Here is a 50,592-nt window from a genome sequence, read left to right as displayed (position 1 = left end):
GGCGGAATACTGTTCTCGAGCGGCATTATTCGTCCCAATCATCAGCACAGCTAGTTTGGGCTGAATGCCGTCGATTTCCCCATTCTGCAGCCGCCACAGCACATGCTCCGTACGGTCGCCGCTGTAGCCCAGATTGAGGGCATCATAGGAACTGTAATAGGCATCCCAGACGGCCTTGCCCTTGTTTTCCCAGCCGTGCGTGATGGAATCGCCGATGAAAACGACCTGCGGATTCTTTCGGGGGAGCTGTTCCAAAATCGCCTGATGCCGCCGGGTCCACCACTCATCTCCCCGCGGCACCGGGGTCACCGCCGTATGCGCCCCGAGCGCTGTCTGCGAACAATTCAGCGATTGGGAACGACTGCATCCAAAAAAAACGCTGACCGCTGCCGTCCAAAGAATCCACCAACATTGTCTCATAAGCATTTCCTCCAAAGAATTGCTGAAATAAATCGGTTGTGCCTTTTAGTCTAACAAGCTGAGAATCCTTTACAAAAAATTCTTCAAAAAATTTTTTCGGAAAAACCGCCGTAAGTCCGATAAAAAAGAGTTTTGAGCCGGCCTGTTCCCATTCCGCTTTTTGAGTTGGGAAAAAATGCACAACAGGCCGAGTTGACTGTGCTATAATTTCCCCAGATTGTTCAACGTTTACAAATTGGGGAAACGCTTTGGGGAGGGACTGATGCAGTACAAGTATCACACAAAGACCGGCAGTCTTTACATCCGGACGGTTGACACCTACGGCGACACGTGGGACAAAATCGACAAGGACGGCAATCTGACTCCTTTGGCTGGAGCAATGCATATTACGCGCCGGCGGCTTCAGGAAATCATTACGGATTATCCTCTTATCATCCTCAACCGCACGGCCCTGCTCGGCAAAAGCATTGCCAAAGATTTTTTTGAAGATGTCAGGCGCGAGGGAATTGTTCACATTCCCCAAAATGAGGAATCCTTAATCTTCTTCCTTATTGAACGGGAGGACAGCAAATACAGCGTCGGCTACAGCAGCCGTGTGGAACGGGTGGAAATCCTCGAACAGCAGGAAAAGACCGAAGGCACCAAAATCCGCTTCTAACCTCCCTTGGCCCCGGTGTGGATAGGCAAATCCTGCCCATAGCAGACACAGTATATCCTGTAATCCCAGAAAAATCCTCGAGAAATCTAAAGTCTGCAAGAAAATAAGCCCATATATTAAAAGAAGTTATAAAAATTCTTGCAGATTAGGAATTGTTTCCTAAAATACAAAGAATGATAAACAGATATATAAAACATCTTATTCTGAGTCGATTGGATTCTTATCCAGCCGTTGCCTTACTTGGACCTCGCCAATCCGGAAAGACCACTCTGGCCAAAACCCTGGGGCCTCATTATTTTGACCTCGAACTGCCGGAGGGTCGGACTCGGCTGGATGTCCAATGGCCGGCTTTGATCCGGAAGGATGAGCTGATTGTCCTGGATGAAGCACAATCCTGGCCGGAGATTTTTCCGCGAATCCGTTCCGCCATCGACGAAGAACGGCAAAAGAACGGGCGATTTCTCCTGCTCGGCTCCATCTCACCGGCTCTGATGAAACAGGTTTCGGAATCGCTGGCCGGACGGCTGAGTTTGGTGGAATTGAGTCCTCTGCTTCTAATAGAGCTGACGGACAATCAACTGGATGATTTGTGGCTGTTCGGCGGCTATCCGGAAGGAGGTATCCGAAATCCGGCCCAATTTCCGCAATGGCAGAAAGATTATCTGGCCCTCCTAACCGAACGAGACCTGCCGAACTGGGGTCTGCCGGCAAAACCGTTTGTCACGCAGCGTCTCCTCCAAATGCTCGCTGCTGTCCACGGTCAATTATGGAATGCACATAAACTGAGTGAAAGTCTGGGAATTGACAGCAAAACACTCAATACTTATATGGGCTACCTGACCGGCTGCTTCCTGATTCGACGCCTGGAACCCTATTACGCCAACCTGAAAAAACGATTGATTAAATCTCCCAAAATCTACTGGCGCGACACCGGGCTTCTTCATTCGCTTCTGAATCTGGCATCCTTTGACCAGCTGCTCGGTCATCCGGCTGCAGGGGCCAGCTGGGAGGGGTTTGTGATTGAGCAGATTCTCTGTACCTTGTCAGCCAAAGGCAAATCCGCTCAGGCTTTTTTCCTGCGAACGTCGGACCAGAAGGAATTGGACCTGATTTTGGACTTCGGGCAGACACAATGGGCGTTCGAAATCAAATTGACCTCTTGCCCTTCGCCGGCGGATGTTCATCAATTTAACAAAACCGCCGACCTGCTCGGAGCGGAGAAACGCTTTCTGGTTTGCCGCATCCGTGAACCGATTGAATCGGAACAAATCCTGGTTACAAATCTCCCGTCGGTCTTGTCTCTCTTATGAGAATCTGAGCCAAGACTATCCAGGGCCTACAGACACAGGTGAAGGATTTCGCCGACCTGCTGGGCGCGGATGTTCTGGTGTTCGCCCATTACCGTGCCGCGCTGCTGAAACCGTTCCACGACCTTTTGAATGCCCGCCTCCGTGATGCCGTAATCGCTTAACCGGGTCGGCATTTCAATCGAATGGAAGAACTGCACGGTCTTTTCGATGGCGGCTTTGGCCTGCGAGGTCTCATCTCCGCCGAGGATATGCCAGACCCGGCGGGCCATCTGGGCGAGTTTGCCCTTTTTGTTCTCGAACTGATGCTTCCAGACACCCGGCAGCACAATCGCCAGGGACTCGGCATGGTCCACGCCGAAGAAGGCCGTCAGCTCATGTCCGATTTCGTGGGTGCTCCAGTCCTCGATCACGCCGCGGCTGAGCGTGCTGTTGAGGGCACATGTGGCCGCCCACATAAACGTCGCTCGGCTGTCATAATCCTGCTTGCTGAGCACATCCTCCGCCACATCCAAAAGCGTACGGACAACAGCCTCGGCCTGCCGGTCCTGCAAAGGCGTATTCACATTATAGGTGGCATACTGTTCCATTACGTGCACAAAGGCATCGACCAGCCCGTTGCGGAGCTGCTTTTTCGGCAGAGAATAGGTCGTTTCCGGGTCCAGAATTGAAAACTGCGGAAAGACATGCGGGCTTCCGAAGGCCAGTTTTTCCTGTGTGCTTTTTCGCGAAATCACGGAAAAGCAGTTCATCTCGGAGCCGGTTGCGGGCAGCGTGAGCACATCCGCCAAAGGCAGAGCGGCTTTGACGACGGAACCGCCGCTGGTGAGGATGTCCCACGGGTCTTTTCCCGGATAGCAGGCCGCGGCAGCGATGAATTTGACGGCATCCAAAACCGAGCCGCCGCCGACCGCCAGCAGAAACTCGACTTTTTCGGCCTTGATTTTGTCCACGGCCTTCATACAGGTCTCATAAAGCGGATTCGGCTCAATCCCGCCAAACTCTGTCCACTGTATCCCCTTTAGGCCCTGAACGACCTGCTCATAAACCCCATTCCTCTTAATTGAACCGCCCCCATACAGCATCATCACCTTTTTGTCTTTGGGGAGGTACTTTTGAACCTGAGGAATTGTCCCTTTTCCGAAAACGATACGAACCGGATTGTAAAACTCGAAATTATTCATAGGCCTGTCCTTTCCTAACGGTTTCCTTATTATCCAGACCCCAAACAAAATGGCAAGAGAAAGAATCTGGCTGAAAGATTTGAAAAAAATGGACAGGGTAAGGCCACAAATGGCCGATTTTTGCTCGGGAACGGCTTTTCCGCTTGCAAAAAGCCCCTCTTTTCCTTACAATCCTTCGTTTTCGCGGGAAGTCCCTGCGCAGAGTAAGACCGTAAAAGCGGAGTCGGAAGAGTTGTTTGACGCGTTAACCAGCAAATTTAATTCGATTTTTCATTCGCTCACCGGGCGAGGGCGCATCACGGAGGCCAACGTCTCTGATGCGATGCGGGAAGTGCGCAAAGCCCTGCTGGAGGCGGATGTCAACTATCACGTCGTCAAGCAGTTCTGCAAAGACGTCCAGCAGGCCGCTATCGGCGCGGAGGTGATTAAGAGTCTTCGGCCCGGCCAGGTGATGATTAAAATCGTCCATGATGAACTGGTCAAACTGATGGGGCCGGTGGACACCCGCATCTATTTTGTCTCGCCCGGACCGACGATTATCCTGCTGGCGGGTCTTCAGGGTTCCGGCAAAACCACCACGGCCGCCAAACTGGCCCAGTACCTCATCTCCAAAGGCAAGAAACCCTGCCTGGTGGCCGACGACCTTCAGCGGCCCGCCGCCATTGACCAGCTGGAAACGCTGGCGCAGCAGGTCGGCGTGCCCATTTACACCGAACGCAACACCCAGGACGCCGTCAAGGTGGCCCGCCAAGGCATTGAGTTTGCCCGCCAGAACGGCTGCGATGTTGTTATCCTCGATACGGCCGGACGGCTGCATATCGATGAAGAGATGATGGCCCAAATCGAGCAGGTCGCCAAGGCCGTCAATCCGCACCAGATTTATCTGGTGTGCGATGCAATGACCGGTCAGGACGCGGTCAATTCCGCCAAGGCCTTCAATGAACGGCTGGAGCTGGACGGTGTGATTCTGACCAAACTGGACGGCGACGCCCGCGGCGGGGCCGCTCTGAGCGTCAAGGCCGTCACCGGCAAGCCCATCAAGTTCATCGGCGTCGGGGAAAAACTCGACAAACTCGAGGAGTTCCACCCGGACCGAATGGCCGGGCGCATTCTGGGCATGGGCGATATTGTGACTCTCGTCGAAAAGGCGCAGGAGCAGTTTGACGCCGAAGAAGCCCAGAAAATGCAGGCCAAGATGGCCAAAGGAACGTTCGGGTTTGATGATTTTCTCAAGCAGATGCAGGCCCTCAAAAAAATGGGCGGCATCGCTTCGATGCTCAAGCTGATTCCGGGGATGTCGCAGCTGGGCGAGCTGGACCTGGACGAGCGGGAAATCAACCGGATGGAAGGGATTGTCCATTCGATGACCCCCGAAGAGCGGCGCGACCCGGATATTATCGACGCCTCCCGCCGGCGGCGGATTGCCCGCGGCTGCGGACGCGACGTGCAGGAAGTGGCCTCGCTGATTAAGACGTTCAAGCGCAGTCGGGACCTGATGAAATCGCTGTCCGGCGGCGCGATGGGCGGGTTTAAGAGTCTGCTGACCGGAAAACTGGACGTGTTCAGCGCGCTGAACAGCGGGCGGAAAATCAAACAGCGTTCGGCCAGGAAGCGTCCGGAGCGTCGGAAGAAACATCGGCGCTGATATGACCATCGAGGAGTATCTGAAGAAGCTGGAGCGATTTGTGGACGACCCGTACGCCCGGCAGGTGCGAACGTGCTTTGCGGGGCTGGACGGGCGGAGCGAACTGGCGGTCCTGCAGGCGCCCAGCCGGACGGAATACGAACAGCTGGCCCGGGCGGTGGCCCGGATGACGCCGCAGGAAAGAGAAAACGCCGAGCGGCTCAGTCAGGCCCGAACGGAACAGCTGGCCCAGGAGGCCGGCGCGGACCCGGCCCTGCTGGCGATTTTCCTGAACGGCTACGCCCTCGAGAAAAGGAAAGCGGCGGGCCGCGGAGAAGTGCGACCGGATTGAACCGGAAACCTGTTTTGCCTTCGGCATCGGGCCGACGGCGAAAATTGATTATACAAGGAAAGAAAGGAACGACGTATGGCAGTCAAAATCAGAATGACCCGAATGGGTCGCCGGCACCGGCCCTTCTACCGGATTAATGCCGTGGAAGTCCGCACGCCGCGCGACGGCCGAATCCTCGAAAAACTCGGCCACTATGACCCGATTGAGAAAGACCCCGCCAAGCAGGTGGTGCTCAATCTCGAACGGGTGAAGTTCTGGATTGGACAGGGAGCCGGCACATCGGACACGGTCGCCGAGATTCTCAAGAAACAGGGCATCACCTGTCCGCAGTATGAAGAAAAACTGAAACGGCGCCAGCGGGCCCTGGAAATCGCCCGCAAAAAAGGCCTGCCGTTTACGAAGGCCGAAAAAATCGCCGCCGGTCTGCTGTCTGAAAAGAAAGAAGGCGGCGAATAGTCCTGATTCCGTATGCGAATCGATGTCCTGACTCTGTTTCCGGAGATGTTTGACTCACCGCTGAGTCATTCGATTCTCAAGCGGGCGCAGCAGCAGGGCATTGCAGACATTGCTCTTTGGAATATTCGAGATTTCACCACGGACAAATACCGAAAGGTGGACGACAAGCCCTACGGCGGCGGTCCCGGAATGGTGATGATGTGCCAGCCGGTGTTTGACGCCTTCCGGCACGTCCGGCAGCAGCATCCGCAGCCCGGACGAGTCATCCTGCTGACGCCGCAGGGAACCCTGTTCACGCAGGACAAGGCCGTCGAGCTGGCCCGTGAGAACCGGCTCATTCTGATTGCCGGACGCTACGAGGGCTTCGATGAGCGGATTCGCATCGGGCTGGGGGCGGAACAGCTGTCCATCGGCGATTACGTCCTGACGGGCGGGGAGCTGCCGGCGATGGTCATTATCGACGCCGTCGTTCGCCTGCTGGAGGGAGCGCTGGGCGATGAAGGGTCCGCCGAGGATGAATCGTTCCGCGACGGACTGCTGGAGTATCCCCAGTACACCCGGCCGGAGGAGTTTGAAGGGATGAAAGTGCCCGAGATTCTCCTCAGCGGCGACCACGGACGGATTGCCCAGTGGCGAAATCAGCAGCGCCTTGAACGAACCAGACAGTTTCGGCCGGACCTCTGGCAGAAGTACGAGGCCCGAATGAACAACAGTCAACATTCTGGATAAAAAAACAGGAGATAGTTCCGTGAAGAAAGATTTGATAGAAATTGCAGAAAGCAAAAGCCGAAAGAAAGAGATTCCGTATTTTGAAATCGGCGATACGGTGGATGTGCACTGCCGCATTGAAGAAGGCGGCAAATCCCGCATCCAGGTGTTTACCGGCGTCGTCATTTCCCGCAAGGGCCGCGGCATGAACGAGATGTTCACGGTCCGGCGGATTGTCAATGATGAGGGCGTGGAACGGACCTTCCCGCTGCACTCTCCGAACGTGGTGGACATCAAACCGGTGCGCAGCGGCAAGGTGCGCCGGGCCAAGCTGTACTACCTGCGGCAGCGCAGCGGCAAGGGTGTTCGGCTGTCTCAGAGAGCCAGCAAGCACACCACACCCGTCTAACCGGACGGAACGAACCCGATGGACCTGTTCGGCGGACGAAAGCGTCTCCTGGCGGACCCGCACAAGCTGGGCCGATGGGGACAGCGTCAGGCCGAACGGTTCCTGCGGAAAAACGGCTGGCGGACGGTGGCGCGGAACTTTGCTTTCGGCGGCGGCGAAATCGACCTGATTGCCGCCGACCGAAACGGCATGGTGGCCTTTGTGGAGGTCAAAACCCGACGCAGCGAGGATTATGCCCCGGCCGTTTCCGCCGTGACCTTCGCCAAACAGCAGAAACTGATTCGGACCGCAAAGTGCTTCCTGAGACAATACGACCTCTCGGAGAGCCCTTTGCGGTTCGATGTTATTACGGTGATTCTTCCCCCTTGCGGCCCGGTGGAGATTCGACATTATCCGGGCGCCTTCCGGCCCTGCTCTCGTTAACTTTATTCCAGATGAACGACGCCCTGTTTGCGGTCGGCGGCCAGAGAAGCAGCTTTGATATAATCATAAACCCGCCAGGGTCGGCGGATTTTTTCAAATTTGAATGTCGGGTCGGTTTTGTCGTTCGTAATGAGGGTGATTCGACCGATTCCGAACAGCCGATCTGACAAGGAACGGTGCATTTTGATATCCACAACCCGAAACATGTCGAGATTGTCCACTTTGCGGCTCAAGAGGCCGCGTCTCCACTCGATGCGGTCAGGGCTGATTTGATAGGAAATGCTTTTAAGACAAAGAATCCGAACGGCCGTCTTCAGAACAGCCGCCGCGGCCAGCAGCCCCCCCAGCAGGCGAATCGCCAGGAGAATCTGCGGCGGATACGGCCGGGAATCGAACAGTTCGGCAATCAGACTGGAAAACGGATACACCATTAAAAACAACCCAAAAAGTACGGCCAGGCCTGCCCCAAACAGGGTTGAGGCGGCCCCCCACACGGAAGGATAGAGGCAAAAGGTTTCCGTGGGTCTTTGGGGCTTTTGGGACGGCTGGGGCGCACCCTGCGAATCGTTTTTGCCGGCCCGATGAAACCCGCCTGCATGATGGGAAACCGGAAGGGAATCATCCTCCTCGGTCAAAAACTCGCGGCACCAGCGGCACTTGACGGCGTCCGCCAGAATCTGCTCTCCGCAAAAAGGGCAGGGCTTTCTTTTCCGTTCACGCTCCATAGATTTTCCTGCAGCGATTTTCTTCTGTCCCATCGGCAGAATCGATGCGTTATCTTGAAAACGGGACGGAAACAAGTATAATCCGGAATCGACGAATCCAAAATCTTTTTTCGCGGAGATTTACAACCCATGGCTCTACCGGTCGCAGCCATCATCGGACGTCCCAACGTCGGCAAAAGCAGTCTGCTCAATTCGCTGGCAGGCCGCCGCATCAGTATTGTGGACCCGACGGCGGGGGTCACGCGCGACCGCATCAGCACCATCCTGTGCCACAAAGACCGCTATTTCGAACTGGTGGATACCGGCGGATACGGCATTGTGGACTCGGATGCTCTGGAAGAGCACATCGAAAACCAGATTTTTCAGGCCATCAGCAGTGCCAATCTGGTGATTTTTCTGGTGGATATTCGTCAGGGGCTGACACCGCTGGATGAGGAAATCGCCGTGCTGCTGCGCAAGCACAATCTGCCGGTTATTCTGGCAGCGAACAAAGCGGATACGCCGTCTCTTTTTTCCGCTGCCGCCGACTTTGCCCCGCTCGGGTTCGGCCTGCCGATTTGCGTATCCGCCGAGCAGAAAATCAACCGAACGGAGCTGCTGGACCGCATTGTGGAGGCCCTTGCCCATCTGCCCGCGGAAACTCCGAAAGAGGCCGTGATGAAACTGGCCATCGTCGGACGACGCAATGTCGGCAAAAGCACCTTTCTGAACGCCGTCGTCGGACAGCCGCGGGTGATTACCAGCGAAATCCCGGGGACAACCCGCGATGCCGTGGATGTCCGCTTCGAAAAGGACGGCAAGTGCTTCATCATCATCGATACGGCCGGCGTCCGCAAGAAGAGCCGGATGCAGAACGACATTGAGTTTTACGGCTACACACGCGTCATCAAGAGCATTCGGCGGGCGGATGTGGTTCTGCTGGTGATGGATGCCACAGAGCCGGTCTCGGAAGTGGATAAAAAACTGGCCCACCTGATTCAGGAGGAATACAAGCCCTGCATTCTGGTTATCAACAAATGGGATTTGGCCAAAGACCGGGCCGGTTCGCAGGATTATGCCGACTATCTGGAAAAAGCGATGACCGGTCTTCGGAGGGCCCCGATTGCCTTTACCACAGCCCTGGAAGGCAAAAACGTGCAGAGCGTGCTGGATTTGGCGATGGAGCTGTTCAAGCAGGCCTCGCTGGAGGTGCCGACGGCCAAGCTGAACAAGGCCGTGCGGCTGATTGAAGAGGAAAAGGCGGGCGGACACAGCCGCGGGATTGTCCCGAAGATTTATTATGCGACGCAGGTGGCGACCCGGCCGGTTACGCTGCTGCTGTTTGTCAACCGCATCAACCTGTTTGACCCGGCCTACCAGCGCTATCTGGTCCACCGCTTCGGCGAACTGCTCGGCATCGAGGAGGTGCCCATCCGGCTCCTCCTGCGCCCGAAAGAGAGCCGGAAAAAAGAAGATGAATAAACTTTTTCATTTATCCTGCAGAAGGGTTGAGCGCCTCTTCTGAAAAATCCGACAAAGATGACGTCTGCGCAGGAACAAAATGCTCTGTTTTCTCTCAGAAAGACCTCTCTTGTGCATCCAGACAGAATAATACGCGTGCTGGCGGCGGCTGTTTTGGCCTTGCTCAGCTTCCAGGCCTTCAGCGAAGCGCTGTCCTCCGATTTTATCTGCATCGATGACCCGTTTTACGTTTTTGCTAATGAACATGTCACCGGCGGCCTTTCCCTTCGGGGCATCCTTTGGGCCTTTACAACCGTCGAAATGGCCAACTGGCACCCTCTGACCTGGGTGAGCTATATGGCCGACACCAGCCTGTTCGGAACCGGCCCCCGCGGATACCATCTGACCAATCTGCTGCTCCACACGGCCAATGCGCTTCTTTGCCTGTGGCTCTTTTCCCTGTGGACCCGTCGATTCTGGGCCGCTTTTCTGATTGCCCTTCTGTGGGGGATTCATCCGCTGCGGGCGGAATCCGTCATCTGGATATCCGAGCGCAAAGATGTCTTAAGCGGTTTCTTCGGCCTGCTGTCGCTGATTGCCTACACCTACTACGCCCGTTCGGAAAAGAAAAAACTCCTGTGGGCGGCCTGGTTTCTGCTCCTGCTGGGTCTTCTGTCCAAATCGATGCTCGTGACCTGGCCCTTCGTTTTCCTGCTGGCCGATTACTGGCCGCTGAAACGGCTGACGGATTCGAGGGGACTGCGCCGTTGCGTCATCTGGGAAAAAATTCCCTTTTTCTTTCTGACGATTGTGTTCTCCGGAATGGCCTTTTATGCCCAGCAAGCCGGCGGCGCCGTCATTTCCGCCGAAACGTTTCCGCTGTCATTCCGCGTTCTGAATGCCGCTGTGTCTTATGTGCAGTATCTGAAGCATCTTTTTTGGCCGACGAAGCTGTCTTTCTTTTATCCGATTTATCACCCGCAAGACATTCCGTGGACCGTGCTGAGCGCCTTTGTTTTTTTATCCGTCTGTACGGCGTGTTTCTTACGTTTTCAAAAAACCCGCCCTTCCGTCTGGATGGGTTGGCTTTGGTACATTGGAACCCTGGTACCGGTCATCGGACTTGTCCAGATCGGGCTTCAGTCGATGGCAGACCGTTATACCTATCTGCCGAGTCTGGGGATTGGGCTGATGGTGGTTCACGGATTCGGGGTTCCCTTGTGGTCCGCCAAGCGTCTTCGTTTTGCCCTGGCTGGACTGTCGGCGGCCGCCTGCGTGTTTCTGCTTGTCTGCAGCTGGACTGTTTCTCTGTCCTGGAAAGACAGTCTTTCTCTGTTCGCCCGCGCAGCAAAGGTGACGGAGAACAACCCGATTGTGTGGATTTACTATGGAAAAGAGCTGGAAGACGCCGGTCTTTATCAGGAAGCCGCCGAGCAGTATGAAAGACTGCTCCGGCTGTATCCGGAATCAGCCGACGCTTACCACGGTTTGGGCAGGATAGCGCTGCAACTGCAAAATTACGAAAAGTCGGAACAGCTCCTTTTGAAGGCCGAACAACTGTCCATTACGGAAAACCCGTTTCTGCTGGAGTCCCTGGCCCGGCTTTATCTGGCTGTCGGGAATTTTCCGAAAGCTGAATCGCTGCTGAACAAGGCCCAGTGTCTTTGCGAGCCCAAGAAATTCCCGACTCTGTTTATCCGACTGAATCTTCTGGAAAAGCAGCTCCAGGAACGAAAACAGGAATTGTACCGGCAAAACCAATGAGAGAACATACACCCGAGTCCAACCTGTCCATTCCGCGGAGGCGGCTTCTTTCTCTTTGTAAATTCCGCGTTCCGCTGGCTGACTTTCGAATCGATTCGCTGGGCCTTCACAACAGTTTTTCTGGGCAACTGGCACCCTCTGACCCTTTTGAGCCATATGGCGGATGTGGAATTGTTCGGTCTGCATCCGGCCGGCCATCATCTGGCCAGTCTTCTGCTGCATCTGCTGACAGCCGCCGCCTATGCCGCCGTCGGGGATTTTTCGCAGGCGGCTGCCGCCGCCCGGCAAGCACGGCATCTGGCTCAACAGGAAAAAAATACAACACTGCTGTCCCAAATCGATGCTCGCCTTCAGCTGTACCAGCAGGGCAAATCCTTTCTTGAAAAAGTCTGCGGACAAGAAGTAGAATAACATTTAAAAACAAGGGAAACAAACCCTTTCAGGAGTGAAAGTCATGGATGCGCTGCTGCTCATGCTCATTTGCGGGGTCGGATATGTAATTGCCTATCATACCTACGGGCGGTTTCTGGCTCGAAAAATCTTTCGGCTCAATCCGGATGCTCCTGTCCCCAGTCGGGAGTTTCAGGATGGAGTGGACTATGTGCCCTCCCGCAAAGAAGTCATTTTCGGCCATCACTTTACCTCCATCGCCGGCACCGGACCGATTGTCGGACCGGCCATCGGCATCATCTGGGGGTGGCTGCCGGCCATCCTTTGGGTAACCATCGGCTGCATTTTCATGGGCGCCGTCCACGATTTCGGCACACTCGTCATTTCCCTCCGCAATGAAGGCAAAAGCATCTCGGAAATCGCTGCCCGCTATATCAATCCCCGTGTACGCCTGATCTTCTTTCTGATTGTCTTCCTGGCCTTGCTGATTATCATCGCCATTTTCGGGGTGGTGATTGCTACGGTGTTTAAATTATACCCGGAATGCATTCTGGCCATCTGGCTGCAGATTCCGATTGCCGTCCTTCTCGGCTGGGCTATTTATAAAAAGAATGCTCCCCTGACATTTTCAACCTTTCTGGCCGTGACGGCAATGTACGCTTCGGTTGCTCTTGGAGCTTGGTTGGAGGGTTTCTGGAAAAGCCGATACGGCCATGGAGTTTTTGCTTTTCTGGATTCCTGGCCGATCCCCTCTACCGGAACCTGGACCATCATTCTTCTGGTTTACTGCTGGTTTGCGTCCACGCTGCCGGTGACGACCCTGCTTCAGCCGCGCGATTACATCAATGCCTGGCAGCTGTTTCTGATTATGATGCTGCTCGGCCTGTCGGTTCCGGCGGCGGCGTTTCGTTTCGAAAACTTTCACCTCTCGGCACCGGCCTATCATCCGAGATTTGCAGATGTCCCGCCGCTGCTGCCGATGATGTTTGTGACGATTGCCTGCGGCGCTATCAGCGGCTTTCACTCGCTGGTTGCCAGCGGAACAAGCCCCAAACAGATTGCCCGGGAGACGGACGCCCGTTTCATCGGATACGGGTCCATGCTGGTAGAGGGAATGCTGGCCGTCCTGGTCATTATCTGCATTGCCGCCGGTCTTGGAATCGGCAGCGGCGGGCTGACCGGACGGGCTGCGTGGGAGCAGTTCTACACCGGCTGGATGGAGGGCCGCGGATTGGGAAACAACCTTCAGCCCGTGGTTGTCGGGGCCTCGAATATGCTGGCAGCCCTGGGAATTCCTGCCGTGCTCGGAGCGGCCATCGTGGGTGTCTTTGTGTCCTCGTTCGCCGGCACAACGATGGATACCGCCGTGCGCATCCAACGGTACGTCATCGGCGAATTGGCGGCGGATTTTAAGCTTCCACGACTGGCCGACCGCTGGACCGCCACGACGCTGGCGGTTTTGACGGCGGCCGCCGTGGCGTTTATCAACACCTCCGGCGGAACCATCTCCTTCGGCGCCGATGCCAAGGGGGCCCTGCGGCTGTGGCCGCTGTTCGGAACCGTCAACCAGCTGATGGCTGCCCTGGCTTTGCTTGTCGTCACCATGTATCTCAAACAAAAAGGCGGATGGAAATTCATTGTTGCCGCTCTGCCCTGTCTGATTATGCTGGTCCTGACCGGCTGGGCGATGGTGCTCAATGAACTCAGCTACATTCGGCAGAAAAACTGGCTGCTGTGCGGATTGGGCGGAGCGGTCTTTCTGCTGGCCTGCTGGATGACGCTCGAAACGGTTGTTCTGTTCTGGAAAAAGCCCGCTACGGCTGGACCGAAGGAGCCGGCGCCGAACTGATTGGAACCAGACGAATCCGGACCATCGCCGGCGGCTCCGGGGCCTGAATCATTCCTCTGCGAACCAGCTCCTGCGGGAAATTGTAAATCACCGGCCGCGGCGGCGTCTGTTCGAGGAGCTGATCGCCGCTGAGAACCAGAACCAGCACATGATAGGGCTGCTGCTGATACTGGGTTTTTGCTTCCGGTGTTGAGCGGAAATGAATGGTTTTTATGTCATCCAGAATCTCGACCTTGTACGCCCCGAGCAGCTCGGCCGGCATCACAAAGCCGATGCGGCCCGGGTTGGTCTGGAAGACCTGGGCCTCCAGCGGCAACGTGGAGGGCATGCGAATCAGAACTGTCTGAGAAGCATACTGTTTCTTGTCGTTCGGGCCTAATGTGATGAACGGCCGTTCCCGAACGGGACGAAGGCGGGCATTCTCGATTTGGTTGGCGGATAAGACCACGCGGGCAGCGGTGTCCGTTCCCTCCCGGATGTACATCGATACGCGTGAGGGCTCCACGCTTTCCGGGGTCAGCAGCTGCCCGGCCTCATCGCGGACCTCGACCGGAACCTCCCGCAGCACCAGCCGCTGGACCTGCACCTCGACAGTGGACGGCTCACAGGCGGTTACCGCCAGCGCCAGGGCCCGCACTCGAACGCCTCGGCGAATCATCTCATCCAGCGGAATCTGGTAGGTTCCGGCCTTGTCGTGTCCGAATTCCTGCGGGTCATAGTAAAAATCCAGCCGCTCCCGATAGGGGTCGGCATCCGGAGCCCGATGCCGCCGTTCCAGTTCCGCAATTTTTGCCGGAGAGCCGCGAAAGGTAATCTTCACCGGCACGCGGCTCTGTCCGCCGGCGAACGTCACGTAATAGTCCGGGTCCGCCGTAGGGGACAATTCAAGCGTGCCGAACAGAGTTGTTTCCTTTTCCAGCGACAAAAAGGCCCATACCCAAATCGTCGCCGACAGAAAAGCAACTACAAGAAGTTTTCTGATTTTTGCCGCCACGCCGTCTTCCTTTTCCGCCGTCTACTGCTCCTGCGGTTGTCCCGCTTCCTCCAGGGCATCCTTGAGATACTGCCGGAGTTCCGATTTGCTGACATTTCGTTTCAGTTGTCCGTCTGAAGCGATTGAGATAATCCCGGTCTCTTCACTGACGACAATCACCAGTGCATCGGACGTGCTGGACAGTCCGATGGCCGCCCGATGACGGGAGCCCAGCGAGCCGGCTGCTCCGTCTCCTTCCGACAAAGGCAGCTGGACCCGCGCGGCCAGCAGACGGTCCCCGCGAATAATCAGGGCCATATCGTGGAGAGGGGTCCCGGGATAGAAAATGGTCTTAATCAGCTCGGAGGTAATCCGCGCATCGAGCCGAACGCCCGTTTCAATGAATTCGCCCAGTCCGACATGCCGCTCAATCACCAAAATGGCTCCCGTTCGGGTGGCGGCCATCTGGGAGACGGCCTCGACAATCTCTTCGACGCCTCGGCTGATTTGATAGCGCGAACCGGCTGTGAAAAGAGACGTCTGGCCGATGCGAATCAGGGCGCGGCGGATTTCCGGCTGAAAGGCAATCACCGCGACAATCAAGACCGCCAGCAGAAAGCCGTTGTACAAATACGCAATCCGGTCCATTCCGAAGGTCTTGACCCCCAGATTCAGCACCAGCGAACCGGTGAACAGAACCAGGACCATGCCCCGAAAAAGACGCTCTCCTCTGGTTCCCTCCAGAAAATTGAGCACGGCATAGACCACCAGCCCAATGATAATCAGCTCGGCCAGAATAATCAGTCGCTCGTAGGGGGAAATCCTTAAGATGTGCTCAACAATCACCTGCAAGGGTTGTGGTTCCCGACAAAGGGGCTGTCTTTCTGATTTTCGGCACGTCCTTCCGGTCCTTTCGGGCCGACCCGCCGGTTTCTATAAGGCCGCAGCGCCCCTGCTTTCCGGCACCGGATGCCTTATCGAGTATAAAGCGGGGTCAAACGAGTGGGTCTGTCCAGAAGGAGGAAAGAATCGATATCATCCTGAAACATCAGCCAGTTCGAATGGACCGTTCGGTAATGCCGCTGATGCACCTCTTTGGCTGTAATCCCGGGGCCCCCGGAACAGCCCGCCAGGAGTCCAACACACAACATAACCCATCCGAAAACCGCCGACTTATATTGCAGTTTGATTCGCTTCATCTGTGGCCCCAGTGCAGCTAAAACCTCATCTTATGTCTTTTTCTTTCCCCAAAATACTAATTGCGTCCGCCCCCCCTGTCAACGGAAAAACCCGCTCTCTTCCTATTTCGCTGATTTTTTATTATAGTAGGGGCTCTGACTGAAACTTTAAGGCCTTATATGTCTATTATATCGCTTTCTGATATCGAAAAATCGTACGGAACTCTGAATCTTTTCCGGGGATTGACTGTCTCCTTTCATGGGGGTCAGCGAGTCGGGTTGACCGGGCCCAACGGTTGCGGAAAGACAACCCTATTTCGGTTGATTATAGGTCAAGAATATCCCGATAAAGGCACTGTGTCTGTTCAAAAAGGCCTTCGGCTGGCCTATCTTCCTCAAGAAAACCGATTCGAAGGGGATGACCGAAAAACCGTTTTTGAAACGGCCTGCGAGGGGGTGGGAGAAACCCGTTTTCTCCAGAACCGACTGGAGGAAGTTTTGTGTGAATTAGATACACAAAATCGACATCTACTCAAACAAAAACTTACTGAGTATGAGTCCATTCGACATCAGCTGGAACATCAGGGCGGGTGGAATGCGGAAATCTTCGTGAAAAGTATTTTGAGCGGTCTTGGACTGAATGAGGAAACATATTCTCGTCCTGTTTCTGCTTTGAGCGGCGGGCAGCTTTCGCGTCTGATGCTGGCCCGCACCCTCGTGAGCCCTTCGGATGTCCTTCTTCTGGATGAGCCGACCAACCATCTGGACCTGCAGGGGATTGAATGGCTGGAGATGTTTCTCAAGAGCTACAAGGGGACTGTGCTGCTCATCAGCCATGACCGGTACTTCCTTGATCAGCTGGCGGACAGCATTGTTGAAATCGAGGCCGGACAGGCGTTCAGCTACAGAGGAAACTATACCTCTTTTCTTGAGCAGAAAAAAGTAAGGCGGCTCTCCGAAGAGCGCATCCTTCGCCGCCGAAAGGAGTTTATCGCCAAGACCCTCGATTTCATTGCCCGCAACAAAGACCAGGAGGGGATGCGCAAGACGGCTCGCGGCCGAAAAACCCGTCTGCGGCGTCTGCTTCACAACAATCCGGATTTTCTGAAAGAGCTGCCGGAGGCCCAGCGAATCTCCTTTTTCTTTGAATCACCATCGGACCGCCGCGAAAAGCTCATCCGGGCCGAGTCTCTGTCCAAGCGTTTCGGCGAAACCGTCCTGTTCCGCAGCCTGAATATTGAAATAACCCCTGGCTGCCGAACGGTCATCATCGGGCCGAACGGGTCCGGCAAGACGACGCTTCTGAAGATTCTTCTGGGGCAGCTGGAGCCGGATGAGGGGTATGTTCAAAGGGGAGAAAATATTCGAATCGGCTACTTAGACCAGCATGCCCAGACACTCTGCGAAGAGAAAACAGTTCTGGAAGAGGCAGCCGCCGTCCGCCCCGACCTGACCCCTGAACAGCTCCGCGGAAAGCTGGGCGCCTTTCTCTTTCGAGGGGAGCAGGTATTCCAGCCGATAGCCACCCTCAGCGGCGGCCAGAAAAACCGTCTGATGCTGGCCAAGCTTGTCCTGTCGGAGCCGGAGCTGCTGATCCTCGATGAGCCGACCAACCATCTCGATATGGAAAGCCGGCAGGTGCTCGAGGAAGCCCTTACGGTCTATGAAGGGGCTGTTCTGGCCGTCAGCCATGACCGATACTTCATCAACCGACTGTTCGACAGCATGCTGATTTTGGGCCGCAGCAGGGAAGGACGGATTTCGCCGGCTGAGCACACATGGTACTACAAACTCGCCGGAGAAGAGGGTATTTTTACACAATGGAGTCAACGGGTCCAGACTCTTCAGCAGGAAACAGCTTCACCTCCGAAAAACTCTCTGTCTGAAACCGCCAAAAAGACGCCTTCTGTATCCACCCCACCGGAGATTCGCCGGTTCAACGCATGGAAACTGGAGGAGATTGAGGAAAAAATCCTGTCCCTCGAGGAGGAAATTGAATCCCTTTCACTGGAGTACGGCAAAGAGGAGACATACCGAAACAAAGAGGCCGTGCAGTCGCTTCAGGAAAATATAGATAGGAAAAAATCAGAACTTGCCCTTCTCTATCGGGCGTACGAATGGCGTATCGCGAAAAAGAAAGCCAAATAATTTTTCCGTGGAAAACCTGTGAAAATGACTGTGAGAACTGTAAAACGCATAAAAGAAACAAATACCCTATCTTGCCATTCAGTACGGCGCCACAAAACTGCACACAGCTTAAACACAGCCACTCACAGGTTATCCACAGCGGCTTTAACAGATAAATTTTCCCTAAAATATTTTGAAATAATATGTTAGAACATAATAGAGCGGAAAATGATAAAGTTTTAACAAGTGATATGACAAAAGAATGATAAGAAGATTCTCTCATAGAAAGACACGGGAAAAGCCTTCATTGTTCTGCTTACCAAACCGGCAACTTCCTTCTAAAATCCAGTTGCAAAACCCTTCCTTTGCGGTACATTATCCGGAATAGGCAAACGGATAAACGAAGGGTTTTTTCAGGGGAAATCGATGAAACTGAATCTGAATCGTCTGGCTTTTCAGGAAGCACTGACCCTGGCGGGCACAGTCATTCCGCGCAGTACTCCCAAGCCGATTCTGCAATGTGTCCGGCTTCGTACCGAGAAAAACAACGTGATACTTTCCGCCACGGATTTGGAGGTAGGGATTCTCTGCCAGGTAGCCCAGGCGGAAATTCAGGAAGAAGGCGATGCGGTCGTTCCGCTGGAAAAACTCAGCGGCATCGTGCGGGAAACAGCGGATGAAACTCTTGTTTTGGATGAGTCTGAATCGACCGTTCATATTACGACGGCGGACAGCAAATACACGATTTACGGACACGACAGCCGGCAGTATCCTTCGGTGCCGGAGTTTTCCGGCAAAGGCGAATTGGAAGTGCCGCTGGAGCCCCTGAAAGAGGCCATTCAGCAGACCCTTTTTGCCGCTGCCAAAGAGAGCACCAGGTATGCCCTGAACGGGGTCTTGTGGGAAATCAACGGGAAAAAACTGAATCTGGTCGCTACAGACGGACGGCGTCTGGCCCGCTGCACTTTGACGCTTCCGAAGGCGGCAAAGTCTCCGGAGGGCAAGGTGATTGTTCCGTCCAAGACGATGGGGCTTCTGGAACGTCTTCCTGGGGATGCTCAGGCGGTTGTGTCGATTACGTTTACCGAGAACCGCATCGCCGCCGCCTGCGGAAACGTTACGCTCAGTTCAACCCTGGTGGAAGGCAATTTCCCCAAGTACGAGGACATTATCCCGAAAGATTACGAAAAGAAAGTCGTTTTGAATACCTTTTCGGCCCTGAGTGCCGTCAAACGAGCCGCCCTTCTGTCCAGCGAGGACAGCAAGGGAATCAAGCTGTCGCTTCAGAAAGGACGGATGCTCTTTTCCAGCCGGGCCCCGGAGACGGGCGATGCTCAGATTGAAATGCCGGTGGAGTACGACGGGCCGTCCATTGACATCGGATTCAACCCGCAGTTTCTGATTGATGCTATACGGGTTCTGAAAGCGGATACCTTTGAGATGCATCTGGGAGAACCGGACAGGCCGGGTCTGCTTAAATGCGGCCCCGGCTTCCTGTATATTGTAATGCCGGTGAATCTATGAGCCATTCTTCTGCGTCTTTTTATCGCATTCAGAGACTCTCGGAGCGTCCGGAGAATCTCCGGGAGAAGGGACCGGAGCCGCTGGCCAATCTGGTCGGCCGTTTTCTGCAGGAGCGGAGCAGCGAGCTGCAGAGGGCCGGACGGGTGGTGGATGCCTGGACGGCGGCTGTCCCGGAGGACCTGAAGCCCTACTGCCGTCTTGCCGGCGTGAAAGACGGCGTTCTTTCCGTTGAGGTGCCGCCCGGGCCTTATCTGTATCGTTTCAAAACACTCTCGAAGGACCTGCTCGGCCGTCTGCAGCAGGCCTGTCCGTCCGTTCGAATCCGTTCGATTCGTCTGATTCCGGCTGCAATGCCGGCCGAAGAGACCGCAACACTATGACTACTCAAACATACGATGCCAGCAGTATTAAGATATTGGAGGGCCTTGCCGCCGTTCGCAAGCGTCCGGATATGTACATCGGCAACCGCCAGGAAAGCGGTCTGCATCATCTTGTCTATGAAGTGCTCGACAACGCCATAGATGAGGCGCTGGCCGGACGCTGCGATCAGATCCTCGTGCATATTCACATGGATGGAAGCTGTTCCATCGAGGACAACGGCGGCGGCATTCCGACGGAGATTCATCCGGAGGCCGGCGTCAGCGCCCTGCAGGTTGTTCTGACGACCCTGCATGCGGGCGGAAAATTCGACAACAAGGCCTACCGCGTCTCCGGCGGTCTGCATGGGGTCGGCGTCAGCGTGGTCAATGCGCTCAGCGAATGGCTTCAGGCCGATGTGTGGCGCAACGGAAAACACTACCAGTTTGAATGTGTGCGCGGCGTGCCCAAGGGGCCCGTCCGCGAAGTGGGACCGGCGAACAAGCGCGGCACCCGAATCACCTTTATGCCGGATGCTGAAATTTTTCCGGATACGGAATTTAAGCATGATACTCTTCTGAAGCGCGTCCGGGAGCTGGCGTATCTGAATGCTGGCGTTCATATCACATTCCAGGACGACCGCGTAAACAAAAAAGAGGTGTTTCACTATACGGAGGGCATCCGGGCCTTTGTGAAGTACCTTGACGAAGGCAAAACGCCCATCTGCGATACCATCTATTTTTCCAAGGCGGACCCGGAAAGCGGGATGGAGTGCGAGATTGCCTTCCAGTACAACGACAGCTATGTGGAAAATGTATTGGCGTTTGCCAACAACATTCGAAACATAGACGGCGGGACTCATCTGTCCGGTTTTCGCACAGCGCTGACGCGGACGATGAATGCCTACGCCCGCAGCGCAAACATGATTAAGAATATTACGCCGACGGGCGAGGACCTCCGCGAGGGGCTGACGGCCGTCATCAGCGTCAAACTCCGCGACCCGCATTTTGAAGCCCAGACAAAGGTCCGTTTGTCCAATCCGGAAGTGGAAGGATTTGTCCAGAGTGTAGTCAACGAGAAGCTGTCCATCTATCTGGAGGAAAATCCGTCGGCGGCCCGGGCGATTCTTTCCAAGGCCATTCAGGCAGCGGCGGCCCGCGAAGCCGCCCGAAAGGCCCGCGAGCTGACTCGCCGGAAAGGAGCCCTTACGGGCGCGGACCTGCCCGGCAAGCTGTGGGACTGCTCCAGCCGGCAGACGGACAATACGGAGATTTTTATCGTAGAGGGCGACTCGGCGGGCGGTTCGGCCAAGTCGGGACGCGACCGCGAGCACCAGGCCATCCTGCCGCTGAAGGGAAAGATTATCAATGTGGAAAAGGCCCGTCTGGAAAAGATGCTCGGGCATGAGGAAATCCGAACCATTATCAGTGCGCTGGGCACCGGCATCGGGGCGGATGAGTTCGATATTACCAAATGCCGGTACGGCAAGATTATCCTGATGACCGATGCCGACGTGGACGGGGCCCATATCCGTACGCTTCTGCTGACCTTTTTCTTCCGGCAGATGCCGCAGCTGATTGAGGCCGGCAAGATTTATATTGCCCAGCCGCCGCTGTACGAAATCCAGGAAAAAGGGAAAAAAGAGAGCCAGTACCTTCTCAGTGAAGCCCAGATGAGAAAATTTGTGGAGAACCGCGGCCTGGAGGGGGCCAGTCTGGTTGTCCGCCAGCCGGGTCAGCCGCCGCAGATTATCGAAAAAGCCCGTCTGGCCCTGCTGGTGAAGATTCTCAATGATGCAGAACGGAGCATCTCGGTTCTGGAGCGGCGCGGGATTGTATTCCGCGAGTTTGTGGAAAATTATTTCGACGGGACCCGTCTTCCGGTCTATCATATCCGTTCGCAGGGACAGAGTGAATTTTTCTACACCAAAGAGGAATACGAAAAACGTCAGGAGGAATTGTCCGCCGCCTCGTCGGAAAAACAGGACAATGAAGCAGCCGGAGGGTTTTTGGCGGAGGAGCTCCACGAGGTTGTGCGGCTCAATGAGATTCACGAACGGCTGAAGGAAGGGTTCCAGATGGATATGACCGATTTTCTCCAGCGGCCGTCTCGTTCAGAGGATTTGGAGGAGTCAGGGGAGAAATTTGAGGTCAAATCAGGCGAGAAATCCTATCCGGTACCTTCGCTTGACCAGATTCCGGCGGTCATTCGGAAAATCGGTTCGGAGGATATTGAAATCAAGCGGTTCAAAGGGTTGGGCGAAATGAACTCCGAACAGCTGTGGGAAACGACGATGGACCCCAAGCGCCGCACCCTTCTGAAAGTGGATATGGATGATGCCGGCGAGGCCGACCGGCTCTTCAGTATTCTGATGGGGGATGATGTCGAAAAGCGGAGAAAATTTATTCAGGAACACGCACTCGAGGTGCAGAATCTGGATATTTAGGGCACTGAGGAAGCAGAATTTTTTCTTGCAAAACCAGTTCGGCTGGTCCAGAATAATCGGTCGAGCCGATAGATAAAGAAAAAGGATTGCCGAAACTGGTGCAAGGGAGGCAGCAATATGAATAAAACGATTGCGGGATTGTTCCTGATAAGCGTGGGGATGTTCTGCGGCTGTCAAAACGCAAGTCCTCGAACGGACCGCATAAATCCGGATGTAATTGAATCGGATAAAGCTCAGCTTCTTCGCCGTTTGGACCGAAAATTTGACGATCCGCAGGCCCACTATCAGCTCGGCAAAATCTATCAGCGGGAAGGACAGCTGGACCGGGCTGCCTGGGAGTTTACACTTGCCCTTCAGTTTGACCCGGTCCATTTTCCTGCACAGGCCGCGAAAGTACGTGTTTACAGGGATTTGCGGCAGTTTGATCGGATGAAGGTTGCGGCGGAGCTGTTTATTGAGCAGGCCGGCGGCTCCGCGGAATCGCTGACATTGCTGGGGCGCTCTTTCCAGGCCGAAGGGCTGGATGATTACGCCCTGACCTGCTACCAGAAAGGCCTGGCCCGTTCTCCCAATTCGGCTCTGCTTCATAAACTAATCGGAATCTATTATTTGAATCGAAAGGATTACGTTCAGGCCGAGCAGTATCTCCGAAGAAGCATCCAGATTGACCCGTATCAGCCGGATGTAGCCGCACATCTCGGCAAGATGGGTGTAGTCATACAGGTTCCTCAGCCTTCTCAACAGCAAAGCCCGTCTGCCCCTGCGTCCTCAAGAACTCCGGCGGCTCCTTAGTTTGGTACGGCCTGCCGTGCGGACGGCGGGGTGAGCTTGTGGGGGAGGGATGTTCGGCGGGAACGTTGGATAAGGCGATGTTTTTCTGGGCTGCCACAGGGGTCTTTGGGTTTTTGCTGCCGTTCGGCTTGCCGTGGAGTTCCACAGTTTTTTGGCTGAACCGGGTTGGAGAGAACAAACCAATGAGCCAAGTTGACCCTGCCCCAAATGAAGCCTCTGAAAATTCGTCCGAGAAAGTCATCAAATCGGATGCCGAATGGAGGCGGATTTTAACCCCGGAACAATACTATATTTTGAGAAAAAAAGGGACGGAACAGCCCTATACGGGGGTTTACAACGACCACTTTGAAAAAGGGCTTTACAAATGCGCCGGCTGCGGGCAGGTTTTGTTTTCTTCTGAAACGAAATACCCGTCTCACTGCGGCTGGCCGGCGTTTTCTGATGTTGAGAAGGCCGGACGCGTCATCCGCCGCATCGACCGCAGTTATGGAATGGTTCGAACTGAGGTTCTCTGCAGCCGCTGCGGGGGGCATCTGGGGCATGTCTTCGAGGATGGTCCCCCGCCGACCGGCCTTCGTTACTGCATCAACTCCGCCGCCCTCCTTTTTGAGCCGAGTCCTCCGCAAAACCCGCAAAATCGATAAGGTTTGTGAATTTTGAACAAAAAACTTGTTTTTTTGTGCTTTGTTGCATAAAATAAGGATTTCTGATACTAAATTGCAGGAGATTTTCGGGGCGTGGCGCAGTTTGGCTAGCGCGCTTGACTGGGGGTCAAGAGGTCGCAGGTTCAAGTCCTGTCGCCCCGATTGACAGCAGATGCGGTGTTACCATTGAACAGGGCTGCGGAAGAGCAAATCTCTTCTGCAAACAAATATATAAATCGTTTTTCAGGGTCAGAAAGAGGACAATTCTTTCAAAGAGCCGTTTTCGAATCGGTGAAAGACAGGAGTGGCGAAGGGCTCTTTGGGCAGGGAGAAACAAATGCGAATCGTGTTGGTGGATGATCATCAGATTGTCAGGGAGGGAATGTGTGTTCTTCTGCAGCGGCGTTCGGATATTGAGGTGGTTGGGCAGGCGGGAGATGGAAGGACGGCCGTGGAACTGGTCAGGAATCTGCAGCCCGATGTGGTGATTATGGATATCGGGATGCCGAATCTCAACGGGATTGACGCCGCCCAGCAGATGCTGGCCGACAACCCCAACCTAAAAATATTGGCCCTGTCTACCCATTCGGACGCATCGATGGTTGCCAAAATGATTAAGGCCGGGGCCAGCGGGTATATGCTCAAAGAGTCCGCTTTTTCCGAGCTGCTGACCGGTCTGGATACCATTATGCAGGGCAAAACCTATCTGTGTGCCAAGATTGCCTCCGTGGTTTTCACGGACTATGTGAATATGCTTACCAATCCCAACTGGCAGACGCGGGACGTTCTCACCTCCCGCGAACGGGAAATCCTCCAGCTGGTTGCTGAAGGGCATACGACCAAACAGATTGCTCAGATTCTCAATCTCAGCCCCAAAACGGTGGATTCTCACCGCGAGCATATCATGCAGAAACTGAATATCCGCACGATTGCCGGTCTGACGAAATATGCCGTTCAGGAGGGGCTGACCTCACACAGCCCGTAGGCGACGGTCCATATTGTCAGCGGTCTTTTTATCGGACGGGAGGGGAGAGTTTTTTTCTCTTCGGTTTGTTAAGTCTATTCCGTTTTTGGACGATGTCTTCTTTCGGCAAGGCTGTCGGCGGATTCAGTCTTTTCGGATTTTGACGGGCAAGGTGTCTGATTTGGAATGTTCGGACAGCCGGCAAATCCGCCGTGAGAAAAAGGCCTGCGGAAAGGGACCGTCTGAAATGTTTCGTACAGACCGAACCGAACAAAAGCGTTCTTCTCAGTCCGCGTCGTCGCCCTCGAATGGGGCGATGCCGCCGGAAACACTTTTGCGGGAGACTCACCAAAAGTGGGTGCAGGCGCTTGAAGAGCAAAAACGGCTTCAGGCAAAACTGGAGCATCTGGAGCGGGATTTCCATACTATTTTTGATTCTGTGCCGGCGATGATTTGGTACCGCGACCGTCAGGGGACGATTCTGCGGGCCAACCGCTGTGCCGCCGAATCCGTCGGTTTGTCCGTCGAGGAGCTGATTGGAAAAAACTATTATGAGCTGTTCCCGGACGGTGCTCAGAAGGCCCTCGAAAAGGATATGCAGGTGATTCTGAGCGGTCAGCCCCTCTATAAGCAGCTGCGCAAATATGTCACGGCCGACAACCGTGTCCGCTGGGTTTTGGCGGACCGGATCCCCTATTGGGATGAAAACGGGCAGGTGGCTGGCGTCATTGTCTTTGCTCAGGATATTACGGAACAGAAAACCGCAGAAGATGAGCTGCATCAGGCCAACCGCCGAATTGAACAGGCCAATCGGCAGCTTCGCGCCGCCGCCGAACGGGCCCGTATTCTGGCGGAGGAGGCCGCGGCGGCCAATCGAGCCAAAAGCGAATTTCTGGCGCATATGAGCCATGAGCTGCGGACGCCGATGAACGCCATTCTCGGATTTGCCGACATTCTGCAGGAAGAGGCGCTGACGGAGGAACAGCGTCAATATGTCCAGACCATCCAGCGTTCCGCCTCCAATCTGCTTACGCTGATCAATGAGATTCTGGATTTTTCCAAAATTGAGGCCGGAAAACTGCATATCGAAATGGTGCCCTGCTCGTGCGCCGAGGTAGTGCGTGAGGCGGCGGAGCTGATGGAGCATACCGCCCGCTCCAAGGGACTGGAGTTTCGTGTGGACTGTTCGCCGGACCTTCCGGGGGTTGTGTACACGGACCCAATGCGGCTGCGCCAATGCCTGCTGAATCTGCTCGGCAACGCCGTCAAGTTCACGGAAAAAGGGTTTATTGCCGTTCGTGTGTATCCGGAAACGGCGGCCGGTCAAAAACGGATTCGGTTTGATGTGCAGGATACAGGAATCGGCATCGAACCGGCCAAACAATCATTGATTTTCGAGTCGTTTACCCAGGCGGATTCTTCGATTTGCCGCAAATACGGGGGCACCGGTTTGGGACTGGCCATCACGCGCCGGCTGATGGGACTGCTGGGCGGTCATGTGGAACTGGCCAGCCAGCCGGGAAAAGGGAGCACATTTTCTCTGATTCTGCCGTGCTTTGTAGAGCCGGTTCAGAGCACATCGGCGGCGGACCCGTCGGCTCCTGCTGCTGTGCCGCAGGAGGATGACCGCCATATCGGGTGCATCGGCCGCGTCCTTCTGCTGGACAGCGACCCGCCGAATCCCGTTCACGCCTCGCTGCTGCTGCGCCGGGCCGGTCTGGATGTGTGCGTGGTTCAGAGTCTTCGCGAGGCCCTCGAAGGGCACCAACAAAAGCCGTTCAACCTGGCGCTGATTGCCCTGCAAAAGGTTCAGGACGCCCGCAAGGCGGCGGCCCGACTCCGCAACGCCGATGAGCATCTTCCGATCGTGGTGATTACCGGCGATTCGTCGCGCAAGACCGCCGAACAGTTTAAGATTGCCGGCTGCAATGCCGTGCTGGTTGAGCCCGTCTCCCGCGGCCAGCTGTATGAAACGCTTCGGTCGTTTCTGTCCGTCCAGGCGGCCTCCTCGGTTTCGGAAGAGCCCGCTGCCTCGGAAGCGGAGGGAACGGAGGATTTGTATGAAGCGCTGCCGGTTCTGACGGAGCAGATTCGGGAATGCTATGCCCGCAGCGACTATGAAACGCTGGCGAACCATGCCGGGCGCCTGGTGGAGCTGGGGCGGCGGTTCCGTCGGTCTGCTCTGGCGGACAAGGCCGGCCGGCTCCAGAAAGCCCTCAAGGGCGGAACGGTGCAGCCGGATGAGCTCCAGAAGCAGCTGGATGAATTGAACGACCTGTGCCTGCAGATTATGCTGGGCCGCTGACGGTCAGTAAATATAGACCAGCCGCAGCTTGACATTCCATTCGTTTTTGCCGGTGCCGGTTTTATCGAGGGCAATCTGTTCGCACTGCAAATCGGGCCAGCGGGCCAGCATTGCCGAAAGGAAGCCGGCTGCCGTCTCAATCTTGACGGATTTGAAGGACAAGTCGGCGCTTCTGCGAGTTTTGCCTTTTTGTTTGAGGGCCTGCCGCACGTTCAGGGTATAGCTGCCGGAACTGATTCCCAGCTCCTTGGCAAAGCGGTCCACCTCGACGGTATAGTCAAAATCGCCGGACTGGCCGGTTTGTCCCTGATAGTGAATGCGGGCCGGCTCCAGCTGCAAAATCTGTTCAATCAGGGCCGCCGCTTCGGCATACTGGGTCTTTTTGTCGCTGAAGGCCTTGCTGTGGCGCGGATAAAAAACCAGGCCGCTGAGCAGGGCCCACAGCGCCGCCAGCGCCGGCAGCAGAAGAAAGAAAAAGTCGGGCTGTTTCCAGAAATCCTTTTTCATCCGGCACCTCCTTCCTTTTTGGTCTGAAGGACAATCTCAAACTTATCCCGCGGCGGGGCCGGGGAAATCTGGTTGCTTTCCACATCCAGTTTCGGATGCTTTTTGAACTCATCCAGCAGCTGGAGCGTGCTGCGCCGTCCGTCGGTGTCGCCGATGAGGCGGATGGTGCGCTCCGTAATGGAAATCTGCTGAATCTGCAGGTCCACCGAGGCGGGCGTCTTGTTCAGGGCCTCCATCAGGAAGGTCAGCCGGGCCGGGACGGAGCCTTCGTCGCCGCCGCCGAAGCCCTCCTGCCGCTGACGAACCTGCCGAAGCACGCTGCGAAGACGCGTCAGAATCGGCTGGTTGGGCGGGGGTTTCTGGCCGTACATGCACCCTTTGTATTCGGCGGTGATTTTGTCCTCCAGACGGGCGATATAGTTCTGAAGCCGCAGCGACTTCATCTGAAAATACAATCCGATCGCTGCAAATATGATTGTCAGGGAAATACTCAGCATCCGCAGCGATTTCTGCAGCATTTTTCGGCGGCCCTGATACGGCAGGAAATCGCGCCGAAAATCCGCCCGTCGGGCCCGATGAAGCGCGGACAGGGCCGCTCCCCAGGCGGCCGCCGTCAGGGTTGGTTCGGCGGTCTGTCCAAACGGCCAGTGAAGCTCTTCCGTCCGGACCGGATAAGCCAGTTTCCGGGAGAGAACCTCCGGTCGGATATGTTCGAGCTGTCCGGTCAGGACGATGCCGTCAATCGATTCGCCGAAGGCCCATCCGGCCAGGGTGAGCTGAATCTGCCGGGCCAGCGGTTCCGTTTTGTCGTCTTTTCCGGCCAGCAGAACCCGCCGGAAGTAGGCGGCCTTTCCTTTGTTGGTGTTTTTGAGCAGAAGGCACTGTCCGCCGCACAGCCAGACCAGCAGACAGTTTGTTTCCCGAAACGATGGAGACACCTGTTCGAGGGCCCGTGCGAGAGAAACTCCTTCCGGCTCCATCATCACCGGGTCCAGCCCCTCCCCCTGCAGGTCCATGAGCAGGTCGGTGAGCGTCTGGCGGTCGGCGGCATAGACCATCACATCCGAGCCGTCCGGACGCACCCGGACGATTTCATAGGTCACTGCCAGCGAGGCGGCATCGGTTGCGGAGGCCTCCTCGGCATCGTATTTGATGGTTGCGTCAATCTGCCGCGGTTCGGCAAAAGCGGAGCGAAGCGGGTACTGGGCGTAAAAATCACTTTGAAGCGAGACAATGGCTTCCTCGTACACGAGGTTTCTGGCGCGGACGGCCCGCCCGACCGCAGCCCCCAGCGAGAGGGCTCCGGAGGGGTCCGCCTCCGGGCAGACGCGAAAACAGTCCGCCGCGGCCGGCTCAGCTTTGCTCAGGTCCAGCACAACGACATCGGCTTCCTGCCGGGCGACGCAGATGCCGATTACCAGTTTCGGTTCCACATCTATTCTCCTGCAGTTTTAACGGCTGTAGAGGACAGCCAGGGTTTCCACTTGCTTTTGATCTTTAAATACGGTTGCCACCGCGGCGCAGCGGGCGTTTCCGCAGCGGCTGACAATTCGAATTTGAAAAAAAACGCTCTGGGTTGTCAAATACGGAGCCGCCGCGCGGATTCGGTGGGCCTCTTCCGGCACCAGTTCCTCCAGCTCGCGCAGCGAGGCAAAGGGCTTGGTCTGGCGGCGCTCGATGACGGCTTTGGCCAAATTCTCCGGTTCGGCAGCGACCATCATAAACGCTGCCTCGAGCACCTGCCGGGGGGCTGTATTGATGTTCACCTCCTGAGAGCCCCACAGGCCCAGGTATTTCAGGGGCGATTCGTTTCGTTTTCCGGTGTCAATGCGGCTGCGGGTCAGCCCCTCCAAGTCCAGCAGGGAGCTGTGGAAGAGTTTGCCGAAGTCAGCGGCATGGGCAATAGCCGGGCGGAGAATGTCGGTGGTCTGTGCGGCCGGCTGGGTCTGCGGCGGCGGGGCAACCTGTTCCGGGGCCTGTCCGGGCAGGCGTCGGGTGGTGCGGAACGTGGTGCCGGCCGGCTGAGGGGCCTGCTGGGCAGCCTGCTGAGCGGCGGCGGCCGTGCGGGCTTTTATCAGAATCGGCTGCGGGTCAATCACGAAGGTTTTCTGCTCCTGAATCCGGGCACACTGTTTGTGAAGGTCTTCGATTTCGTCCGGTGTCATCGACATCCACTCACAAAATGTCGTCAGGGCCGCTTTGGCGGCCTTATTGCCGGAGGCAGCCCAGCCCAGCGGCATCTTGGCGTTTTCGTCCTCGATTTCGATGGTGACGACAGCCTCTCCGAAATTGAGTTCGATCGGTTTTGACACCAGCGGCCAGGGCTGGCCGTACGGCCCCGGCACAACCAGCTTCAGCGGGTCAATAGGCTTCGGTTCGTTCACGGCGGCCGTCTCCTCCGCCGCGTTCGGATTTGTCATTCGCTGCACGAGGGCCGCCAGAATCTCCGCCAGCGACCGTTCCGGCTGCGGCGCCGGCTCTTCCTCAGTCAGGCCGGACAGCTCTATTACCTGCTGGATTTTGTCATCCTCGGCGATGTCCAGCCAGGCCTGCAGATAGGCGGCGTAATCTTCCTCCGACAGCCAGAACAGGTCGGAGAAATCGGGCAGCCCTTCGCGGGAGATGACGCGGTACCGCTGCTCGGGCAGGACCGACAGGATGTATTTCAGTGCTGAATCGCAGGCGTATCGGGCCCGCTGATAGTCAATCATGTAGTTCACGCGTCTTTGGGTCTGCTTGACGAACAGACTCAAGGCGGCGGTCAGGGCTGTCAGGGCCACCAGAATCATCAGCACCACCGCCAGGACCAGGCCCCGCCGGTGCGGCTTTTCGATTGACCAGGATGTTGTTTTACATGGATTCATTTTATCGGGTCAGTCTTGTCTGAATCTGATTCGGCTCCTGAACAGCGGATTCTTCCGGCGGCAGGAAGTCATTGACGTCCAGAACCCTCGGACGAAAACGGTACGCAATCGGACGAAGGCGATTGACGGCGACGGTTCGCTGGAGAATCTTTTCCTCCGGGACGTACCAGCGGCCGTCGGGGCCTTCCTCCAGCGGGGCGAAGGAAACGGAAATCCGGATTCCCTTCGGCAGGTCCGGTGTGGTCCAGACGGCGGCGGTCTGCTGCTCCTGGACAGCTTCCACTTTAAAGAAGGTCAGTCCCGACGCCGTTGGGATAAAAAGATTCCGCTCCGCCGGTGTTTTGTTTTCTTCGAGGACTTTGTCCTCAAGGGCCAGTCCGGTATGCATTCGATAAAGAATCAGTCCGCCCTCCTCCATGTTATAGGCGGTCTGCCAGATGACCCGCTCAAAGATGCGCGGCTGCGGGGGCTGGCCGGTGTAGAATCTGGATTCAAGGGTCAGCTGGGCGGAGGCGAATCCGTTGTCAATCTTGTTGCGAATCTGGACCGACGCGTCGAAGCCGGGAGCGGCGATGCGGTCGATGTCTTCGGCAATCCGCTGAAGAACCTCCTCCGCCAGGCGGCGTTCGTCCAGTCGGTCATTCAGGACGGAGGCATCCGCCCGCAGACGCTGATAGACCCCCAGCGCGCCGATGAGAATCATCGCCGCCAGGGCGACCACCACCAGCATTTCCACCAGCGAGAAACCGCCGGGTCGAACAGGCTGTCTGTTTGGGCATCGCATCGTCGTCAATTGCAGCAGCACCCCGTCAGCTGACAAATCAGGGCTTTCAGGGACGGGTCAATCCGGCTGCAGTCGAAAGGACAGTCGGGCTCTTGAGCAGGCGCCGAGGGCTCCTGTTTCTTTTCGTCTGCGGGTGTATCCGGTTTGTCCGGCTCAGAATCGGATTTGCTGTCGGCTGGGGGCTTCGGTTCATTCGGTCGGGTCGTCTGCGCGGTGTCCGACAGAGGGCCGCCGCGGCTGGGGAGCAGCTCCGGGTTGGCGCGGAGGTAGCGGATGCACTCGTTGAGCTGGTCGAAATCCGCGCCGAGCTTCTGGAGAAAGGCCGACTTTTCGTTTTCGAGCATTTCGACCCAGTGATTGTACGGTTCTCCCAGACCGTGCTCAATCAGATAGGCGACTTTCTGCCGCCGCTGCCGCTGAACAAGGTTTTCATAGGCGGCGGCATCCAGTCCGGCCTGCTGCAGGCAGACTTTGACCATTTCCTCGAAGGTTTTTTCCTCCTGGCCGTGCAGTTCGTCCAGAATCTTCTGTTCCAGTTCCTGCTGGGCCAGGATTTGTTTGACCTGTTCGGCGGACAGGCCCGTCAGCCAGTGTTCCAGCTCGACGGTCTGTTCCCGGTCGTCGCGGTCGCGGTAAAAGGCGGTGCTGACGGCCCGAACCCACATTCGATTGCTGATAGGTTCGTAAAAGGGCTCTATCCTTACCTCCCAGCGGATTTCCGGATAGCGTTCGCTGTAGCCGGTTTCCATCCGGTCGCTGACGGTGGATACGGTCAGGAGGGATTCGAGGTTTTCCCGGGCGGTTTCGAAGGCCTTGCGGCGCTGGATGATTTCCATAGAAGCCCCTACGGCCTGCGTCATCACCACCAGTGCGGAGGTCAAAAGACCGACCAGGATGGCCAGGGCCGCTGCGACTTCCACAAGCGTAAATCCGCGGGAGCGAACAGGTTGTTTAGAAACGCATCTCATCGGGTTTCACAGGCAGCAGGATGGGCACATCGCCTTCCACCAGTCGGACCGGCCGGACCATCCTCGAGATAACGATACTCCAGGGGTTGCCCTCTCCGTCGCGGACAACCACCTTGCCGCCGTACTGCCAGCCGGAACGGCCTGCGTAAAAGCGGGCCTCTGTGACGTTTTCTTTTTCCCGTGTATCTTCCAGGTCATCATACAGGACATAGTCTAACTGGAATCGGTCTGTAAAATAGCCGGTATAGATGATTGCTTCGTCCTCCGGTATGGATTGCAAATCCAGTGTGGCAAACTGCCGAAGGACATATTTTCGCTCGACAAAATCCAGGACAACCGCATAGCGGCGGTCGCTTTGGGCGGCGGCCTCCTGGGCCATCTGAAACAAGTTCACCAGCTCCTGGGCCTGTTTCTGGAACTGCCGGTTTCCCCACAGACTGCTGTAGCTGATGACCCCCAGCGACAGCAGAAACGCCATCAGGCCCACCACAATCAGCACCTCCAGCAGGACATAGCCGCGGCGGCTAATCCACATCGGTACTGTACAGGTCCGCATCGTATCCTTCGCCGCCTTCTTTGCCGTCGGCTCCGTAGCTGATGATGACAAAGGGCTTGCCGCTTTCCGGATTGAGGATGTACACCAGGTCATTTTTCCAGGCGTCTTTGGGGACATCGGTGGTTTCCAGATAGCCGGTCCAGCCGGTGACATCCGAGGGCGGCTCAATCAGGGCCCGCAGGCCTTCCTCTTCCGTGGGATAACGGCCGGTGTCCAGTTTGAACATGTTGACGGCCTGATGCAGCTGCTTGAGCGTGGCCTTGGTGGTTGTCACGCGGGCTTTGTCGGTCATTCCGATAAAGTTCTTGGCGGCGATGCCCATCAGCAGGGCCAGAATCAGCACCACCGCCATGATTTCCACCAGGGTAAATCCTTTTGTTCGTCTGTTTGTGTGTTTCATAGCTGCCTCCGTTTGACTTAAAACTGCGTAACGGAAAATTTGATAATCGGAACCATCGTTGCGTAGGCAATCAGTCCAATCAGTCCGGCCATCAGGATGATAATCAGGGGCTCGACGAATTTGCTGAGCCGCTCGATGACCAGGTCGGATTCGGCCTCCAGATTCTGGCTGATCATCCGAAGCATCTGTTCGAGCTCGCCGCTTTTTTCGCCGACGGTAATCATATGGGCGATGGAGGGGCTGATGACGCCGCTGTCCCGCAGGGGCGTGGCGATGTCGGAGCCGGACAGAATACGCTCGCGGGCCTGGCGGACGGCCTCGGCCATCACGGCGTTGCCCGTCACCTGCGCGACGACCCGCAGCGATTCGGCCATCGACATCCCGGAGCCCAGCAGCGTGGCCAGCGTGGAGGCAAAACGGGAGACAATCCGTTGCTTGAGCAGCGGGCCGAACCCCGGCAGGGCCAGCAGGAGGCGGTCGCGCAGCGCCGCTCCGCGCTCGGTCCGGACGGCCCGCTTGTACAGCCAGCCCAGCCCGAACAGAATCCCCAGAATCACAAAAGCCCAGGCGCTGGTCAGCAGGTCGGAGGTTTTCATCAGGACCCGGGTTGTCAGCGGCAGCGTCTGGCCGACCTTGACCAGCTCGCTGGTAATCAGCGGCAGGAAGAAAATCATAATCACCAGCACCACCACCACGCACAGGGTCAGCAGGATGGCCGGATACATCATCGCGGTTGTCATTTTCTCTTCCAGCTGCCGCTGTTTTTCGAGCATGGCGGACATGGTGGTTAAGCTCTCTTCGAGCGTGCCGGTGACCTCGCCGACCCGCATCATGCTCACGTAAATCAGGTCAAAATACGCCTCGTATTCGCTCAGCGCCTCGGCGAAGGACTCCCCCGTCACCACACGGTCCCGCACGTCCGTAATGGCGTTTTTGAGCTGCGGGTCCGGAATCTGCTGAATCAGCACGGACAGCGCATCGGTCAGTTTGATGCCCGCCCGCAGCATCGTCGCCAGCTCTTTCGTAAACGCCGCCACGGTCTTTTTCTTGTTGCCGAATACCGAGTGGAAGGACCGTCCGGCCGTTTCCGCGGTAATCTGCGTGACCTCCGTCGGGTGCAGACCCTTGCTGCGCAGCATCTTGCGGGCGGCAAAGGCGTTCTCGGCGGAAATCACGCCTTTTTCCGTCTTCTGACTGCTCCCGATTGCTGTATAACTGAATCTCGGCACTGGACTATCCTGGTATTTTTATGGAACCACGGATTTCACGGATTTTTTAATTTGTATTTGTGCAATCTGTGTAATCTGTGGTTTTTTTGTTCTCTTACATGCTGTCGGACTGGGTAACCCGCAGGACCTCGGCAATGGTGGTAATGCCCGCCAGCACCTTGCGGGCTCCGTCCATCCGCAGCGTCTTCATTCCGTATTCGAGGGCTTTTTTCTTTATCGCCCCGGCCGTTTCGCATCGGTAAATCATTTCCCGAATCTCATCATTTACAATCATCAGTTCATAAATTCCCGTTCGCCCGCGATAGCCCGTGTCAAAACACTTGCTGCAGCCGCGTCCGGTGTAGAAGAACTCGCCGGCGGGCATATCGGTCAGGCCCAGCTCGCGCTGCTCCTGTGCGTTCGGGTGATAGACGGTTTTGCAGTCCGGGCAGATTTTGCGCACCAGACGCTGGGCCAGCACGCAAATCAAAGACGAGCTGACCAGATAGGGCTCGACGCCGAAATCCAGCAGCCGGCTGACCGCGCCGGCGGCGTCGTTGGTGTGCAGCGTGCTGAACACCAGGTGCCCGGTCAGCGAGGACTGAATCGCCATCGCCGCCGTCTCCCGGTCGCGCACCTCGCCGACCATAATCACATCCGGGTCCTGACGCAGGATATGCCGCAGGGCGTTGACAAAGGTCATCCCCTTCTTGGCGGACACCTGCATCTGGCTGATGCCCTCCAGCTGGTATTCGATGGGGTCTTCGACGGTCATCACGTTTTTTTCGACGGCGTTGATGCGGTTCAGGCACGCATACAGCGTGGTGCTTTTGCCGCTGCCGGTCGGTCCGGTTACAAAAATCACGCCGTGCGTGCGGTTGATCATCCGGTCAAAGGCCTCTTTATCCTCTTTCCAGAGCCCCAGCTCCTCCAGCGTGAGCAGCCCCGTGCTTTTGTCGAGGATTCGCAGAACCGCCCGCTCGCCGTAGCTGGTCGGCACGGTGCTGACGCGCAGGTCGATTTCCCGCTGGCCGATGCGCACGCTCGTGCGTCCGTCCTGCGGCATCCGCCGTTCGGCGATGTCCATTCCGGCCATCACCTTGATGCGCGAAATCACCAGCGAGAGCACATTGCGGTTGAGCGTGAGCGTATCGTACAGGATGCCGTCGATGCGGTAGCGAATCTGGATTTTGTTCTCGTAGGGATGGACGTGAATGTCGCTGGCCCGCATCTGCAGGGCTCGGAAAAGGATGTCGTTGACCAGCCGGATGACCGGCGGACGGTTGACCACATCCAGCAGGTCGTCGCTGCTCTGGGCCTCATCAACCAGCTGGTCCAGATTCTGCGAGTCCAGCTCCTCGGCCACCTCTTCGATGACCGTGTTTTTCTGTTCATAGGCCACGTCGATGGCCGCCGTGATGGCCGCCCGGGAGCTGACCACCATCTCGGCGGGCTTGTGCAGCTTGCGGGCGATGTTGTCCACCACCAGCGGATTCATCGGATTGGCCACGGCGATGGTAATCACATCCTCCTGCCCGTTGCGGTAAAAGCCGATCAGGTAGTGATGCTGGGCGTACGGTGCCGGCACCGCCTCGATAAACGCCGCCGGCACGGTCGAGGCGTCGATTTCCTCTACATACTCCAGCCCCAGCGTTTCCGCCAGAAGCCGCAGGACCGCCTCTTCCGTAAACTGCGGCGCCGACAGCAGAATCTCATCGATGCGGCGCGCATCGTCGGCGTGCTCGGCCAGGTACTGTTCCAGCGCCTCCGGCTTGATAATCCCGGTCCGTCGGGCCGTCTCGATTAATAATTCTTTCATGTTTTTATTTTATTTCTTCTTCCAGCCGGCCTTTTATTCCGGCTGCATTTGCCATTTTCACATCCGGCGGTCTTTTTTGTTCTCTGCCGCCCTTGCTGCCTCTTAAAGTTCTTCCTGCGATTTTTCTTTGTCCTTCCCGCACCTTGCTGTCCTTCCCGCTGTCCCTATCTTTCCCGCTGTTTCCCTCTCCTTCCCGCTGTTTCCCTGTCCTTCCCGCTGTCTCTGTCATTCCCGCGCAGGGCCTGCCCTCGTACAGACGGGGGCGGGAATCCATTCCTTTCACACCCTTTCAAACAAATCATCCCACGCGGGATTTTTTTCTTCAATCAGCCGGATTTTCCAGTCACGATTCCATTTTTTCAGTCGTTTTTCTCGCACAATAGCGTCTTGAATATTTCGAAAAGTCTCAAAATAAACCAACCGTTTCACCCCGTATTTTTGTGTAAACCCCTCTACTTTTTCCGTTTTATGTTGAAAGACGCGATTTTTCAGATTGTTTGTGACTCCGATATACAAGGTGCCGTTTCGCCGACTGGCCAGGATATATACATAATATGTCATTTCTTGACTCCCGCCTTCGCGGGAGTGACAGGTTGACTCGCCCCTGTTGCCGTTCCCGCACCTTGCTGTCCTTCCCTTGTCTTGTCATTCCTTTCAGTCAATCTTTTCTCCCCTTTCAGTCAATCTCTTCTCCTGCCTGCGTTTTTGTTGTCCTTCTGCATCTTTGCTGTCATACCCAATATTTTTTGATTCCCTATGTCTTATCATCCCTGCATTTTTCTATCCTTGTGCTTCCATCCGTCCTTATGCTTCTGTCCCTGTGTTTTCCCGTTCTTCCCATTGCCTCAGTCCTTCCCGCGTCTCAGTCCTTCCCGCACCTCTCTGTCTTTCCCGCAATCTTAGTTCTTCTCGCCATCTTTGCTTCGCGTTGTCTCTGCCGTTCCCGCCGTCTCTGTCCTTTCCGCTGTTTCCCTATCCTTCCCGCTGTTTCCCTGTCCTTCCCGCTGCCCCTGTCCTTCCCGCTGTTTCTCTGTCCTTCCTGTCGCTTCTGTCATTCCCGCGCAGGGCCTGCCCTCGTACAGACGGGGGCGGGAATCCATTCCTCCCGTCCCCGCGACCTATCCTTCGAAACCTCAGCGAAGGAGAAAGGCGGGAATCCATTCCTGTTCTCCGGCCCGGCCTTTCCCTGCCGGTTTAATACAAATGCTCTTCCTCGCTGGCTGTCACTTCATCCTCTTCGAGCACCTGTTCCGGTCTCATCGGCTTGGGTTTGATGCCCGGCCAGTCTTCCGTTCGCTGGAACCGCCGTTCTTCTTCTTCAAACGCCCGCCGATTCCGTCCGGAAAGCCGGCGCATATCATCCATCCCGCCGCGGTCGCCGGGCCGAATGATGTTGGCTCTCACAAAGATATACAGTTTGCCTTCTTTGTCGGTGTTGTTGACACCTCGGAACAATCCGCCCACCAGCGGCAGGTCCCCGATCAGCGGCACCTTGCTGTGTGTTTTGGACTGGTTGATGGTTTCCAGTCCGCCCAGGATAATCGTGGAGCCGTCCGGAACCGTTGAAACCGTTGTGATGTCCGTGGAAAGGCGGTCCGGCGGAACGGGCACCTTCCCGCTGGGCAGCTGAACATCCTGACGCGTCGTAAAGTCGGTCCGGTTCAGGGTAATCTCCAGCCGCAGCATATCCCCTTTGCTGATATGGGGTTTAATTTTCAGGGTAACCCCGGCGGTATAATCTGTGAACGATACATCCGTGGTTGTGACCGGCGTGCCTCCGGTGGCCGGCAGCTGGACGTTGGTTTTTTCCTGCGGCACAGCTGTGGTGGTGGACGACTTGATTTCTCCTTCCTGATTGTCGTTAACCAGAATTTTGGGCTTGGCCATGATTCGGCCGTATTTTTTTGTCTGGACGGTGTCCAGAAGGGCCTGAATCATATCACTGTTGTAGAATCCGAGGAAAGAACCGCTTTTCGAATGCCCCTGGGCATACCGGCCGGGGCTGAAGTTTCCGCCGATTGTGCTTATCGAAGAAGGGCCTGCTCTCAAAGCCAGATCATCGTAGGTCTTGGAGATAATCTCCAGTTCATATTTGAAGGAATCGTCTTTGGTAATCTCCACGAGTGTGCAGTCCAGCAGGACCTGCGGGCGGTACTGGTCCAGTTCGCGAATCAGGTCGCCAATCCACTGCTGGTTCTTCTTGTTTGCATAGACAATCAGCGAATAGGTCTTTGGGTCCGCAATGATGCGGATGCGTTCTTCTTCCTTGGCGGGCAGCGGCAGAGCCGCCGTCGGGGCGGTCTGAATCTTGGCATCCGGCGAGGACTTCTGGGCCTGCTGCTGCATGGTTTCCTGAATCAGCTCATTGAGAACCCCGGCCAGCTCCTCGGGGTCCTGATTTTCCAGCGGATAGACCACATACGGGGTGGAAATCCGCTCGAGCGTGCGGTCCACGTGGGCGATGACCAGCGAGATGGCCTCGTGCTGTCGCGGGGTGGCGTGCACCAGCAGCGAGTTGGTTGATTCGAGAACCGCAATCTGCGGCTGAGCGGCCGTCAGCTCCGTGACGGTTTCGCCTTCGAGGGTCGGCAGGGCCAGGGGCATCGGCATTTCCGGCTGGCCGGGCTGCATTGTTTGTCCGGCGGGCTGGCGTGTACCGGCGGCGCTGCGGCCCTGGGTTTGGCCCGTCTGGCTTTTGAGCGGCGCGATAATTCCCAAATCCTCCAGCGTCTTGACAACGGACAGGGCATCGACATTCTGAATCTCGTATTCCTGAATCGTCCGCTGGTCCTTCTGCTTGACATCCACATGAGAAATCACCAGTTCAATGGCCTCATGCTGGTCTTTGGTAGCGTTTACCAGCAGCGAGTTGGTGTTGGGCCGCACGGAGATATAGGGCTGGTCTTCGCCGGCGGTCGGAGCTGTCTGCATCGGCTGGACGACGCCCGGCTGAACCACCTGGCCGGGCTGGCCGGGCTGAACCGCCCGCATGGCCTGGGTTCGGGCGGCGGCCGTCTGCCGAGCGGTCGTCTGGCCGCTGACGCTCACGCTGGCCAGCCCCAGCTCATTCAATGCGGCAATGACCTCGGTGGCTTCGACATACCGAATCGGATATTCTTTGATGTACCGCAGGTAGTATTTGGGGACATCCAGTGTATTAATCAGCTCCTGGATGGTGTTAATCTGGGTCTGATAGCCGATCATCAGGATTCGGTTGGTTCGCTCGTCCGTGTCCAGAAAGACCGTTTCCTGCGCGGGAGCGGAGGGAGCGGGAGCCGGAGTCGGCTGCGGCGTCTGCGGCGGGCGCGGTGCGATGACTCGGCCCTGGGCGTCCCGCTGCACCACCGGGGCCTGCGCACGGGCGGCGGCATCCTCCGTGCCGGCCGAGGATACGACGGAAATCCCGCTCATTTGGGCCGTCAGGGTCCGCAGTTTGTTCAGAATGTCCGCCGCGGAGGTGTACTGCAGCTGCCGAAAGGCAAAGCGTTTCGGCTCTCCCGCCACGTCCACCAGGGAAATCACCTGATTGATGCGGTCCATTCGGTAGGAATAGTCCGTTACAATCAGCGTGTTTGTTTCGTTGACCGGCACAAAGGAGGTTCCCAGCTGCAGGTCTGTGAGCATTTTCTGGGCTGCTGCCGGCGAGATGTGTTTGAGCGGAAAGACGCTGCTGACGATGACATCCCCCGGTGCAATCGGCTCATCCGGCGAGACAATCGCCGGGTCGGCCTGACGAATCTGGCCGGCCGGCACAATCGTCACCAGATTGCCGCGGCGCGTCATCACAAAACCGCGGAACCGCATCACGGATTCGAGCAGGGCATAGGTGTCTTTGACTTTGATTCGTCCGTCGTGAATCTTCAGGGTCACGTCCCCGCGCACCTGCGTCGGGTCGTACATATAGTTCAGCCCCAGCTGCTTGCCGACCAGTTCAATCAGCTGTGTGATTTCCACCTTTTCCGGCAGGGTGATGGTCAGCTCCAGTTCCTTCTCTCCTTCCGGGATAACCGGTTCGGGAAGACCGGGGGCCGTACGGATTTTAGAGTCTTTGGGGGCGGTTCGCTCGGCCAGCAGCGCCTTCAGCTCGGCAATCTGCTGCTCCTGTCGAGCCAGCTGCTCCTCCAGACGGGCCAGCAGAGAGCCCGGAATGGGTTCGGTTTTTGGTTCGGCAGCGGCTTCTTCTCCCGTCGCCCGTCGCCGCAGGGCTTCAATCACCTCCAGGAAGGCCGCATCTTCTTCCTCCTCCGCGTTCTGCTTTTCGAGTTCAATTTCTTTCTGGAGCTGTTCGGCTTTTTCCTGAGCCGCCGCCAGCGCCTTCATCAGTTCCTGACTGAAAAAGTCTTCATCCTGCGGCTGGGGGGACGGTTCCGGCTCCGGGATTTCTGAAGGTCGCTCCGTTGGTGCGGACGGTTCTGCAGGGGTAACCGGCAGAGCCGCGGCGGTCGTCTCGGCCGAAGGCAAATTGGGTTCTTTTTGCGGCTCGGACGGCTGGACCGGCTGCGGCTGGGCTGAAGGAGCGGGCGACGGTTCCGCCGGCACCGCAACGGGCTTCGGCTGCCGCTTGGCTGTCCACTGACTGATAATCTGGTCCAGCCGATTCAGCATCGTTTCATTTCCGATGGCGAGCAGCCCTCCCTGATGCTCATCCAGAAGCAGGGCATTGTCCATAGTGCCCGGCGGCGGGTCCAGCAGCGTACCCCCCTGGAGCTCCGAGAGTTTCAGTTCCCCAAACAGGTACTCCGTACCGGGCAGTCCGACCTCCGACGGCTGCCATTGCTTGAGCCCCCGCACGGTCGGCTGGTCAAGCATCTGAAGGACACTGGAGGCCCGAATCAAATCCTCCGGCTGACTGCTGGTGACAATCAGAATCTTTTCTGAAAGGGCGTCCACCCGGCGTCCGATGCCCAGATGGAGCAGGACGGCCTTCATTTCCTCCGCCGGACGATGATTCAGTCGATACAGACGGCTGCGCTCCGCACTCGGCGCCGAGGTCCTCGTTGCCGAATGGGCCGGTTCATACAGGACAAACCAGACAGCCAAGAAACTGAACAACACTCGCATTCTTCTTCGATTCCGCGGGCAGCCGTGTCCGTTCGAGTGCATATCCTGCTCCAATCTGTTGCCGTAAAATACTCCAGGGGAAAGGTCGTACGTTCTTGGCGCCGCCTTTCCAAAAACTATCCTTTATTTATCGGTTATAAAGGTCTTTCCGTACTACTTTTCCGGGCGTTTCTGCCGACAAAAAATCTCTCTCTTATTCAGACCATCGGCTTGTGAACTGGTTCCCTGAAAAGACGGGAAAAACGTTCGTTGAAAATCTATCGGACAAAAAAGGGGTTCATTCCACAGATTATTGAGTTTTCCGGGATGCGTCCGCCTCTTTTGCCGAGGAAGAGTCGGTTTTTTTCTCTGCGGACGGCTCCCCGTCTGAGGCGGCCTGAAGCAGCGTTTCTTTTTCTTTGGCCAGCACCTTCAGAAGTTCCTGCCAGGCCTGCTGTTCGGCCTGACGTTCTTCTTCTGATTGTCCCTCCTGAGGAGCAGTCTGTCTCATAATATTTTCAATAGCAGCTATGCTTTCTTCGATGGAGCGAATCTGTTCTTGGGGGTCTATCTCGAGTGTGGGCACTTCTTCCTGCATTGGGATTGTCGTCGCAATCCGCGGCGGAGAGGCAGCCGGCTGGGGCCGAGGAGGCCGGGACGAAGCTGCTCTCGATATGTCAGGCTGTCCGTCGGCGGATGGACCGAGCGTGCCGGCCTGTATCTCTTCGTTCGATTCCGGAGCAATGCCGGAGACGGAAACGGAGGAAGGCCCTCTCGGAGCCGCGGAAGCAACTGCCCCGTCGGACTTCAGGAGAGATTTTGTCGGCGGCGGGGCCGGCATGAACAGTTCAGAGTTAAACTTGTCGCCCTGATAGAGCACAATCGAGCCGTCTTTGATTTCGTGAATAACCAGATGGCCGACCTGGTCGCCCTGCCGATACCATTTGTATTCATTCTGGACATTCTGAAGCAAGGCCATCGACTTTTCCGGTTGGTCCGTATAACGGGCCGTGGCAATCAGGGTAAACTTGGCCGTTAGGGTCGGCTGTCTGTTTTCCGGCGGTCTGGGCGGCTGGACGACCGGCGGTTTGACCTCCGGGGGCTTGGGCGGTTCAACCGGCTTGGGCGGCGGCGGAGGAGGAGGCGGGTCTATCCGCAGGGCAAAGGCCTTGGCGGCCTGCTCCAGCGGGGAAACGGCATCGGGTTTGGCGGCTGGGACGGTCTGGCTTTTTTTGCGGAACTGCTCAACCACCCCTTCCTGGGCCAAAAAGGCCTCGATTTCCGGATCGCCGCGAAAGCCCAGTACAGCTACCGCCGCCAGAACGACGACGGCGCCTATCACAGCCGCAAGACTGGCGATTCGAAGAGCTTTGAGCATAGTCGGCCGTCTTTTCCCTGCCTAAAATGGTAGTCCTGTTTTCATGTCCTGCTGTGTTAGACAAATAATCCCGCCGGCGGTTCCCATTGCGGAGGTTCTGCCGCCTCTTGTGGAGGATACAGGCCAAAAAAGGTCCCTAATTCGCAAACCAGCCGCTGATTCGGACCTCCACTTCCGCGGAATTGTCGAATCGAATCATCAGTTCATCGGAGAAGTATCGACGATTGGCCGCTTCTTTTTCCGGCGCTGTGATTTCTATCGTCAGGGTCAGTGCGTTGTCTTTGACTTCCTGCTTGACGATTTTCATTAAGCCGGCGCGGGACGAGGAGCTGGCAATCTTCAGCGACTCTCCGTAATGGCTGGTAATGACGACCTCTTTTTGCTCTTTCTGGCCGGGCTTGACGTTCTGGAGGATTATCCGGGGCCGGTTGATTTCATATCGCGGAAGGGCATTATATCGGACCATCTGGATGCCGCCCTGCGGGTGGTCCACCTCGATGGTCATTACGCCGGTTGGGTTTTTGGACAAGAGATCCATATCCACCTGGGGAGTCAGCGTGAATTCTGTTGCGGCGGCATTCGGGTCGAACACACAGGTGATGGCGTCCGCCATAGAACTAAATTTGGTAATACGGAAGGGTTTGCCGTCCGTGCTTTTAATCTGGATGGGTCCCAGCCCGGCGTTGGGCTTGTTGAGCACCAGCGAGACCTCGGTCGGCTCGGTCTGGACTTTTACATCGACGACTGCACGGACCTCCAGCTGAGCCCGCGGATTGGATGGGTCATTGCTGACAATGTACATCTGTTTTTTGGTTTCTCCGCTGGTGGTGGGAGCGTGAAATCTGACTTCAATAGTACCGGACTCTCCGGGTTCATAATCTTTCTTTTCCAGCTGGGGGACGCTGCATCCGCAAGTGCTCTGGACATGGTCAATCTTTAATGTTTTGTTCCCGATATTCTTAAAGGTAAACGTGCAGCTGTGATAGGTGCCCGGTCCGATATCGCCGAAATCGTGGAATTCTTTGGTGACGAGGATTTTGGGACCGTCGATGGATTTTTTGTCTTCTTTCTTGGGTTCTTTGGTTTCGGCGGGCTTAGCGGGTCCGGCCGGTGCAGGCCCCGGACTGGGGGCTGCGGCGGGTGTTTCCTGTTTTAAGGAGGTCTTGCCGACATCGGCCTGGCCGGCCATGCTTTCGTTGCAGCCGAAAATTAACGCAATTCCGGGAATAAGAATAAAAAAGAATCCAAAGAGTCCTCTTTTCATACCACTACCTTTCCGTTGCTGGATAGACGGTTTTTTTACCCTTTTGGCTTTTACGGCTAAGAAAGCCTGCCAGTTTAGCACAATCTCGGAGATTTCGGCAAGTTCCTTTTTGATGTGAGGGGGCTTGGCAAAGGCCGACGGCCGGGCGGCCGAAATTCGAAGCACGAAACTCGAAATCCGAAACAAGTTTTTCACCGCGGATTTCACAGACTGGGGAAAGGAGAACAATTTTTATTTCACCACAGATTTCACGGACGACACAGATTAGGAAAGGAAAGAAAAAAGGCACCGAAAGGGAAAAGCAAATGGATTTGTGGGATAACTACTGACTGATAACTGGTTACTGGCAACTGGCCGCTGGCATCTGGACAATGTCCCTCGGGAGATAGCCCCGCCCGAAAGGACGGGGACAAAGAGCAGGTAGGGGACGTGCCGTTTCTTTCCCCGGGCTTGTCGCCCGGGGCTATTTCCCGCGCCCAAGCCGTCGTCATTCGCGCGCAGACCCGTGTCCTTCCCGCGCAGGCCGCCGTCGTTCCCGCGCAGACCGCCGTCATTCCCGCGCAGACCACCGTCATTCCCGCGCAGGCGGGAATCCAGCGGATGGAAAAATTCGAAATTCGAAATCCGAAACAATTCACCACAGATTGCGGGGATTCCACAGATTCAAAAAAAGCAAACGAATTCTGATGACTGATAACTGATGACTGATAACTGATAACTGGCAACTGGCCGCTGGCGTCTGAACCCTGTCCGCCGAAAGATAGCCCCGCCCGCCAGGGAGGGGAGAAAGAAAACGAAGCGCCATTCCCTTTCCCCGGGCTTGTCGCCCGGGGCTGTCTTCCTTGCAAGGGCAAATGAAGAATTAAAAAAGCGGCCGGGAAGCAAGGGCAAATGAAAAATAAAGAATTACGAATGAAGAAAAAAGAGCGGGCGGGAATTACTGCCAGAGGTCGGGGAAATGGATTTCGACGTTTTCGCGATAGGCCCGTCGTTCCCGGTCCATCTGCCGGGTCAGCCAGTACACCCGGACAGCATAGCCGATGGCGGAAAAGCCGGCCGCAAAAAAGACCGCCGCCGCCAGAAAGGCAAACAAATCACGCAGAATAAACACCAGCAGGCCGAATCCGATAAGGAAAAGTCCGGTCAGCAGGGCCCCGACGGCCAGCGACCGTCCGGCCTGACGAAACGGGTCTTTTTGAAAGAAAAACTGAAACATGACGAAAATCCCTAAAAAAGCGGGCCCCGAAAGAGGGGCCCGCCGGTTGCTCGGGAATTAATATCCGCCGCCGTGCGAATGGGTTTCTTTCTTTTCGGGGATTTCGCTGACAACCGCATCCGTGGTCAGCAGCAGCGACGCAATCGACGCCCCGTTCTGCAGGGCTGTGCGCTCGACCTTGGTCGGCACAATCACGCCGAATTTAATCATATCGCCGTACTCCTTGCGGACGGCATCATAACCGAAGTTCTTGTCCTTGGACTCGAGAACCTTCTGGGCCACGATGGAGCCGTCCAGTCCGGCGTTGTAGGCAATCTGCTTAATCGGAGCAAAGACCGCCCGGCGGACAATATCGACGCCGATCGACTCGTCGCCGACGCACTGAATCTTATCCAGCGCCGGCAGGCACCGCAGCATCGCGACCCCGCCGCCCGGCAGAATGCCTTCTTCGACGGCCGCCCGGCAGGCATGGAGCGCATCTTCCACGCGGGCCTTCTTTTCCTTCATCTCGGCCTCGGTGGCCGCCCCGACGTTAATCTGGGCAACGCCGCCGGCCAGCTTGGCCAGCCGCTCCTGGAGCTTTTCAATATCATATTCACTGGTCGAGGCCTCGATTTCCTTCTTAATCTGTTCGATGCGGCCCTTGATGTCCTCGGTCTTGCCGGCCCCCTCGACAATCGTCGTGGTGTCCTTGTCCACGGTGACGCGCTTGGCCTGGCCGAGCTGGCTGAGCTCGACATTCTCCAGCTGGATGCCCAAATCCTCAAACAGGGCTGTGGCACCGGTGAGGATGGCAATATCCTGCAGCATGGCCTTGCGCCGATCGCCGAAGCCGGGCGCCTTGACCGCGCAGACCTGCAGGACGCCGCGCAGCTTGTTGACCACCAGCGTCGCCAGGGCCTCGCCCTCGACATCCTCGGCAATAATCAGCAGCGGCCGACCCTGCTTGGCCACCTTTTCAAGAATCGGCACCAGCGACTTGACAGAGCTGATTTTCTTTTCGTGAATCAGGATATAGGGCTTCTCGAGCACGCAGGTCCGCTCTTCCGGATTGGTGATAAAGTGCGGGCTCAGATACCCCTTGTCAAACTGCATTCCTTCCAGCAGTTCGACCGTCGTCTCCAGCGACTGGCCTTCCTCGACGGTAATCACGCCGTCCTTGCCGACTTTTTCCATCGCCTCCGCCAGGGTCTTGCCGATTTGCGCATCATGGTTGGCCGAACAGGTGGCGACCTGCTCAATCTGCTTGCTGGACTCGACGGGAATCGACATCTTCTTGAGTTCCTCGACAATCGCCTCAACGGCCTTGTCGATGCCGCGCTTTACCTGAATGGGATTGGCGCCGGCGGTGATATTCTTGAGTCCCTCCTCAAAAATGGCCTCGGCCAGAATCGTCGCCGTGGTGGTTCCGTCGCCGGCGACATTGGACGTCTTGGAGGCCACTTCCTTGACCATCTGGGCGCCCATGTTTTCATAGGCGTCTTCAAGTTCGATTTCTTTGGCGACCGTGACACCGTCTTTGGTTACGGTCGGAGAGCCGAAGGATTTTTCAATGATGACGTTGCGGCCGCACGGCCCCAGCGTAATCTTTACAGCACGGGCCAGCTTGCGAATTCCCTCGCGAATGGCCGCTCGGGCTTCCGTATTGTATGCTATCTTTTTGGCTGCCATACGTTCCTTTCTCCTGTCCGAAAAAACTGGATTGTTTATCCTGCTTTACGATTCGATAATGGCCATGATATCCGATTCGTCCATAATCAGATATTCTTTGCCGTCAATTTTGATTTCGGTTCCCGCATAACTGGCAAACAGGACTTCCTGCCCTTTCTTGACGGTCATCTCCGCCCTCTTGCCGTCCTCCAGAAGTTTGCCCTCTCCAACCGCAATTACTTTGCCTCTTCGGGGTTTCTCCTTGGCCGTATCCGGCAGTACAATTCCTCCGGCTGTTTTGTTTTCCGCTTCAACTCTCTGGATAAGCACCTTGTCTGCTAAGGGCCGAATCTTCATAGTTCTCGACTCCTTTTCACAAAAAAGTCCCACTTTACTACTTTCAACCTTTCGGGGCTCCGCAAGAAACCCATTTACGATGGGAGCACTTGAGCAAAAAATGTACCAACCGACAGCTTCGCGGCACCAAAACCATTCTATCTCTTTTCAAATCCATTAGTTATATTCTCTTCCCCCCGCCGTACAATCCCTGACAAAATTACAGGAACCTTACTCTACAATGCGGGCAGATACCTGCCACCCTGACAGGGAAAAGACGAAACCGGCAATTCTCCATCCAAAATACAGAAACACAACAACGCCTTCAGCAAATGATTTGGGGTTGACTTTTCCCGGTGTCCTCCCTACAATCTCGCAGATTTTGTGTCCTCATGGGAAAATGAACAAGTAGGCCGAGGGAAAAAATGACCCAAATTAGCAGATTCATCCGAGAAAAACTGGACACAAAGAGTCTTCGTCTTCTGGAAGCTGTCAACAACCCAACCCTTTACACCTTTATTGAAGATGCCGTTCAATTAACAGAGCCGGAAAAGATTTGTGTATTCAGCGGCAGCCCCGAAGACAATGCCCGGCTGCGTCAAATGGCTCTCCACGGCGGGGGTGAACTTCCCCTGAAAACCCCCGGGCATACCTATCATTTCGACGGTCCCAATGACCAAGGCCGGGATACCTTCAGCACACGGTATCTGCTTCCGAAAGATATGGAGCTGGGGGCCAGTTTGAACTCCATTGACCGCACCGAAGGACTGGAAGAGGTCCGCGGGTACCTGAAAGGCTCGATGAAAGGCAAGACGATGCTCATCTGCTTCTGGTGCCTGGGGCCGACAAACTCCGATTTTTCGATTTCCTGTGTCCAGATTACAGATTCTCCCTATGTTGCTCACAGCGAAAGCATTCTCTATCGGCCGGGCTACGAACAGTTCAAAAAACTCCCGCCGGACGGGGAGTTCTTCCGCTTCCTTCATTCCGAAGGTGAAACGGATGCAAACGGCTGCTCGATTCATTGGCAGAAGCGCCGTGTTTATATCGATTTGATTGCCGATACCGTCTATTCCGTCAACACGCAGTACGCCGGCAACACCGTCGGACTGAAAAAACTGGCGCTGCGGCTGGCCATCCAGAAAGCGGATAAAGAGGGCTGGCTGGCGGAGCATATGTTCATTATGGGGGTCCGCGGCCCCCGGAATCGAACTACCTATTTCGTCGGGGCTTTTCCGTCCGCCTGCGGAAAGACCTCTACAGCGATGCTGCCGGGACAGACCATTATCGGCGACGATATCGCCTATTTCCGCAAGCGAAACGGCCGGATGTACTGTGCCAACGTCGAGCAGGGGATTTTCGGCATCATCTGCGATGTCAATCCCAAGGATGACCCGGTGATTTACAAGGCGCTGCTTTCACCGGGAGAAGTGATTTTCAGCAATGTCCTCATCGCCGACGGAAAACCCTACTGGGAGGGAATGGGCTGCGAGATTCCCGAACGGGGCATCAATTTTCAGGGGGAATGGTACAAAGGCAAAAAAGATGCAGAGGGCAAGGAGATTCCGCCCTCGCACAAAAACGCCCGCTACACCATCCGGCTGTCGGCACTGGATAATCTGGACCCGCAGGCCGACAACCCGGAAGGGGTGCCCATCGGGGCGGTCATTTACGGCGGACGCGACAGCGACACGCTCGTGCCGATTGAGCAGGCGTTCAGCTGGACCGAAGGGATTATCACCAAAGGCGCGTCCATCGAATCAGAGACGACGGCCGCCACGCTCGGCCAAACCGGTGTCCGCAAATTTAATCTCATGGCCAACCAGGATTTTGTGTCGATTCCTCTGGGCCGCTATATCCAGAACAATCTTGATTTTGCCGACGGCGTACAAAATCCGCCTCCGATTTTCTCCGTCAATTATTTTCTGCGGGATGAGAAGAACGAGTTTCTGACGGGCAAGCTGGACAAAATGGTCTGGCTGCTGTGGGCGGAGCGGCGGGCGCACAACGAACTGGACGCCATTAAAACCCCGACCGGGTGGATTCCACGGTATGAGGACCTGGTCCCGCTTTTCCAGGACAAGCTCGACAAGTCTTACGCCAAAGAGTCCTACGAGAAACAGTTCACCATCCGCGTGGACAAGCTGCTCGAAAAGTTTGACCGCGTGGAGAAAATCTATCGGGAGAAAGTGCCGGATACGCCGCAGATTGTTTATGACACGTTCGAAACCGTCCGACAGCGGCTCCGTGCGGCCCGCAGACAGTATGGGCCCCTCATCAGTCCCTTTGCTTTGAAGGGCTGAGCCGTCCCGAAGATAAATATCATCGCATCTGTTCCTCTTTTCTGAGAAAGTGTGCTTAGCAGGCGGCAGCAATCGTTTGCTATAACGCCTTTATCGGACGTCTTTTTACGAAAATTCAGCAAAAAAGCATCTTTCCCGGCAATTCCGCAAGCATTTCTCTTTTTCCCTGTAAAGCCCCGTCAGGCCGCTTTCCGAATCTGTGGACGAAACCGAAACAGGCGTATCGGCTGAACTGGACAGCAAAAGGAGATGACGAATGGACGGCAATCTCTTTTGGGTTCCGCCCAGAGTGCTGCCGCTGTTTGCGGCGCTGCTGCTGACAACCTCCGCAAATCTGTCGGCTGCGGCGGCAGAGACCGACAGCGACGCTCTCCGGAAAAAACTTGAAGAAGTCACTGCCGCTCTGAATGAGCTGAATGCGCAGCGCGAAAAGCTGCTGCAGGAGAAAGAGGACCTGCAAATCCAGCTGTGGGGCCGTGCTTCGCAGGAGGAAGATGCGGAGGAATACACCGAATCGCAGGACTTGTTTGAAATGTCCATCGTGGACCTGATGAATCTGGATGTCCTGCCGGTTGGAACGCTGACCAAATCGGTACGGCGTATTTCGCCGGCGGCAATTACGACGATTACCAAAGAACAAATCTGGCAGTCCGGCGCCCACAGTCTCAACGAACTGCTGGAAATCTATGTTCCGGGGCTTCAGTACAGCATTCAGGAATGGGAATTTCCGCATCTGGGAATCCGCGGGATTACCGGCGACCGGGACGATAAATATCTGCTGCTGGTCAACGGACGTGTTCTCAACGAGCGCGGACACTACGGGGCTCTCAGCGAACGGGACCTGCCGCTGCTGGCGGACATTCATCACATCGATGTCATCCGCGGACCCGGCTCGGCTATTTACGGCCCGGGCGCTGTCTCCGGCGTGATTAATATCGTTACGGAAAACGCCCTGACCTTCCGGGGCACGGAAGTGACGGCCAAGGCAGGGCTCATCGAGAACTTCGGCTCGGTGGAAATCAAACACGGACGGAAATTCAGCCAAGACAGCGGGATGTATGTTTATTTCGGAATGGACAAATATGAGGGGGCTTCTCCGGATTGGGCACCGTACGTGTCCGGCAAATGGTTCACTTCATGGGGTGACGGGTATTCCGTCCGACCGGGAAGGCCGGTCCCGTTTTCTGTGGTCAATGACAACCAGGCGTGGGCCCAAAGCCCGCGCTTCAAATTTCACGGTCAATACACCCACGGCAACTTTGACTTCTGGGCACGGCTGA

Annotated in this window: 46 protein-coding genes and 1 tRNA gene (1 of these 47 cut by a window edge); 24 read left to right on the top strand and 23 right to left on the bottom strand. The window is 56.2% G+C overall.

The features are described 5' to 3' along the window. A partial coding sequence (locus WHS88_03480) for a GDSL-type esterase/lipase family protein (GenBank protein MEJ5259232.1) occupies positions 1–420 on the bottom strand: 420 nt, incomplete at its 3' end. Between the two features lie 262 nt (positions 421–682). On the opposite strand from WHS88_03480, the gene WHS88_03475 reads away from it, so the two are divergent. Together WHS88_03475 and WHS88_03470 are read left to right on the top strand one after the other, a co-directional pair. Next, positions 683–1,078, top strand: a complete 396-nt coding sequence (locus WHS88_03475) for a hypothetical protein (GenBank protein MEJ5259231.1) — start codon at positions 683–685, stop codon at positions 1,076–1,078. A gap of 212 nt (positions 1,079–1,290) precedes the next feature. Continuing rightward, on the top strand, positions 1,291–2,388 hold the full coding sequence (locus WHS88_03470) for an ATP-binding protein (GenBank protein ID MEJ5259230.1): 1,098 nt from the start codon (positions 1,291–1,293) through the stop codon (positions 2,386–2,388). Between the two features lie 26 nt (positions 2,389–2,414). Here the strand turns inward: WHS88_03470 and WHS88_03465 are convergent, their stop codons facing one another. Continuing rightward, positions 2,415–3,569: an iron-containing alcohol dehydrogenase gene (locus WHS88_03465; GenBank protein ID MEJ5259229.1), complete on the bottom strand. Its 1,155-nt coding sequence runs from the start codon at positions 3,567–3,569 to the stop codon at positions 2,415–2,417. A 232-nt stretch (positions 3,570–3,801) separates the two neighbouring features. Between WHS88_03465 and ffh the strand changes: the two genes are divergently transcribed. From ffh to WHS88_03435, 6 genes are all read left to right on the top strand, one after another. Continuing rightward, positions 3,802–5,214, top strand: coding sequence for a signal recognition particle protein (ffh, locus tag WHS88_03460; GenBank protein MEJ5259228.1), 1,413 nt, complete (start codon positions 3,802–3,804; stop codon positions 5,212–5,214). A 1-nt stretch (position 5,215) separates the two neighbouring features. Continuing rightward, entirely contained in the window at positions 5,216–5,545 is a 330-nt protein-coding gene (locus WHS88_03455; GenBank protein MEJ5259227.1) for a hypothetical protein, read from the top strand. 75 nt (positions 5,546–5,620) lie between these two features. Continuing rightward, positions 5,621–6,001, top strand: coding sequence for a 30S ribosomal protein S16 (gene rpsP, locus WHS88_03450; protein MEJ5259226.1), 381 nt, complete (start codon positions 5,621–5,623; stop codon positions 5,999–6,001). A gap of 12 nt (positions 6,002–6,013) precedes the next feature. Further along, positions 6,014–6,730 (top strand): tRNA (guanosine(37)-N1)-methyltransferase TrmD, encoded by a 717-nt coding sequence (trmD, locus tag WHS88_03445; GenBank protein MEJ5259225.1) that lies wholly within the window; start codon positions 6,014–6,016, stop codon positions 6,728–6,730. A gap of 31 nt (positions 6,731–6,761) precedes the next feature. Continuing rightward, complete coding sequence (rplS, locus tag WHS88_03440) at positions 6,762–7,118, top strand: 50S ribosomal protein L19 (GenBank protein MEJ5259224.1); 357 nt, start codon at positions 6,762–6,764, stop codon at positions 7,116–7,118. 18 nt (positions 7,119–7,136) lie between these two features. Then, positions 7,137–7,541 (top strand): YraN family protein, encoded by a 405-nt coding sequence (locus tag WHS88_03435; GenBank protein ID MEJ5259223.1) that lies wholly within the window; start codon positions 7,137–7,139, stop codon positions 7,539–7,541. 2 nt (positions 7,542–7,543) lie between these two features. Here WHS88_03435 and WHS88_03430 read toward each other — a convergent pair whose 3' ends face one another. Continuing rightward, positions 7,544–8,266: a PH domain-containing protein gene (locus tag WHS88_03430; protein MEJ5259222.1), complete on the bottom strand. Its 723-nt coding sequence runs from the start codon at positions 8,264–8,266 to the stop codon at positions 7,544–7,546. Between the two features lie 129 nt (positions 8,267–8,395). Between WHS88_03430 and der the strand changes: the two genes are divergently transcribed. The 4 genes from der to WHS88_03410 all read left to right on the top strand — a co-directional run bounded on the left by der (position 8,396) and on the right by WHS88_03410 (position 13,709). Continuing rightward, positions 8,396–9,727 carry a ribosome biogenesis GTPase Der gene (gene der, locus WHS88_03425; protein ID MEJ5259221.1) on the top strand — a complete coding sequence of 444 codons (1,332 nt, stop codon included), beginning with the start codon at positions 8,396–8,398 and terminating at the stop codon, positions 9,725–9,727. 111 nt (positions 9,728–9,838) lie between these two features. Further along, positions 9,839–11,470 carry a tetratricopeptide repeat protein gene (locus WHS88_03420; protein MEJ5259220.1) on the top strand — a complete coding sequence of 544 codons (1,632 nt, stop codon included), beginning with the start codon at positions 9,839–9,841 and terminating at the stop codon, positions 11,468–11,470. Positions 11,471–11,626: 156 nt separating this feature from the next. After that, positions 11,627–11,881 (top strand): hypothetical protein, encoded by a 255-nt coding sequence (locus WHS88_03415; protein ID MEJ5259219.1) that lies wholly within the window; start codon positions 11,627–11,629, stop codon positions 11,879–11,881. Between the two features lie 43 nt (positions 11,882–11,924). Continuing rightward, positions 11,925–13,709: a carbon starvation protein A gene (locus tag WHS88_03410; GenBank protein MEJ5259218.1), complete on the top strand. Its 1,785-nt coding sequence runs from the start codon at positions 11,925–11,927 to the stop codon at positions 13,707–13,709. Here the strand turns inward: WHS88_03410 and WHS88_03405 are convergent. The 3 genes from WHS88_03405 to WHS88_03395 form a co-directional block, all read right to left on the bottom strand. Further along, on the bottom strand, positions 13,675–14,703 hold the full coding sequence (locus WHS88_03405; protein ID MEJ5259217.1) for a hypothetical protein: 1,029 nt from the start codon (positions 14,701–14,703) through the stop codon (positions 13,675–13,677). The two genes, WHS88_03410 and WHS88_03405, sit on opposite strands and share 35 nt — an antisense overlap. A gap of 21 nt (positions 14,704–14,724) precedes the next feature. Then, positions 14,725–15,528: a diadenylate cyclase CdaA gene (cdaA, locus tag WHS88_03400; protein ID MEJ5259216.1), complete on the bottom strand. Its 804-nt coding sequence runs from the start codon at positions 15,526–15,528 to the stop codon at positions 14,725–14,727. A 128-nt stretch (positions 15,529–15,656) separates the two neighbouring features. Continuing rightward, positions 15,657–15,881 carry a hypothetical protein gene (locus tag WHS88_03395; GenBank protein MEJ5259215.1) on the bottom strand — a complete coding sequence of 75 codons (225 nt, stop codon included), beginning with the start codon at positions 15,879–15,881 and terminating at the stop codon, positions 15,657–15,659. 159 nt (positions 15,882–16,040) lie between these two features. Here WHS88_03395 and WHS88_03390 point away from each other — a divergent pair, with 159 nt between their 5' ends. The 9 genes from WHS88_03390 (at position 16,041) to WHS88_03350 (ending at position 27,019) form a co-directional block, all read left to right on the top strand. Beyond that, positions 16,041–18,008: an ABC-F family ATP-binding cassette domain-containing protein gene (locus tag WHS88_03390; protein ID MEJ5259214.1), complete on the top strand. Its 1,968-nt coding sequence runs from the start codon at positions 16,041–16,043 to the stop codon at positions 18,006–18,008. 405 nt (positions 18,009–18,413) lie between these two features. After that, on the top strand, positions 18,414–19,511 hold the full coding sequence (dnaN, locus tag WHS88_03385) for a DNA polymerase III subunit beta (protein ID MEJ5259213.1): 1,098 nt from the start codon (positions 18,414–18,416) through the stop codon (positions 19,509–19,511). Further along, on the top strand, positions 19,508–19,891 hold the full coding sequence (locus tag WHS88_03380; GenBank protein ID MEJ5259212.1) for a DUF721 domain-containing protein: 384 nt from the start codon (positions 19,508–19,510) through the stop codon (positions 19,889–19,891). The genes dnaN and WHS88_03380 overlap by 4 nt, the downstream gene beginning before the upstream one ends. Continuing rightward, the gene (gene gyrB, locus WHS88_03375) at positions 19,888–22,314 is read left to right on the top strand and encodes a DNA topoisomerase (ATP-hydrolyzing) subunit B (protein MEJ5259211.1); all 2,427 of its coding nucleotides are present in this window, start codon (positions 19,888–19,890) and stop codon (positions 22,312–22,314) included. Before WHS88_03380 ends, gyrB begins: the two co-directional genes overlap by 4 nt. Positions 22,315–22,431: 117 nt before the next feature. Then, complete coding sequence (locus WHS88_03370; GenBank protein ID MEJ5259210.1) at positions 22,432–23,106, top strand: tetratricopeptide repeat protein; 675 nt, start codon at positions 22,432–22,434, stop codon at positions 23,104–23,106. A 77-nt stretch (positions 23,107–23,183) separates the two neighbouring features. Continuing rightward, positions 23,184–23,750 carry a peptide-methionine (R)-S-oxide reductase MsrB gene (gene msrB / locus WHS88_03365; GenBank protein MEJ5259209.1) on the top strand — a complete coding sequence of 189 codons (567 nt, stop codon included), beginning with the start codon at positions 23,184–23,186 and terminating at the stop codon, positions 23,748–23,750. A gap of 87 nt (positions 23,751–23,837) precedes the next feature. Next, positions 23,838–23,912 (top strand) — tRNA-Pro (locus WHS88_03360). A 175-nt stretch (positions 23,913–24,087) separates the two neighbouring features. After that, entirely contained in the window at positions 24,088–24,735 is a 648-nt protein-coding gene (locus WHS88_03355; protein ID MEJ5259208.1) for a response regulator transcription factor, read from the top strand. Positions 24,736–24,895: 160 nt separating this feature from the next. Continuing rightward, the gene (locus WHS88_03350) at positions 24,896–27,019 is read left to right on the top strand and encodes an ATP-binding protein (GenBank protein ID MEJ5259207.1); all 2,124 of its coding nucleotides are present in this window, start codon (positions 24,896–24,898) and stop codon (positions 27,017–27,019) included. Between the two features lie 3 nt (positions 27,020–27,022). Here the strand turns inward: WHS88_03350 and WHS88_03345 are convergent, their stop codons facing one another. From WHS88_03345 to WHS88_03280, 14 genes are all read right to left on the bottom strand, one after another. Beyond that, positions 27,023–27,526: a hypothetical protein gene (locus tag WHS88_03345; GenBank protein ID MEJ5259206.1), complete on the bottom strand. Its 504-nt coding sequence runs from the start codon at positions 27,524–27,526 to the stop codon at positions 27,023–27,025. After that, complete coding sequence (locus WHS88_03340) at positions 27,523–28,959, bottom strand: hypothetical protein (GenBank protein ID MEJ5259205.1); 1,437 nt, start codon at positions 28,957–28,959, stop codon at positions 27,523–27,525. Before WHS88_03340 ends, WHS88_03345 begins: the two co-directional genes overlap by 4 nt. 18 nt (positions 28,960–28,977) lie before the next feature. After that, a complete protein-coding gene (locus tag WHS88_03335; protein MEJ5259204.1) occupies positions 28,978–30,390 on the bottom strand; it encodes a type II secretion system protein GspK in 1,413 nt (470 codons plus the stop codon). 1 nt (position 30,391) lies between these two features. Next, positions 30,392–31,210 carry a prepilin-type N-terminal cleavage/methylation domain-containing protein gene (locus tag WHS88_03330; GenBank protein ID MEJ5259203.1) on the bottom strand — a complete coding sequence of 273 codons (819 nt, stop codon included), beginning with the start codon at positions 31,208–31,210 and terminating at the stop codon, positions 30,392–30,394. Next, complete coding sequence (locus tag WHS88_03325) at positions 31,180–32,142, bottom strand: type II secretion system protein (GenBank protein MEJ5259202.1); 963 nt, start codon at positions 32,140–32,142, stop codon at positions 31,180–31,182. Before WHS88_03325 ends, WHS88_03330 begins: the two co-directional genes overlap by 31 nt. After that, positions 32,126–32,698 (bottom strand): type II secretion system protein, encoded by a 573-nt coding sequence (locus tag WHS88_03320; protein MEJ5259201.1) that lies wholly within the window; start codon positions 32,696–32,698, stop codon positions 32,126–32,128. Before WHS88_03320 ends, WHS88_03325 begins: the two co-directional genes overlap by 17 nt. Next, entirely contained in the window at positions 32,667–33,098 is a 432-nt protein-coding gene (gene gspG / locus WHS88_03315) for a type II secretion system major pseudopilin GspG (protein ID MEJ5259200.1), read from the bottom strand. Before gspG ends, WHS88_03320 begins: the two co-directional genes overlap by 32 nt. 17 nt (positions 33,099–33,115) lie before the next feature. Next, the gene (locus tag WHS88_03310) at positions 33,116–34,327 is read right to left on the bottom strand and encodes a type II secretion system F family protein (protein MEJ5259199.1); all 1,212 of its coding nucleotides are present in this window, start codon (positions 34,325–34,327) and stop codon (positions 33,116–33,118) included. A gap of 94 nt (positions 34,328–34,421) precedes the next feature. Further along, positions 34,422–36,125: a type II secretion system ATPase GspE gene (gene gspE / locus WHS88_03305; GenBank protein ID MEJ5259198.1), complete on the bottom strand. Its 1,704-nt coding sequence runs from the start codon at positions 36,123–36,125 to the stop codon at positions 34,422–34,424. A 4-nt stretch (positions 36,126–36,129) separates the two neighbouring features. After that, the gene (locus WHS88_03300; protein ID MEJ5259197.1) at positions 36,130–36,267 is read right to left on the bottom strand and encodes a hypothetical protein; all 138 of its coding nucleotides are present in this window, start codon (positions 36,265–36,267) and stop codon (positions 36,130–36,132) included. 137 nt (positions 36,268–36,404) lie between these two features. Next, a complete protein-coding gene (locus WHS88_03295) occupies positions 36,405–36,686 on the bottom strand; it encodes a GIY-YIG nuclease family protein (protein ID MEJ5259196.1) in 282 nt (93 codons plus the stop codon). A 633-nt stretch (positions 36,687–37,319) separates the two neighbouring features. Further along, complete coding sequence (locus tag WHS88_03290) at positions 37,320–41,186, bottom strand: secretin N-terminal domain-containing protein (GenBank protein ID MEJ5259195.1); 3,867 nt, start codon at positions 41,184–41,186, stop codon at positions 37,320–37,322. Between the two features lie 289 nt (positions 41,187–41,475). Continuing rightward, positions 41,476–42,543 carry a hypothetical protein gene (locus WHS88_03285; GenBank protein MEJ5259194.1) on the bottom strand — a complete coding sequence of 356 codons (1,068 nt, stop codon included), beginning with the start codon at positions 42,541–42,543 and terminating at the stop codon, positions 41,476–41,478. A 136-nt stretch (positions 42,544–42,679) separates the two neighbouring features. Next, a complete protein-coding gene (locus tag WHS88_03280) occupies positions 42,680–43,807 on the bottom strand; it encodes a DUF1573 domain-containing protein (protein ID MEJ5259193.1) in 1,128 nt (375 codons plus the stop codon). A 429-nt stretch (positions 43,808–44,236) separates the two neighbouring features. On the opposite strand from WHS88_03280, the gene WHS88_03275 reads away from it, so the two are divergent. Next, entirely contained in the window at positions 44,237–44,494 is a 258-nt protein-coding gene (locus WHS88_03275; protein MEJ5259192.1) for a hypothetical protein, read from the top strand. 250 nt (positions 44,495–44,744) lie between these two features. On the opposite strand, the gene WHS88_03270 is transcribed toward WHS88_03275, so the two are convergent. The 3 genes from WHS88_03270 to groES are packed head-to-tail and all read right to left on the bottom strand — an operon-like array spanning position 44,745 to position 47,030. After that, a complete protein-coding gene (locus WHS88_03270) occupies positions 44,745–45,023 on the bottom strand; it encodes a hypothetical protein (protein ID MEJ5259191.1) in 279 nt (92 codons plus the stop codon). A gap of 57 nt (positions 45,024–45,080) precedes the next feature. Then, complete coding sequence (gene groL / locus WHS88_03265; GenBank protein MEJ5259190.1) at positions 45,081–46,694, bottom strand: chaperonin GroEL; 1,614 nt, start codon at positions 46,692–46,694, stop codon at positions 45,081–45,083. Between the two features lie 45 nt (positions 46,695–46,739). Beyond that, entirely contained in the window at positions 46,740–47,030 is a 291-nt protein-coding gene (gene groES, locus WHS88_03260; protein MEJ5259189.1) for a co-chaperone GroES, read from the bottom strand. A 404-nt stretch (positions 47,031–47,434) separates the two neighbouring features. Between groES and WHS88_03255 the strand changes: the two genes are divergently transcribed. Both WHS88_03255 and WHS88_03250 read left to right on the top strand, forming a co-directional pair. Next, complete coding sequence (locus WHS88_03255) at positions 47,435–49,312, top strand: phosphoenolpyruvate carboxykinase (GTP) (protein MEJ5259188.1); 1,878 nt, start codon at positions 47,435–47,437, stop codon at positions 49,310–49,312. 256 nt (positions 49,313–49,568) lie between these two features. Then, on the top strand, positions 49,569–50,592 hold the start of the coding sequence (locus WHS88_03250; protein ID MEJ5259187.1) for a TonB-dependent receptor plug domain-containing protein. Its footprint extends 1,289 nt past the window's final position; only the first 1,024 of its 2,313 coding nucleotides appear in the window; its start codon is at positions 49,569–49,571; its stop codon lies beyond the right edge, outside the window.

The sequence above is a fragment of the Anaerohalosphaeraceae bacterium genome (assembly GCA_037479115.1).
Taxonomy (GTDB): domain Bacteria; phylum Planctomycetota; class Phycisphaerae; order Sedimentisphaerales; family Anaerohalosphaeraceae; genus JAHDQI01.
This window is presented reverse-complemented; position numbering and strand designations above follow the sequence as displayed.

Excerpts from the sequence above, each read along its gene's own strand:
- WHS88_03475 (MEJ5259231.1), top strand. The coding sequence starts at position 683 with ATGCAGTACAAGTATCACACAAAGACCGGCAGTCTTTACATCCGGACG.
- WHS88_03465 (MEJ5259229.1), bottom strand. The coding sequence starts at position 3,569 with ATGAATAATTTCGAGTTTTACAATCCGGTTCGTATCGTTTTCGGAAAA.
- WHS88_03455 (MEJ5259227.1), top strand. The coding sequence starts at position 5,216 with ATGACCATCGAGGAGTATCTGAAGAAGCTGGAGCGATTTGTGGACGAC.
- rpsP (MEJ5259226.1), top strand. The coding sequence starts at position 5,621 with ATGGCAGTCAAAATCAGAATGACCCGAATGGGTCGCCGGCACCGGCCC.
- trmD (MEJ5259225.1), top strand. The coding sequence starts at position 6,014 with ATGCGAATCGATGTCCTGACTCTGTTTCCGGAGATGTTTGACTCACCG.
- WHS88_03435 (MEJ5259223.1), top strand. The coding sequence starts at position 7,137 with ATGGACCTGTTCGGCGGACGAAAGCGTCTCCTGGCGGACCCGCACAAG.
- WHS88_03430 (MEJ5259222.1), bottom strand. The coding sequence starts at position 8,266 with ATGGAGCGTGAACGGAAAAGAAAGCCCTGCCCTTTTTGCGGAGAGCAG.
- der (MEJ5259221.1), top strand. The coding sequence starts at position 8,396 with ATGGCTCTACCGGTCGCAGCCATCATCGGACGTCCCAACGTCGGCAAA.
- WHS88_03415 (MEJ5259219.1), top strand. The coding sequence starts at position 11,627 with ATGGCGGATGTGGAATTGTTCGGTCTGCATCCGGCCGGCCATCATCTG.
- WHS88_03410 (MEJ5259218.1), top strand. The coding sequence starts at position 11,925 with ATGGATGCGCTGCTGCTCATGCTCATTTGCGGGGTCGGATATGTAATT.
- WHS88_03395 (MEJ5259215.1), bottom strand. The coding sequence starts at position 15,881 with ATGAAGCGAATCAAACTGCAATATAAGTCGGCGGTTTTCGGATGGGTT.
- WHS88_03390 (MEJ5259214.1), top strand. The coding sequence starts at position 16,041 with ATGTCTATTATATCGCTTTCTGATATCGAAAAATCGTACGGAACTCTG.
- dnaN (MEJ5259213.1), top strand. The coding sequence starts at position 18,414 with ATGAAACTGAATCTGAATCGTCTGGCTTTTCAGGAAGCACTGACCCTG.
- WHS88_03380 (MEJ5259212.1), top strand. The coding sequence starts at position 19,508 with ATGAGCCATTCTTCTGCGTCTTTTTATCGCATTCAGAGACTCTCGGAG.
- gyrB (MEJ5259211.1), top strand. The coding sequence starts at position 19,888 with ATGACTACTCAAACATACGATGCCAGCAGTATTAAGATATTGGAGGGC.
- WHS88_03370 (MEJ5259210.1), top strand. The coding sequence starts at position 22,432 with ATGAATAAAACGATTGCGGGATTGTTCCTGATAAGCGTGGGGATGTTC.
- msrB (MEJ5259209.1), top strand. The coding sequence starts at position 23,184 with ATGTTTTTCTGGGCTGCCACAGGGGTCTTTGGGTTTTTGCTGCCGTTC.
- WHS88_03355 (MEJ5259208.1), top strand. The coding sequence starts at position 24,088 with ATGCGAATCGTGTTGGTGGATGATCATCAGATTGTCAGGGAGGGAATG.
- WHS88_03345 (MEJ5259206.1), bottom strand. The coding sequence starts at position 27,526 with ATGAAAAAGGATTTCTGGAAACAGCCCGACTTTTTCTTTCTTCTGCTG.
- WHS88_03335 (MEJ5259204.1), bottom strand. The coding sequence starts at position 30,390 with ATGAATCCATGTAAAACAACATCCTGGTCAATCGAAAAGCCGCACCGG.
- WHS88_03325 (MEJ5259202.1), bottom strand. The coding sequence starts at position 32,142 with ATGAGATGCGTTTCTAAACAACCTGTTCGCTCCCGCGGATTTACGCTT.
- WHS88_03320 (MEJ5259201.1), bottom strand. The coding sequence starts at position 32,698 with ATGCGGACCTGTACAGTACCGATGTGGATTAGCCGCCGCGGCTATGTC.
- gspG (MEJ5259200.1), bottom strand. The coding sequence starts at position 33,098 with ATGAAACACACAAACAGACGAACAAAAGGATTTACCCTGGTGGAAATC.
- gspE (MEJ5259198.1), bottom strand. The coding sequence starts at position 36,125 with ATGAAAGAATTATTAATCGAGACGGCCCGACGGACCGGGATTATCAAG.
- WHS88_03295 (MEJ5259196.1), bottom strand. The coding sequence starts at position 36,686 with ATGACATATTATGTATATATCCTGGCCAGTCGGCGAAACGGCACCTTG.
- WHS88_03290 (MEJ5259195.1), bottom strand. The coding sequence starts at position 41,186 with ATGCGAGTGTTGTTCAGTTTCTTGGCTGTCTGGTTTGTCCTGTATGAA.
- WHS88_03285 (MEJ5259194.1), bottom strand. The coding sequence starts at position 42,543 with ATGCTCAAAGCTCTTCGAATCGCCAGTCTTGCGGCTGTGATAGGCGCC.
- WHS88_03280 (MEJ5259193.1), bottom strand. The coding sequence starts at position 43,807 with ATGAAAAGAGGACTCTTTGGATTCTTTTTTATTCTTATTCCCGGAATT.
- WHS88_03270 (MEJ5259191.1), bottom strand. The coding sequence starts at position 45,023 with ATGTTTCAGTTTTTCTTTCAAAAAGACCCGTTTCGTCAGGCCGGACGG.
- groL (MEJ5259190.1), bottom strand. The coding sequence starts at position 46,694 with ATGGCAGCCAAAAAGATAGCATACAATACGGAAGCCCGAGCGGCCATT.
- groES (MEJ5259189.1), bottom strand. The coding sequence starts at position 47,030 with ATGAAGATTCGGCCCTTAGCAGACAAGGTGCTTATCCAGAGAGTTGAA.
- WHS88_03255 (MEJ5259188.1), top strand. The coding sequence starts at position 47,435 with ATGACCCAAATTAGCAGATTCATCCGAGAAAAACTGGACACAAAGAGT.